The 46,594-nt window shown below is 51.4% G+C and carries 40 protein-coding genes and 2 tRNA genes (1 of these 42 running past the window's edge); 7 read left to right on the top strand and 35 right to left on the bottom strand.

The annotated features are described in order from the left end of the window. Together EHW56_RS13095 and EHW56_RS13090 are read right to left on the bottom strand one after the other, a co-directional pair. Positions 1–1,416 (bottom strand): Ig-like domain-containing protein (locus tag EHW56_RS13095; protein ID WP_152800430.1); only part of this gene is annotated, 1,416 nt, incomplete at its 3' end. A gap of 222 nt (positions 1,417–1,638) precedes the next feature. Then, complete coding sequence (locus tag EHW56_RS13090) at positions 1,639–2,535, bottom strand: LysR family transcriptional regulator (RefSeq protein WP_152799896.1); 897 nt, start codon at positions 2,533–2,535, stop codon at positions 1,639–1,641. Between the two features lie 101 nt (positions 2,536–2,636). Between EHW56_RS13090 and metE the strand changes: the two genes are divergently transcribed. Continuing rightward, positions 2,637–4,907, top strand: coding sequence for a 5-methyltetrahydropteroyltriglutamate--homocysteine S-methyltransferase (gene metE / locus EHW56_RS13085; protein ID WP_152799898.1), 2,271 nt, complete (start codon positions 2,637–2,639; stop codon positions 4,905–4,907). Between the two features lie 138 nt (positions 4,908–5,045). Here metE and rpsO read toward each other — a convergent pair whose 3' ends face one another. The 13 genes from rpsO to rlmE all read right to left on the bottom strand — a co-directional run bounded on the left by rpsO (position 5,046) and on the right by rlmE (position 17,653). Next, positions 5,046–5,315 carry a 30S ribosomal protein S15 gene (rpsO, locus tag EHW56_RS13080; RefSeq protein ID WP_046075122.1) on the bottom strand — a complete coding sequence of 90 codons (270 nt, stop codon included), beginning with the start codon at positions 5,313–5,315 and terminating at the stop codon, positions 5,046–5,048. Positions 5,316–5,468: 153 nt separating this feature from the next. Further along, the gene (gene truB / locus EHW56_RS13075) at positions 5,469–6,425 is read right to left on the bottom strand and encodes a tRNA pseudouridine(55) synthase TruB (protein ID WP_046075121.1); all 957 of its coding nucleotides are present in this window, start codon (positions 6,423–6,425) and stop codon (positions 5,469–5,471) included. Positions 6,426–6,428: 3 nt separating this feature from the next. Further along, complete coding sequence (rbfA, locus tag EHW56_RS13070) at positions 6,429–6,821, bottom strand: 30S ribosome-binding factor RbfA (protein ID WP_046075120.1); 393 nt, start codon at positions 6,819–6,821, stop codon at positions 6,429–6,431. An 86-nt stretch (positions 6,822–6,907) separates the two neighbouring features. Next, positions 6,908–9,625, bottom strand: a complete 2,718-nt coding sequence (infB, locus tag EHW56_RS13065; RefSeq protein ID WP_077667051.1) for a translation initiation factor IF-2 — start codon at positions 9,623–9,625, stop codon at positions 6,908–6,910. Between the two features lie 21 nt (positions 9,626–9,646). Then, complete coding sequence (gene nusA, locus EHW56_RS13060) at positions 9,647–11,134, bottom strand: transcription termination factor NusA (protein WP_077578313.1); 1,488 nt, start codon at positions 11,132–11,134, stop codon at positions 9,647–9,649. 21 nt (positions 11,135–11,155) lie between these two features. Next, positions 11,156–11,611, bottom strand: coding sequence for a ribosome maturation factor RimP (gene rimP, locus EHW56_RS13055; protein ID WP_046075117.1), 456 nt, complete (start codon positions 11,609–11,611; stop codon positions 11,156–11,158). Between the two features lie 422 nt (positions 11,612–12,033). Further along, positions 12,034–12,110, bottom strand: a tRNA-Met gene (locus tag EHW56_RS13050). 63 nt (positions 12,111–12,173) lie between these two features. Next, positions 12,174–12,260: transfer RNA gene (locus EHW56_RS13045), tRNA-Leu, on the bottom strand. A 7-nt stretch (positions 12,261–12,267) separates the two neighbouring features. Continuing rightward, positions 12,268–12,606, bottom strand: a complete 339-nt coding sequence (secG, locus tag EHW56_RS13040; RefSeq protein ID WP_046075116.1) for a preprotein translocase subunit SecG — start codon at positions 12,604–12,606, stop codon at positions 12,268–12,270. Positions 12,607–12,783: 177 nt separating this feature from the next. Then, positions 12,784–14,121 carry a phosphoglucosamine mutase gene (gene glmM / locus EHW56_RS13035; protein ID WP_046075115.1) on the bottom strand — a complete coding sequence of 446 codons (1,338 nt, stop codon included), beginning with the start codon at positions 14,119–14,121 and terminating at the stop codon, positions 12,784–12,786. Continuing rightward, complete coding sequence (gene folP, locus EHW56_RS13030) at positions 14,121–14,972, bottom strand: dihydropteroate synthase (protein ID WP_152799900.1); 852 nt, start codon at positions 14,970–14,972, stop codon at positions 14,121–14,123. Before folP ends, glmM begins: the two co-directional genes overlap by 1 nt. Positions 14,973–15,034: 62 nt before the next feature. Further along, positions 15,035–16,972 (bottom strand): ATP-dependent zinc metalloprotease FtsH, encoded by a 1,938-nt coding sequence (ftsH, locus tag EHW56_RS13025; protein WP_152796353.1) that lies wholly within the window; start codon positions 16,970–16,972, stop codon positions 15,035–15,037. A 51-nt stretch (positions 16,973–17,023) separates the two neighbouring features. Next, complete coding sequence (gene rlmE, locus EHW56_RS13020) at positions 17,024–17,653, bottom strand: 23S rRNA (uridine(2552)-2'-O)-methyltransferase RlmE (RefSeq protein WP_152799902.1); 630 nt, start codon at positions 17,651–17,653, stop codon at positions 17,024–17,026. Positions 17,654–17,857: 204 nt separating this feature from the next. Here rlmE and yhbY point away from each other — a divergent pair, with 204 nt between their 5' ends. Beyond that, positions 17,858–18,154, top strand: a complete 297-nt coding sequence (gene yhbY / locus EHW56_RS13015; RefSeq protein ID WP_046075111.1) for a ribosome assembly RNA-binding protein YhbY — start codon at positions 17,858–17,860, stop codon at positions 18,152–18,154. Positions 18,155–18,257: 103 nt separating this feature from the next. Here the strand turns inward: yhbY and greA are convergent, their stop codons facing one another. After that, positions 18,258–18,731, bottom strand: coding sequence for a transcription elongation factor GreA (gene greA / locus EHW56_RS13010; RefSeq protein ID WP_046075110.1), 474 nt, complete (start codon positions 18,729–18,731; stop codon positions 18,258–18,260). Positions 18,732–19,007: 276 nt separating this feature from the next. On the opposite strand from greA, the gene dacB reads away from it, so the two are divergent. Then, complete coding sequence (gene dacB / locus EHW56_RS13005) at positions 19,008–20,450, top strand: serine-type D-Ala-D-Ala carboxypeptidase (RefSeq protein WP_227486548.1); 1,443 nt, start codon at positions 19,008–19,010, stop codon at positions 20,448–20,450. A 51-nt stretch (positions 20,451–20,501) separates the two neighbouring features. On the opposite strand, the gene carB is transcribed toward dacB, so the two are convergent. The 9 genes from carB to murJ all read right to left on the bottom strand — a co-directional run bounded on the left by carB (position 20,502) and on the right by murJ (position 33,684). Beyond that, the gene (gene carB, locus EHW56_RS13000; protein WP_077578309.1) at positions 20,502–23,729 is read right to left on the bottom strand and encodes a carbamoyl-phosphate synthase large subunit; all 3,228 of its coding nucleotides are present in this window, start codon (positions 23,727–23,729) and stop codon (positions 20,502–20,504) included. Between the two features lie 15 nt (positions 23,730–23,744). Beyond that, entirely contained in the window at positions 23,745–24,884 is a 1,140-nt protein-coding gene (gene carA / locus EHW56_RS12995; RefSeq protein WP_152796355.1) for a glutamine-hydrolyzing carbamoyl-phosphate synthase small subunit, read from the bottom strand. A gap of 467 nt (positions 24,885–25,351) precedes the next feature. Next, on the bottom strand, positions 25,352–26,155 hold the full coding sequence (dapB, locus tag EHW56_RS12990; RefSeq protein ID WP_046075107.1) for a 4-hydroxy-tetrahydrodipicolinate reductase: 804 nt from the start codon (positions 26,153–26,155) through the stop codon (positions 25,352–25,354). A 134-nt stretch (positions 26,156–26,289) separates the two neighbouring features. Continuing rightward, positions 26,290–27,234, bottom strand: a complete 945-nt coding sequence (gene ispH / locus EHW56_RS12985; protein ID WP_152796357.1) for a 4-hydroxy-3-methylbut-2-enyl diphosphate reductase — start codon at positions 27,232–27,234, stop codon at positions 26,290–26,292. 10 nt (positions 27,235–27,244) lie between these two features. After that, the gene (gene fkpB, locus EHW56_RS12980; RefSeq protein ID WP_046075105.1) at positions 27,245–27,676 is read right to left on the bottom strand and encodes an FKBP-type peptidyl-prolyl cis-trans isomerase; all 432 of its coding nucleotides are present in this window, start codon (positions 27,674–27,676) and stop codon (positions 27,245–27,247) included. Positions 27,677–27,720: 44 nt separating this feature from the next. Then, positions 27,721–28,230 carry a signal peptidase II gene (lspA, locus tag EHW56_RS12975; RefSeq protein WP_046075104.1) on the bottom strand — a complete coding sequence of 170 codons (510 nt, stop codon included), beginning with the start codon at positions 28,228–28,230 and terminating at the stop codon, positions 27,721–27,723. Beyond that, positions 28,230–31,055: an isoleucine--tRNA ligase gene (ileS, locus tag EHW56_RS12970; RefSeq protein ID WP_152799904.1), complete on the bottom strand. Its 2,826-nt coding sequence runs from the start codon at positions 31,053–31,055 to the stop codon at positions 28,230–28,232. Before ileS ends, lspA begins: the two co-directional genes overlap by 1 nt. Positions 31,056–31,085: 30 nt before the next feature. Further along, positions 31,086–32,021, bottom strand: coding sequence for a bifunctional riboflavin kinase/FAD synthetase (ribF, locus tag EHW56_RS12965; protein WP_046075102.1), 936 nt, complete (start codon positions 32,019–32,021; stop codon positions 31,086–31,088). Positions 32,022–32,112: 91 nt separating this feature from the next. Continuing rightward, positions 32,113–33,684, bottom strand: coding sequence for a murein biosynthesis integral membrane protein MurJ (gene murJ / locus EHW56_RS12960; protein WP_077578304.1), 1,572 nt, complete (start codon positions 33,682–33,684; stop codon positions 32,113–32,115). Positions 33,685–33,970: 286 nt separating this feature from the next. Between murJ and rpsT the strand changes: the two genes are divergently transcribed. Further along, positions 33,971–34,231, top strand: a complete 261-nt coding sequence (gene rpsT, locus EHW56_RS12955) for a 30S ribosomal protein S20 (RefSeq protein WP_046075100.1) — start codon at positions 33,971–33,973, stop codon at positions 34,229–34,231. Between the two features lie 55 nt (positions 34,232–34,286). Here rpsT and EHW56_RS12950 read toward each other — a convergent pair whose 3' ends face one another. From EHW56_RS12950 to nhaA, 4 genes are all read right to left on the bottom strand, one after another. Next, positions 34,287–34,604: a metalloregulator ArsR/SmtB family transcription factor gene (locus EHW56_RS12950; RefSeq protein WP_046075099.1), complete on the bottom strand. Its 318-nt coding sequence runs from the start codon at positions 34,602–34,604 to the stop codon at positions 34,287–34,289. Positions 34,605–34,670: 66 nt separating this feature from the next. Beyond that, complete coding sequence (gene nhaR / locus EHW56_RS12945; RefSeq protein WP_046075098.1) at positions 34,671–35,564, bottom strand: transcriptional activator NhaR; 894 nt, start codon at positions 35,562–35,564, stop codon at positions 34,671–34,673. Between the two features lie 72 nt (positions 35,565–35,636). Next, complete coding sequence (locus EHW56_RS12940; protein WP_077606480.1) at positions 35,637–35,912, bottom strand: hypothetical protein; 276 nt, start codon at positions 35,910–35,912, stop codon at positions 35,637–35,639. Further along, on the bottom strand, positions 35,881–37,086 hold the full coding sequence (gene nhaA / locus EHW56_RS12935; protein ID WP_152799906.1) for a Na+/H+ antiporter NhaA: 1,206 nt from the start codon (positions 37,084–37,086) through the stop codon (positions 35,881–35,883). Before nhaA ends, EHW56_RS12940 begins: the two co-directional genes overlap by 32 nt. Before the next feature lie 418 nt (positions 37,087–37,504). On the opposite strand from nhaA, the gene EHW56_RS12930 reads away from it, so the two are divergent. Further along, positions 37,505–38,653: a Na/Pi symporter gene (locus EHW56_RS12930; RefSeq protein ID WP_152796362.1), complete on the top strand. Its 1,149-nt coding sequence runs from the start codon at positions 37,505–37,507 to the stop codon at positions 38,651–38,653. 121 nt (positions 38,654–38,774) lie between these two features. Here EHW56_RS12930 and EHW56_RS12925 read toward each other — a convergent pair whose 3' ends face one another. The 5 genes from EHW56_RS12925 to rppH all read right to left on the bottom strand — a co-directional run bounded on the left by EHW56_RS12925 (position 38,775) and on the right by rppH (position 44,107). After that, on the bottom strand, positions 38,775–39,614 hold the full coding sequence (locus EHW56_RS12925) for a thymidylate synthase (RefSeq protein ID WP_152799908.1): 840 nt from the start codon (positions 39,612–39,614) through the stop codon (positions 38,775–38,777). 88 nt (positions 39,615–39,702) lie between these two features. Further along, the gene (gene lgt / locus EHW56_RS12920; RefSeq protein WP_077578301.1) at positions 39,703–40,500 is read right to left on the bottom strand and encodes a prolipoprotein diacylglyceryl transferase; all 798 of its coding nucleotides are present in this window, start codon (positions 40,498–40,500) and stop codon (positions 39,703–39,705) included. A gap of 12 nt (positions 40,501–40,512) precedes the next feature. Further along, entirely contained in the window at positions 40,513–41,319 is an 807-nt protein-coding gene (locus EHW56_RS12915) for a sulfite exporter TauE/SafE family protein (protein WP_370517163.1), read from the bottom strand. Then, complete coding sequence (gene ptsP / locus EHW56_RS12910; RefSeq protein ID WP_172970045.1) at positions 41,319–43,577, bottom strand: phosphoenolpyruvate--protein phosphotransferase; 2,259 nt, start codon at positions 43,575–43,577, stop codon at positions 41,319–41,321. Before ptsP ends, EHW56_RS12915 begins: the two co-directional genes overlap by 1 nt. 17 nt (positions 43,578–43,594) lie before the next feature. Beyond that, the gene (gene rppH, locus EHW56_RS12905) at positions 43,595–44,107 is read right to left on the bottom strand and encodes an RNA pyrophosphohydrolase (RefSeq protein WP_046075090.1); all 513 of its coding nucleotides are present in this window, start codon (positions 44,105–44,107) and stop codon (positions 43,595–43,597) included. Positions 44,108–44,730: 623 nt separating this feature from the next. Between rppH and mutH the strand changes: the two genes are divergently transcribed. Further along, positions 44,731–45,402 carry a DNA mismatch repair endonuclease MutH gene (mutH, locus tag EHW56_RS12900; protein ID WP_198531454.1) on the top strand — a complete coding sequence of 224 codons (672 nt, stop codon included), beginning with the start codon at positions 44,731–44,733 and terminating at the stop codon, positions 45,400–45,402. 44 nt (positions 45,403–45,446) lie between these two features. On the opposite strand, the gene EHW56_RS12895 is transcribed toward mutH, so the two are convergent. Next, positions 45,447–45,749: a DUF6482 family protein gene (locus EHW56_RS12895; protein WP_046075088.1), complete on the bottom strand. Its 303-nt coding sequence runs from the start codon at positions 45,747–45,749 to the stop codon at positions 45,447–45,449. Between the two features lie 199 nt (positions 45,750–45,948). Between EHW56_RS12895 and EHW56_RS12890 the strand changes: the two genes are divergently transcribed. Next, on the top strand, positions 45,949–46,594 hold the 5' portion of the coding sequence (locus EHW56_RS12890) for an NADP(H)-dependent aldo-keto reductase (RefSeq protein WP_152799912.1). Its footprint extends 389 nt past the window's final position; the window shows 646 of its 1,035 coding nt (coding positions 1–646); it begins with the start codon at positions 45,949–45,951; the stop codon falls past the right edge of the window.

Here is a 46,594-nt window from a genome sequence, read left to right as displayed (position 1 = left end):
AACCGTGTGCGTGGAGGTCGCGGTGCTGTCTACCGTATTGCCCGCGTCATCCGACGAGCTCACGACCACCTCGAACTCGGTGTCCGCCGCCAGGTCGCTGCCGGCCACGTCCACGCTCCACTCGCCGTTTTCATCCACGGTGGTGGTGTACTCGGTGCCGTTGATGGTCATGGTGACCGGATCGTTTGCGGCGATGTCGCCGCCGCTCGCGCTGCCGGTGACCGTGATGGTCTCGCCCGCTTCTTGCGCGTTGATCACGTCATCGTTGGTGATGTCGTTCACGCTGACCGTGCCCGCATCCGCGGTTTGGTCAACCGTGTGCGTGGAGGTCGCGGTGCTGTCTACCGTATTGCCCGCGTCATCCGACGAGCTCACGACCACCTCGAACTCGGTGTCCGCCGCCAGGTCGCTGCCGGCCACGTCCACGCTCCACTCGCCGTTTTCATCCACGGTGGTGGTGTACTCGGTGCCGTTGATGGTCATGGTGACCGGATCGTTTGCGGCGATGTCGCCGCCGCTCGCGCTGCCGGTGACCGTGATGGTCTCGCCCGCTTCTTGCGCGTTGATCACGTCATCGTTGGTGATGTCGTTCACGCTGACCGTGCCCGCATCCGCGCTGGTATCAATGTCTGCTTGATCACTCCCCGGCGCTGAGGTGTTGCCGGAGGTATCGGTAATGGTGGCTTCTACGGTGAGGGTTTCACCGTCTTCGGGTGTGTCTGGGAGAGTGACGATGACAGAACCATCGGTAATATTATCTTCCGTCACGGTGAACGACTGTCCATTCACCGTTAACACATCGCCTGGATTGGCGTTGGTGCCGGTAAGATCGATAGACACTCGAATACCGTCGCCAATTTCTTGGCTGCTAATCACACCATCATTGTTTGCATCGTTGAGGATAGTGACCCCAGGGGCGTTGGGGGCAGTAACGTCCACCAAGCGACCAAAACCGTCTTCTTCGTTAGTACCAATCGCACCTGTATTGGTCGCCACCGAGTCGGTATCAAACCCGGAACTTGCGATGGTCTCGCTTCCATCACGCTCCAAGTTGACATAGCTCCATGAACCACTACCCGTTGCTTCACCACCTGCAGCGGTCGCTTGGTCTTCTTGAATGGTGATCTCGCCTTCACCTTCCAAGATTTGTTGTTGAATGTCGGCTATTTCGTCTTGCACGTCTTGCGGCAAATTATCAATCAAGGATCCGGGCTCACCGCCTTGCGATTCCAACGTGAGCAATACGCCGTTGCTCAATGCAATCACAGCATCGCTGTTGTCGGGCAATACAAGCTCCGTTCCTGCGGGAAATGACATTCCCTCAGAAACCGTCATAGGCGCCCCATTGACAAGAACAACACCGTTTCCTTGAATATTTTCGACAATTACGTTGCGAGATAGCGAGATTGATTTCATAGCCGGACTCTTTAGCTAAACAAAGTGTGATCTGCTTTCAGAAAAAGCGAACCTTAATACATTATCGGTCTAATTAGACTTATCCGAAAGTGATTTTACTAGGAAATGTGCGCTTTATACGGCTCAAAAATGAGACAACAACGAGACTTAAACTACGGCAGTGCGATGACACGAAAGTTATTCGCAAAGAAGAGGTTATTCCACTTTCTTGTGCCATGTGCATCACAGCTTGTGATGAATACTGGTCACACTCGCCTGCCGAATAAAATCCTCGATATAATCCTCTTTCTCTCCAGCACGTATTCCTAGATGGATGGCTTTATTGATGCCGCTTTTTCCCATACGCAGAACATGTAAGTTAAGTTGTTGTTGGTACTCTTTTGCCAGCCACTTCGGTAAGGCCGCAATGCCTCGGCCTGCGGCAACCATTTGTAGCATAATATCTGTTGTTTCAATGGTTTTGTGTTTGCGTGGCGCACAATGTGCCGGGGCGAGAAACTGCGTGAACACATCTAAACGCGCTTGGTCAACAGGATAGGTGATGAGCACTTCTTGTGTCACCTGATGGGGTTCGACATGAGACTGCGATGCCAGCGGGCTCTGTGGATGAGTCACAAGCACTAATTCGTAATCAAACACGGAGACGTATTCAATACCTGGTTTAAACAAGGGATCCGGAGTGACGAGCACATCAATATCATGACCAAATAATGCCCCTAGACCACCGAATTGAAACTTTTGTTTCACGTCAACATCCACATCCGGCCATTGGTGCAAGAAAGGCTCAACCACCTTAAACAGCCACTGATAGCAGGGGTGACATTCCATGCCAATGCGCAGGGTGCCGCGCTGACCTTGTGCAAATTGTTTAAGTTGTTGCTCGGCATGCTCAAATTGAGGGAGCATACGCTCAGAGAGGGTCAGCAAGTACTCACCAGCCTGAGTGAAATGTAATTGTCTGCCTGATTTTTTCCACAGGCTAACGCCTATCTGACTCTCTAATTTTTTCATCGCATGACTAATGGCAGATTGGGTGAGATAAAGCGTCTCTGCCGCGGCGGTAAGCGATCCTTGCTCTTTAATTGCACGCAGAATATGCAAATGGTGACGTTCTAACATACCCACTCCATGACAAAATTTCATCGATTAATGAAATAATGCCACTTTAGTTCATAACGGGAAAGCCCTATGCTGAACTCAACTTAAAGGAGGACGTATAGATGGCTAAAACTCATAATCTCGGCTTTCCACGTATCGGCGCACAACGTGAACTCAAATTTGCACTCGAGCGTTATTGGCGTGGCGATTCATCACAGCAAGATTTAACCAATACTGCGGCGGCTCTACGCCGTACCCATTGGCAACAACAAGGTAAGCTCGATGCCGTTCCAGCGGGTGACTTTTCTTTTTATGACCATGTACTCGACACCAGCTTTTTAGTCGGCAATGTCCCTGATCGTGTGGCTGATCATCAAGATAACACCCTCGATAACTATTTCCGCGTCGCCCGTGGCCGCTCGGCGAACGATACTGGCTGCCAGTGTGTCCACGCTGGTGAAATGACCAAATGGTTTGACACCAACTATCACTACATCGTGCCAGAATTCACAGCACAAACCACCTTTAGCTTGCATGCTGAAAGTCTATTGGCGCAAATAGAAGAAGCCAAACAAACCGGTGTTCAGGCCAAACCTGTTTTAGTCGGCCCCGTCACGTATCTGTGGTTAGGTAAAGAAAAAGATGCTTCTAACAAGCTGGATCTGCTTGATGAACTCTTGCCAGTTTATCAATCGCTCCTGAGCACGCTGGCAGAACAAGGTGTTGAATGGGTTCAAATCGATGAGCCTATTTTGGTCACTGAGCTTGCCCCTGCGTGGCAAACAGCAATAAAAACCACGTATCAGACGCTAAGCCAAACCAACGTGAAGTTATTGCTGGCAAGCTACTTCGGCGAGCAAGCTGAAAATCGTCAATTGGCGCAATCCTTGCCCGTTGACGGTTGGCACCTGGATGCGATTCGTGGCCGAGGGGATGTTGCGTCGTACCAAGAAGCACTTGGCGATCACCAAGTCCTGTCTCTTGGTGTGATTAACGGCCGTAACGTTTGGAAAACCGATCTTAATGCCACGCTAGCTTGGCTTGAACCCATTCACCAAGCACTGGCCGATCGTCTCTGGCTCGCCCCCTCTTGTTCATTGCTCCATGTGCCCGTCGATTTGACCAGCGAACACAAGCTCGATCCTGAAGTAAAAAACTGGCTCGCCTTTGCCCATCAAAAGCTTGATGAATTGGATGTACTTGCCAGCGCGCTCAACCATGGCAAGCAAAGCGTTCAACAAGCACTGGCCGACAACCGCCAGGCTATTGAGAGTCGTCAGCAGTCACCACGCGTGCACAACCCTAATGTGCAAGCTGCATTGGCGGCGATTACACCGCATCTGGGTAAGCGACAACGCCCGTTTGCAGAACGCATTCGCTTGCAACACGAGCAGCTCAAACTGCCACGCTTCCCGACCACTACCATTGGCTCATTCCCTCAGACTAGCACCATTCGCCAAACGCGCTTGCAATACAAAAAAGGCGAGATTGATGCGGTGACCTATCAGGACATTATGCGCAAAGAGATCGCCCATGCGGTCGACAAACAAGAAGCTCTCGGGCTCGATGTCTTGGTCCACGGTGAAGCCGAGCGTAATGACATGGTGGAATACTTTGGTGAACAATTGGATGGGTATGTGTTTAGCCAGTTCGGTTGGGTGCAATCGTATGGCTCTCGCTGTGTGAAGCCGCCGATTTTATTTGGTGATATCGAACGCCCGAAAGCAATGACCGTAGAATGGACGCAGTACGCACAATCTCTCACCGATAAGCCGCTCAAGGGCATGCTTACCGGACCGGTGACGATTCTCAACTGGTCGTTTGTCCGCGATGATCAGCCGCGAGCGCAAACCTGCAACCAACTGGCACTGGCGATCCGCCAAGAGGTGCAAGATCTCGAGAAAGCTGGCACCAAGATCATTCAGATTGATGAAGCAGCCCTGCGTGAAGGCCTACCGCTGCGTCGCAGTGAATGGCAACACTACCTCGACTGGGCCATCAGTGCGTTTAAAATTGCGGCTAATGGCGTGAATGACGAGACGCAAATCCACACCCATATGTGCTACTCCGAGTTTAACGATATTATTGCATCGATTGCGGATATGGACGCTGACGTCATCACCATTGAAACCTCACGCTCGGATATGGAACTGCTGGACGCGTTTGATCACTTTGATTACCCCAATGACATCGGCCCAGGCGTTTACGATATTCATTCCCCCAATACGCCCACTCAAGCACAAATTGTGGGCTTGATGAACAAAGCCGCTGCGCGGATCCCCGAAGAAAGGTTGTGGGTGAACCCGGACTGTGGATTAAAGACCCGGCAATGGGATGAAGTGATCCCGGCCCTAGAAAACATGGTCGCCGCAGCAAAAACACTTCGCCAATAACCAGCGTCAATGGCGCTACGTCAGCAAGGCGAAGAATCAAGATAGCATCAAATAAAAAAACGCGCCACGGATAACTCCGGTGGCGCGTTTTTTTATCGCAAAAGAAAAGGGAGCCTGAGCTCCCTTTTCTCCAGAATCTTAGCGACGGATGCCTAGACGCTTGATAACGTCCAAGTAACGGTCAACGTTGTTCTTTTTCAGGTAGTCCAGCAGCTTACGACGACGTGAAACCATGCGTAGCAGGCCACGACGGCTGTGGTGGTCACCTTTGTGCTCAGCGAAGTGCGATTGCAGATCGTTGATTGATGCGGTCAAAAGGGCGATTTGAACTTCTGGTGAACCAGTGTCGTTCTCAGTTTTACCAAAATCAGCAACGATTTGTGCTTTTGCTTCTGCAGTCAGAGACATAATGCTCTCCTAATAAGAGTGTGTGATTATCATGCACCAGCCAATCTCTGATTCAGCCGGTGCCCGAAGGCGCGTATTCTACTGACTTTCGTCTAAGGTAGCAATCTATCCACGCCTCTTTTTGCCGTCAACACGCGCGAAGGCATCATGTTTCTAGCGTGCGTCGGGCTGGCGACTGGCCACCAAACGACGCGGTGCTACCAAGCCATCGGCGTCAATTTCTCCCACCCCAATAAAGTGACGCTCATCGCCCGCCGTTAAGCGAACAAAACCACTCGTGGGAGCATTGGGCACTTGAACCGCTTGCCCTTGCAATGCATAGCTGGCCATCACCGGCAGCAAGTTAATTTCACGTAAGTCTTGCACCGCGGTATCGAGTGGCAGCAACAAAGGATCGAGCAACTGCTTAGGCTGGATCTCTTGCTCTCTGGCTTGATTGAGCAAGCTTTCCAGTTGCTCAAGCGTCACCATCTGGCGCGTTGGGTAGGCTGATACGCCAGTACGACGTAAGGCCGTCACATGCGCCCCACAGCCCAACATTTCACCCAGATCGTCGACGATAGTGCGAATATAAGTGCCCTTGGAACAATGCACTTCCATTTCTATCTCGTCACCTTCAAAGCGCAGCAATTCGATCTGATACACCTTGATGGTACGCGCTTCACGCGGCACCTCGATACCTTGGCGCGCGTATTCATACAAAGGTTTCCCTTGGTACTTCAGCGCCGAGAACATAGAAGGAATTTGCTGGGTTTCACCCCGGAACTTAGCAATACAACGCTCGAGTAAGCCTAGGTTAACTTTCACATCTCGGGTTTCCACCACGTCGCCATCGGCGTCAGAGGTGTTCGTCCGCTCACCCAGCTTTGCGACCACGCGATAACGCTTATCAGAGTCGAGCAGAAACTGGGAGAATTTGGTGGCTTCGCCCAGGCAAATGGGCAACATACCGGTTGCGAGTGGATCAAGTGCGCCCGTATGGCCTGCTTTTTCGGCAAAAAAGATGCGTTTTACTTTTTGTAAGGCATCATTAGAGGTCATGCCCGTGGGCTTATCTAGCAGGATAATACCATCGACTGGACGACCTCGACGACGTTGACGACGCGCCATCTGTTACTCCTCACCTTTGTCATCTTCACCACGGCGCTCATCATCGCTGCGCACCGCTTTGCTTACCAAGTTGGAAATACGAATTCCCTCAGTGAGTGACTCATCAAACACAAACGTCAGCTCTGGGGTCACACGCAAACGAATGGCCTTTCCAACCAAAGAGCGGATATAACCACTCGCTTCATTGAGGGCTTTGAGGCTTTCTGTCGGTGCTTGCTCGTCAACGGTTAAAAACGTGACGAAAACCTTCGCGTACGCCAAATCACGTGAAATCTGAACATCAGAGACAGTGACCATACCAATGCGCGGATCTTTAATCTCGCGCTGCAGTATCAGTGCAATTTCTTTTTGCAGCTGATGGGCGACGCGGTCTGTGCGGCTAAAATCTTTACCCATTTTCTTTTCTCTCAATAAAATGGGGGTAAGCGCATGCGCCTCCCCCCACGGTGTATCCAAACAACCTGGTTGATTTATACGCTTAATCAGTCGATTGAGCGCTGAATTTCAACCGTTTCATAGACTTCAATCTGGTCACCAACGCGAACGTCATTGTAGTTCTTCACGCCGATACCACACTCGTAGCCTTTTTTCACTTCGTTCACATCATCTTTGAAGCGACGCAGTGATTCTAGCTCACCCTCGTAGATAACCACGTTTTCACGTAGTACACGGATTGGGTTGTTACGCTTAATCACACCTTCAGAAACCTGACACCCGGCAATGGCGCCCAGTTTCGGTGATTTGAAGACATCGCGTACTTCTGCCAGACCGATGATTTCTTGTTTGAACTCAGGCGCAAGCATACCGCTCATCGCTTGTTTCACTTCATCAATCATGGTGTAGATGACAGAGTAATAGCGCAGATCTAAGCTTTCATTTTCAATGGTCTTACGCGCCGCCGCATCCGCACGGACGTTAAAGCCACAAATGATCGCATTAGACGCAGCGGCCAAGACAGCGTCAGTTTCAGTGATACCACCGACACCTGAGCCGACGATCTTCACTTTCACTTCATCCGTTGACAGTTTCACCAGTGAATCTGCAATTGCTTCGACAGAGCCTTGAACGTCCGCTTTCAGCACGATATTCAGCTCAGCCACTTCACCTTCAGCCATGTTCGAGAACATGTTCTCCAGTTTGGCTTTTTGCTGACGCGCCAGTTTCACGTCACGGAACTTGCCTTGACGATACAGCGCCACTTCACGGGCTTTCTTCTCGTCACGCACAACCGTGGCTTCGTCACCCGCTGCTGGCACACCAGACAGACCGAGGATCTCAACCGGAATTGACGGACCCGCATGCTCTACGTCTTGGCCATTCTCATCACGCATCGCACGGACACGGCCATATTCCAAGCCACACAGAACGATATCACCTTTGTTCAAGGTACCTTCTTGAACCAGCACTGTCGCGACAGGACCACGGCCTTTATCAAGACGTGATTCAACCACCACACCGCGCGCCATGCCTTGCTCGACCGCTTTCAGTTCAAGCACTTCTGATTGCAGCAAGATAGACTCAAGCAAGCCATCAATGTTCTGGCCTTGTTTTGCCGAAACATGCACGAAGATGTTTTCACCACCCCATTCTTCTGGGATAACGTCATACTGTGCTAGCTCGTTTTTCACGCTGTCAGGGTTAGCGCCTTCTTTATCCATCTTGTTGACGGCAACAATCAAAGGCACACCTGCCGCTTTCGCGTGCTGGATAGCTTCTTTGGTTTGTGGCATCACGCCATCATCAGCTGCAACCACCAAGACAACGATATCCGTTGCACCCGCACCACGTGCACGCATCGCGGTAAACGCGGCGTGTCCAGGGGTATCTAAGAAGGTGATCATGCCATTGTCGGTTTGTACGTGATACGCACCGATGTGCTGGGTAATACCGCCCGCTTCGCCCGTCGCAACGTGCGCTTTACGGATGTAGTCAAGCAGCGAGGTTTTACCGTGGTCAACGTGACCCATGATAGTTACCACCGGCGCACGTGGTGCGGCGGGTGCATCGCTATCACGATCCGAGAGTACAGCCTCTTCCAGCTCGTTCTCTTTACGTAGGATAACCTTGTGGCCCATTTCTTCCGCCACTAATTGCGCGGTTTCTTGGTCGATCACTTGGTTAATAGTCGCCATCGCACCCATTTTCATCATGGTTTTGATGACTTCGGCGCCTTTAACAGCCATTTTGTTGGCCAGCTCCGCTACGGTGATGGTTTCGCCGATTTCAACTTCACGGTTTACTTTCTGCGCTGGCTTTTTAAAACCATGCTGCATCGATGATGGCTTAGCCATGCGGCCTTTGCCTTTTCCACCTTTGCCACGACGGCCGCGAGTGGTTTTATCCTCAGCGGCATTCGCTTTTTTCTTCTTCTTACGACGCGGGGCGGCACTTTCTTCGCGACGATCCGCCTCGTCTTCTGCCTCACGGGCATACTCGGAAGTGACTGTATGGTGATCAGCCGCCTCCATGGTATTGAGTGCTTTGTCTTGATCTGACCAGCGTTCTTGATTTGCTTCTGCCATTTTGCGTGCCTCTTCTAACTGCCGCTGACTTTCTTCTTCAGCTTTACGCTTGGCTTCCTCTTCCTGGCGACGCTTAAGTTCATCAGCTTCTTTCTTCGCTTGCGCATCAGCAGCTTGAGCTGCAGCAGTATCCGCTGCGTTTTCTTTAGACTGCTCAGTGTTCGGTTGCGCTTGCGGCTTGGCTTCACGCTTAGCTTTTTCTTCGGCTTCGCGTTTGGCTTTCTCTTCTGCTTCACGTTTGGCTTTTTCTTCCGCCTCACGCTTGGCTTTCTCTTCTGCTTCGCGTTTCGCTTGCTCTTCGGCTTCTAGACGCGCTTTTTCTTCGGCTTCGCGTTTCGCTTGCTCTTCCGCTTCTTGCGCTGACTTTTGCTCTTCAAGGTCGCTACGCTTCACATAGGTACGCTTCTTACGCACCTCAACTTGGACATCTTTGTTCTTTCCGCCAGCCCCTGACACGCTCAGTGTGCTACGTTTCTTGCGCTGAAGCGTCAGACGCGTCGGAGCATTGCCGTTATCACCGTGCTCACGCTTTAAATGCGCGAGCAAAGCTTGTTTCTCATCTTGGCTTACCTGATCGTCAGCCGACTTTTGCATACCAGCTTCTTTAAACTGCTTCAGCAGACGATCGACTGGCGTATCAATTTCCTTCGCCAGTGTATGTACTGTAACCTCTGACATTCTGCTCCTCCTTTGCCGTCTTTACGCTTCGTCGCTGAACCAGCAGATATTACGCGCGGCCATAATCAGCTCACCTGCACTGGTCTCATCTAATCCGTCGATATCTAACAGATCGTCAGTACCTTGATCAGCCAGATCTTCCAAGGTCTTCACGCCTTTAGCGGCGAGTTTAAAGGCCATTTCACGAGAAAGACCATCCAGTGCCAGCAAATCTTCGGCAGGTTCAACATCTCCCAGCGACTCTTCTTGTGCCAGCGCGATGGTGGTCAACGCTTCTTTGGCACGTGCGCGCAAAATCTCGACGGTGTCTTCATCTAGTCCATCGATTTCGAGCATTTCGCTGGTTGGCACATAGGCCACTTCTTCAAGGGTGGTAAACCCTTCTTCCACCAAGGTTTCGGCAAAGTCTTCGTCAATATCGAGGTACTTCACGAACAATTCGACAGAGGCTTGCGCTTCTTCCTGGTGTTTTTTCTGTAGATCTTCAACCGTCATCACGTTCAGTTCCCAACCGGTTAGTTGAGATGCCAAACGGACGTTTTGACCATTACGGCCAATCGCCTGCGCCAAGTTATCCGCCGCAACGGCAATATCCATGGAGTGCGTGTCTTCATCGACGATGATAGAGGCTACGTCGGCCGGCGCCATGGCATTGATCACAAACTGCGCCGGGTTATCATCCCACAACACGATATCAATACGCTCACCACCCAACTCGGTCGATACGGCTTGCACACGCGCACCACGCATACCCACACAGGCGCCCACAGGGTCAATGCGTTTATCGTTGGTTTTCACGGCAATTTTTGCCCGTGAAGCAGGGTCACGCGCCGCGCCCATCAGCTCAATCATTTCTTCGCCAATTTCTGGCACTTCAATGCGGAACAGCTCACTCAGCATTTCCGGTTTTGAGCGAGTCATGAACAGTTGGAAGCCACGTGCTTCAGGACGGACGGCGTAGAGTAAACCACGTACCCGATCACCCGGGCGGAAGTTTTCACGCGGCAGTTGATCTTCACGCTGGATAACCGCTTCCGCGTTGTTGCCTAGGTCAACGATGATCACATCACGGTTAACCTTCTTGACCACACCGGTAACCAGTTCACCTTCGTTGTCCATGAACTGCTCAACCACTTGCGCACGTTCAGCTTCACGCACTTTTTGTACGATCACTTGCTTAGCCGTTTGGGTGGTAATACGGTCAAAGGCAACAGATTCAATCTGATCTTCAACGTAACCACCCAACTCTAAGGTTTCGTCTTCGTACTGTGCGGCTTCTAGCGTGATTTCACGCGTAGGCTGTGTCACTTCATCAACCACGAGCCAACGGCGGAATGTATCGAATTCACCGGATTTGCGATCAATGGCGATACGTACATCAATGTCGGCTTCGTACTTCTTTTTGGTTGCCGTTGCCAGTGCGGTTTCCAGTGCCTCAAAAATACGCTCACGCGGAACGGCTTTTTCGTTTGAGACCGCTTCGACAACAGCCAAGATTTCTTTATTCATCTACTAATGCCTCATTTACTCTTAAAATGAAGGAACCAGGTTTGCTTTGGCGATATTACTCAAGGCAAACGCCTCATCTTGGCCGTCAACGCGAACCGTGATGGTATCGCCATCGACAGAAAGGATTTCTCCTTTCCACTTACGGCGGTTTTGCATAGCCATTTTCAGCACGATGTTCACTTCATGCCCGATGAATTGCTGATAGTGATCAGCGGTGAACAGTGGACGATCAACACCTGGTGATGACACCTCTAGGTTGTAAGCCACTGTGATTGGGTCTTCTACATCCAACACTGCGCTCACTTGACGGCTCACGTCGGCACAATCGTCGACGGTAATGCCATTTTCATGGTCAATAAAGATACGCAGTGTCGAATGTTGGCCAGCTCGAACAAATTCAAGCCCAACCAACTCATAGTCCAACGCCTTAACTGGCGCGGCCAAAAGTTCAGTCAGTTGTTTCTCTAATCCTGTCATTCCAAACCCCAGAAATAAAAAAAGGGCTTAAAAGCCCAGTTACTATCCGAATGGTCTTCTTCAGATAACAAAAAACCCCGAAGATCGGGGTTTAATGTAACTGGACCCTGATGCTACGCCAGCAGCGTAGCCGTTATCGCTGGTGTCGGAATCATCTCAGCAATAACGAGAGAGTAACTCTCTGCACAAAGGCTTATTGGTCCGCTTCGTGCTGCCCCGAGGGCAAAAAGGCTAGCACGTGGCTAGCCCGGTTAGCGTGGCTTTAGTAAGAAACGCTAACGCGTTATTCAGTTTAGCCGTTATGTTAACAACAAACTTGAAATTGGTTGTGGGAAGCGGATTTTGTCACGCCGTGCAATGGCGCCGACCGGAGGTCGTGTTGATTGCGTTCAACCTGATATTTCACTTCACCAACCTAAAATTGGTTGCGGGAGACGGATTTGAACCGCCGACCTTCGGGTTATGAGCCCGACGAGCTACCAAACTGCTCCATCCCGCGCCCGATGGCGACTATTATATCGCTTTTTGCAACAAAGGTGCAAGCAAATGCCCTTTGTGAACTTGGTGCCGAGAGCGGGACTTGAACCCGCACGCCTATAAAGGCACTACCCCCTCAAGATAGCGTGTCTACCAATTCCACCACCTCGGCTCAATTTTTACTGAGGGATCTCACTGTTATCAACAGGGATTTCGTCCTCTTTTGGCGCCGCTTGCTGTTGTGTAGCAGGCTCGCTTAAATCTTCAAAACCGCCTTTTGCTTCAGGCTTATGTGCAGTGAGGTTACCAAGCACCAAGCTCAGGGCAAAAAATGCAATTGCAAAACCGGTTGTCATTCGGGTCAAAAAGTTTCCAGAGCCGCCAGAGCCAAATACTGTATTTGATGCTCCAGCCCCGAACGAGGCTCCCATATCTGCGCCTTTACCTTGCTGAACCAGAACCAGGCCAATTACACCGATTGCGGCCAACAGATAAATCACAAGTAGAATTTCGTACATGGTTCCACCTATGCTCCAGGTTGTTGAGCCGGCAGTGTTACTTCTCAGCCAGCGCAGCCCCCTTTGTTGGGAGCGGGTGAATACTAGCGAAAGCGCGGTGACGAAACAAGAGGAAATTGCAAAAAACCTTGATTTCGACGCTGTTTGCGCAATCTATGACCACCCGCTCGACCGTTATCAACAATTCGCCTTCACCGCCTCTGCGATTTCCAGCGCATAAGCGTGGACGTTGTCGGCCTCAGGCCCTTCCACCATCACTCGGATTAAAGGTTCAGTGCCCGATTTACGCAACAGTACACGTCCTTGTTCGCCCAGCTTTTCCTCGACACTGGCTTTAGCTGCCAGTACAGGCGCGCTTTGTAACGGGTCAACCGTGCCGCTAAAACGGACGTTCTCTAACACCTGGGGCAGTAGCGTCATGCCATCGCTTAAGGCTTTAAGATCCATCCCTGTCGCGGCGATGCTCGCCAGCACTTGCAACGCGGCGACAATACCATCACCGGTAGTGACCTTATCCAGCACAATGACGTGGCCCGAGTTTTCTGCACCGATCCGCCAGCCTTTCTCTTGCAGCTTTTCCATCACATAACGGTCGCCCACTTTGGCGCGCGCAAACGGAATGCCGAGAGACTGAAGCGCAAGCTCCATCCCCATGTTGGTCATCAGGGTACCAACGACACCGCCTTTCAATTCACCACGGCGCAGGCTCTCGCGGGCGATAATATACGCAATTTGGTCGCCGTCGACTTTGTTGCCAAGGTGATCCACCATGATCACGCGGTCGCCATCACCGTCAAAAGCGATGCCTAAGTCCGCTTTTTGTTCGAGGACTTGTTTTTGTAACGCACGAACGTCCGTGGCCCCCACCTCATCGTTTATATTGGTACCGTTGGGCGCACAGCCAATGGTGGTCACCTCCGCACCGAGTTCACGAAACACAGAAGGCGCAATGTGATAGGTGGCACCGTGAGCACAATCGAGCACAATTTTTAAGCCACTCAGGCTTAAAGCGCTCGGGAAGGTGCCTTTACAAAACTCGATGTAACGCCCGGCCGCGTCGTTAATGCGGCTGGCTTTACCTAACTCAGCCGACTCGACACAAGTCAGTGTTTTTTCCAGCTCAGCTTCAATCGCTAACTCAACCTCATCAGCCAGTTTAGTGCCTTCTGAGGAGAAGAATTTAATCCCGTTATCATAATGCGGGTTATGTGACGCCGAAATCACAATCCCAGCTTCCGCGCGGAACGTTTGGGTTAAGTAGGCAATCGCAGGTGTCGGCATGGGGCCGGTAAAGGCGGCTTCTAGACCCGCCGCAGAGAGCCCCGACTCCAACGCCGACTCTAACATATACCCAGAAATACGCGTGTCTTTACCAATCAGTACCTTACGCGTGCCTTGTTGCGACAACACGCGACCTGCGGCCCAGCCAAGCTTTAGCATAAATTCCGGCGTAATGGGAAATTCGCCCACCTTGCCACGCACACCATCGGTGCCAAAATACTTACGCTCTGTCATTATTTTTCTTCTCCTAATTCATTTTTTACGCGCGCTGTCATGGCGACCACCTTGAGCGCATCAGCGGTTTCTTTCACATCATGGACGCGAATGATCTGTGCGCCTTTCGCCGCCGCCAAGGTGGCACAGGCAAGGCTACCGCCCAGAATATCCTGCGGCGTTTTATCTAACATTTTATAAATCATTGACTTGCGTGACATGCCTGCTAATACAGGTAATCCGAAGTCATGAAAAGCATCGAGATCCGCGAGAAGCTGATAGTTGTGCGCCAACGTCTTACCAAAACCAAAACCGGGATCCAGAATAATATTCTGTCGACGGATCCCCGCCTCAGTGCAGGCCTCGATACGTGCTGCTAAAAACGCTTTCACGTCCCCCACGACATCTTGGTAGTCAGGGGCCGCTTGCATTGTCCGTGGTTGTCCTTGCATGTGCATGATGCACACAGGCACTTGCAGATCCGCTGCCGCTTCCAACGCACCAGGCGCTTGCAGCGCTCGCACATCATTAATGAGATTGGCGCCTGCTTTTACTGCGGCACGCATCACACCAGCCTTACTGGTATCAATCGAAATCCAACAATCAGATTGCTCACGAATCGCTTCAATGACTGGGACAACACGATTGATCTCGTCTTGCTCTTCTACATCAGCAGCACCTGGGCGTGTCGACTCGCCACCAATATCTAAAATGGTGGCGCCGTCGGCTAGCATCTGCATCGCTCGCTCAACCGCTATATCGCGGTGCTGAAACAGGCCGCCATCTGAGAAAGAGTCCGGCGTCACATTCAAGATACCCATGATGACAGGGCGAGTAAGGGGGAGTGCGTTATTCTTGTGGGTTATTTGCATGTGTTTGTTTCCAAGCACGATCAAAAAAACCCCGACGTATCGGGGTTTGCATTCATGGGGATTTACGCTTCAGATTGGTTTTCTGAATCAAGCGGTTTTTGTTTTTTGTCGTCAGACTCGCTCGCTTTCGAGGCATCCGGTTTGCTCGGCGTATCATCTGAAGATGAACCGCCATTACCGCCTTCCCAGCCTGCGGGCTCTCGCACGTCACGGCGAGCCATCAGATCATCAATCTGCGCTGCATCAATGGTTTCGTACTTCATCAAGGCATCTTTCATCGCGTGCATGATATCGAGGTTTTCTTCCAAGATTTGCTTGGCGCGATCGTAGTTGCGGTCGATGATGCCACGAATTTCAGCGTCAATGAGTCGGGCTGTCTCATCGGAGATATGCTTGGTTTGCGCGACCGAGCGTCCCAAGAAGACTTCGCCTTCTTCTTCTGCATACAGAAGCGGACCCAATTTTTCCGAGAAGCCCCACTGCGTGACCATTTTGCGAGCAATATCCGTCGCTCGCTCGATGTCATTCGACGCCCCCGTCGAGACTTTTTCTTTGCCGTATATCAGCTCTTCGGCCAAGCGTCCGCCATAAAGGCTTGAAATCATCGAGTCGAGATGCTGACGCGACATGCTGATCCTGTCTTGCTCAGGCAAGTACATGGTCACACCCAATGCACGTCCACGTGGGATAATGGATACCTTATACACAGGGTCATGTTCAGGCACCAAGCGGCCAACAATTGCGTGACCCGCTTCGTGATAGGCGGTTGATTCTTTGGTTTCTTCCGACATCACCATTGAACGGCGCTCTGCACCCATCATGATTTTGTCTTTCGCCAGTTCAAACTCGACCATCGATACGACACGTTTGTTACCACGCGCAGAGAACAATGCTGCTTCGTTAACAAGGTTAGCCAAGTCAGCCCCTGAGAAGCCCGGCGTACCGCGCGCAATCAGTGACGCATCGACATCATTACCTAGCGGTACTTTGCGCATGTGTACTTTGAGAATATGCTCACGGCCACGCACATCTGGCAAGCTCACCACCACTTGACGGTCAAAACGACCAGGACGCAATAGCGCAGGGTCCAACACGTCTGGGCGGTTCGTCGCCGCAATGACGATAACGCCTTCGTTGCCCTCAAAGCCATCCATTTCGACCAGCATCTGGTTTAAGGTCTGCTCACGTTCGTCATGACCTCCGCCAAGCCCAGCGCCACGCTGACGACCGACAGCGTCGATTTCATCGATAAAGATGATGCAAGGTGAGGCTTTCTTCGCTTGCTCGAACATATCGCGGACGCGTGATGCACCCACACCCACGAACATTTCCACGAAATCGGAGCCGGAAATGGTAAAGAACGGTACTTTGGCTTCACCCGCAATCGCTTTGGCTAGCAAGGTTTTACCGGTACCCGGAGGGCCGACCATGAGTACGCCGGTTGGGATTTTACCCCCTAACTTTTGGAAACGGCTTGGGTCGCGCAAGTAATCTACCAACTCCTTTACGTCTTCTTTGGCTTCATCACAGCCTGCAACGTCGGTAAAGGTCGTTTTAACCTGCTCCTCACTCATCATTTTGGCTTTTGATTTACCAAAAGACATGGCGCCTTTGCCGCCACCACCTTGCATCTGGCGCATGAAGAAAATCCACACCCCGATAAGCAGTAGCATTGGGAACCAAGAAATGAAGATCGATGCCAACATACTTGGCTCTTCAGGTGGCGTCCCTTTCACGCGCACGTTCTTGTTAAGCAAATCATCCAAAAGCTTTGGATCATTCATCACAGGCATAAAGGTGACATAGCGTGAGCCGTCACGTCGGGTGACACTCAGCTCACGATCGTCAAATTTTACTTCCTGTATTTGATCGTTGCCGATTTCGCGTACGAAAGAGGTATAGTCGACTTGACGACCGGCGCTGTCCCCTGGTCCAAAGCTTTGGAACACAGACATTAAGACAACGGCGATAACCAGCCACAGAATCAAGTTTTTTGCCATGTCACTCAAGGTGTTAGCCTCGCATAACTGAGATAGATAAATGTAAGGGTACTACAGTTTATAACCTGTAGCCACAATGTAGACTTCTCGCGACCTTGCACGGGATGAGTCGGGTTTTCGAATTTTGACCGCTGTAAACATTTTACGCACCTCGGCCAAATACTGATCAAAGCCTTCGCCTTGAAAAACTTTTACCACGAAGCTGCCTTTCGGCCCCAGCACTTCACGGCACATCTCTAATGCCAGTTCGACCAAATACATCGCTTTGGGTTGATCGGCCGCCAGATTGCCGCTCATGTTTGGCGCCATGTCAGACATCACCACATCAACTTGGTTGGGTTGAATGCGCTCGAGCAAGGTGTCGAGCACCGCTTGTTCGCGAAAATCCCCTTGAAGAAAGCTAACACCTGGCATGGGATCCATGGGTAGGATATCGCAAGCAATCACTTGCCCGTCATCACCGACTTGTGTCGCGGCATATTGCGACCAACCTCCAGGCGCAGCGCCCAGATCGACCACTGTCATTCCCGGTTTCAAGATGCGATCTTTTTGCTGAATCTCTTCTAGCTTAAAAATAGCCCGAGACCGATATCCTTTTTTCTGCGCTTCATGAACGTACTTATCGTCGAAGTGTTCTTTCAGCCAGCGTCCTGAGCTGGCAGAGTGTTTTTTATTCGCCATGTTGTTCCTACTACGCCCGCCAATGCACCACATTCATATAAAATTCAGGCAATTGTGTGCGTTAGCTTATTCTCAAAGACAGACTCACTCTCACCCAGCAGACGACGTGCATGGCATCTGCCCACTTTCTACTGTTTCAGTTTGTGGTGAGATGGCGTTAGAATGGCATGTTTTCAACCCCTAGCAAATAGAAATCGAGCCAACATGAAACTCAGCACCAAACAAAAACAGTATCTCAAAGGACTGGCTCACCCGCTTAAGCCTGTAGTCTTAATGGGCGCCAATGGTTTAACTGAAGCCGTGGTCGCTGAAATTGAGCTTGCGCTTGACCACCACGAGCTGATTAAAGTGAAAGTGGCCTCTGAAGACCGTGAGACCAAAAACCTGATTATCGACGCGATTCTACGGGAAACAGGCGCCGAAAAAGTGCAGGTGATCGGTAAAACTTTGGTCATTTATCGCCAAAGCGACGCACGCAAAATTGAATTACCACGCAAATAATCACCTGTGTGATCAAGTACGTGCTGTAGCATAACAAAAAGGCCGCATTGCGGCCTTTTTACTGTGTCAGCATCGGAGAAAAGTTACATTCCGTAACACTTTCCTACACGTAATCGACGCTATCAATTTCGAACTCTTTGACGCCACCTGGGGTGGTGATGCTCACTTCTTCACCTTCTTCTTTACCAATCAGGCCGCGAGCAATGGGAGAATTCACCGAAATCAAATTCGCTTTGATGTCAGCTTCATCATCACCCACGATCCGATAGGTCACTTCTTCGTCAGTGCTCACGTCAATCAAGGTGACCGTCGCGCCAAAAATCACTTTGCCATTATTCGGCATCTTGGTGACATCAATCACCTGTGCCACCGACAGCTTGTATTCGATGTCACGGATTTGCGCCTCACAAATGCCCTGCTCTTCACGAGCCGCATGATATTCTGCGTTTTCTTTTAAGTCGCCGAGCTCACGCGCCTCTGCAATGGCGTTGGAGATCTCAGGGCGACGCTTGATCAACTTGTCTAGCTCTTCTCGTAGCAGCTGCTCACCGCGTACGGTCATTGGCACTTTATCCATAAATGACATTACCTCTTTCAATCCACAGCAAAGGGATTTTGGCAAAACAAAGCCACGCCCAAACAGAGTATCTGGGCGCGGCGGAATTCAACGCTTTTTTTAGATTGTAAACAAGAATTCGCGCAAAATCATCTCTGATCCGGTGATAGCGTGAGCCATCCATCGGCTATCCGCTTCGCCCCCAGCCCAGCTGACGGCCTGGCCACCCCGAACGGCTTGTCTTCAAGGCTAGACAGGGTAGGATGGCATGCATGCGCAAACAAAAAGGCTTTTACCATGCTGTCCGCTCTTTTCCGCCGCCTCGCCCCCATGGCGGTTTTCCTCGTGCCGTTTGCATCGGCCTCGGCGCCGTCGTTAACACTGGAACAACTGACACCGCTACTCCCCAAAGGCAGCCAAGTCGCGCTATGGGTGAGTGATGCGCAGCAAAATCAGCCCCAGATCAGTGAGCAAGCCGATGCGCTGCTGCCTCCGGCCAGTACACAAAAACTCCTCACCGGACTCGCCGCTCGGCTTTATTTACCGAGCACTTTCCGTTTTTCCACCCGATTGGTGCAAACCGGTGATGACATCGCCCTTATTTTTAACGGTGACCCCTCACTGACTCGAAAGGATATTCGTCAACTGCTGAGTCAATTACCGCGTCGTGGTCTCGATACCATTAACAATCTCTATCTGGATGGGCATGCGTTTGCTGGTCGTACCCGTGCGCCTGGCTGGCCATGGGACATTTTAGCGGTCTGCTACAGTGCACCTTCCACGGCAATCACCCTCAATCACAACTGTGTGCAAGGTGCGATTTATAGCCAGCCTGATAGTACGTTGACACGCGTGCATGTCCCTGACCACCAGCCCGTTTCGGTAGAGAACCAAGCGCGAGCGGTAAGCGAGGACGAACAAGCTACCCGCCATTGCGGGCTCGATCTCACCGCGACACCGCAAAATACGTATTATTTTTCCGGTTGCCTCCCGCATCGGGAGCGTCCGCTGCCCCTCAACTTTGCCGTACAGACCCCTTCGACTTACGTCAAAGCCATTGTGGCCGATGAGCTCGCGCGCCTGAATGTGCGTGTGAAAGGCGATATCCGAGTGGCGCGGGCGCCCAGCCAGTCACGCGAGTTGGCTCGTCACCAGTCAGCGCCCCTTACCTCACTACTCACCACGATGTTGCGCGACTCTGACAACCTCATTGCCGACAATCTTCTCAAAGCCTTGGGGCGCCGCTACTTTCAGCAGCCTGGCTCTTATCGCAATGGCGTCGCGGCGGTGAAAGCGATATTGCAGGAGGCTGGGATTGACCTATCACAGGCTGTGCTGGTCGATGGCTCAGGGCTGTCTCGTAATAACCGTCTCAGCGCCCGCCAACTGGCGCAGGTGATGCATTACATCACCACTCACCCGTCACTTGGCATGGTTAAAATGCTCCCCACTGCCGGTGTGGATGGTACCCTCAAGTATCGCCAGAGTATTCGCCACGCCCCCATAAAAGGACGTTTAAAGGCCAAAAGTGGTTCGCTGTATGGCAGCTTTAATCTAGCTGGGTTTTTGGAGGATGATTCAGGAAACCAGCATATCGTGGTGCAACTTGTCAGTCATTATCATCCCGAGGAAGACGCACAGCCGGAGAATGTGCCCTCGCCGATTACTCAGTTTGAGCGTGAATTTTATATGGCGCTGATCCGCGGTCAGCTACTGCCTACACGAGCGCCATCTCACTGAACAAAAAAGCCCGCCAAGATGGCGGGCTCATACGCGTTGACAATCATACTGTTATGATTTGGTCAGTACCCGTGCATGCAACGATTGCACCGGATTGACTTTACTCATGTCGGCGGCCGTTAACGCCATACAGGTCGCGAAAGCAGCATTCAAGGTGGTGGTATAATTCACTTTAGCCGCCAGTGCGCCACGGCGCAGCACTTTTGAGTCCTCAATCGCTTGACGCCCTTCCGTGGTATTGACGATATAGCTGTACTCACCGTTTTTGATGCGATCAAGAATGTGTGGTCGCCCTTCATGTACCTTATTGACCAGACGCGGATTGATGCCCGCCTCGCCAAGGATCACCGCGGTGCCGTGGGTCGCGTCGAGCTCAAAACCAAGCTTGAGCAACTTCGCCGCTAAATCCACCACGCGCTGCTTGTCATTATTGCGCACCGATAACAAGGCACGTCCACCCTCGCTGTAGGCTTTACCACAGGCTAAATCCGCTTTGGCAAACGCTTCGGCAAAGGTATCACCGACACCCATCACCTCGCCGGTCGAGCGCATTTCAGGGCCCAGCAGTGGATCAACCCCTGGGAATTTATTGAACGGCAGCACTACCTCTTTGACCGAGTAATAAGGTGGAATCACCTCTTTAACAAACCCTTGCTCGGCCAGTGAGCGTCCGGCCATGACCCGTGCTGCAATTTTCGCGAGCGGGACACCGGTCGCCTTGGACACAAATGGGACCGTACGCGCCGCACGCGGGTTGACTTCAATGAGATAGATTTCATCATCTTTCACCGCAAATTGGGTGTTGACCAAACCTTTGACGCCTAGCTCCAACGCCAGCTTACGCACCTGTTCACGCATGCGATCTTGGATATCGTCACTGAGGGTATAAGCTGGTAGCGAGCAAGCGGAGTCACCGGAGTGCACGCCAGCTTGCTCGATGTGCTCCATAATGCCGCCAATCACGGCGGTTTCACCATCGCACACGGCATCGATGTCCACTTCAGTCGCATCATCCAAGAAATGATCCAGCAGGACTGGCGACTCATGCGACACACTCACGGCCTCGTTAAAGTAGCGGCGTAGGTCGGTTTCATCATAGACAATTTCCATCGCTCGCCCGCCGAGGACGTAGGACGGACGCACCACCAGCGGATAACCAATTTCTTTGGCTTTCTCCACTGCTTGTTCCAGTGCGGTGACGGTGGCGTTAGCAGGCTGCTTAAGGCCAAGGCGCTGCACCGCATCTTGGAACCGCTCGCGATCTTCAGCACGGTCAATCGCATCTGGGCTGGTACCGATAATCGGCACACCCGCCGCTTCTAAGTCACGGGCAAGTTTAAGTGGCGTTTGCCCACCGTACTGAACAATGACCCCTTCAGGCTTTTCAACGTTCACGATGGCGAGTACGTCTTCCAAGGTGATCGGCTCAAAATAGAGGCGGTCAGAGGTGTCATAATCGGTAGAAACGGTTTCAGGGTTACAGTTGACCATAATGGTTTCAAAACCATCTTCACGCAGGGCCAGAGATGCGTGGACACAGCAGTAGTCGAACTCGATCCCTTGCCCGATTCGGTTCGGGCCACCGCCAATCACCATGATCTTCTTCTTATCCGTCGGCTGTGACTCACACTCTTCATCGTAGGTAGAGTACATATACGCGGTGTCAGAAGAGAACTCAGCGGCACAGGTATCCACACGTTTGTAGACAGGATGAATCTGGAACTTGTCACGCAGTTTGCGTACTTCAATTTCCGACACGCCTAACAAGGTTGCCAAACGGACATCAGAAAAACCTTTACGTTTTAACTGACGCAGCGCGGCTTTGTTGAGCCCCGCGAAGCCTTGCTCACGCACTTGCTGCTCATGTTTGACAATGTCTTCAATTTGTACCAAAAACCAGCGGTCGATATTGGTGAGATTAAATACGCCATCGACCGACATACCGGCACGAAACGCATCGGCAATGTACCAAATCCGTTCGGCGCCGGGCTCTTTGAGTTCATGACGAATTTTAGTTAACGCCGTATCGTCATCCAGGTTTACCATCTCATCAAAACCCGCCGCACCCACTTCCAGACCGCGTAATGCTTTTTGCAGTGACTCTTGCTGGTTACGGCCAATCGCCATCACCTCACCCACTGACTTCATCTGGGTGGTTAAACGGTCGTTCGCGCCGGCAAATTTTTCAAAGTTAAAGCGTGGGATTTTAGTCACGACATAATCGATGGTCGGCTCGAACGAGGCGGGCGTTGCGCCACCGGTGATATCGTTCATCAACTCGTCAAGGGTAAAGCCCACCGCCAACTTGGCTGCCACTTTCGCAATTGGGAAGCCGGTCGCTTTTGAGGCCAATGCCGAAGAGCGTGATACCCGCGGGTTCATCTCGATGATCACCATGCGGCCATTTTTGGGGTTAATCCCAAACTGTACATTTGAGCCGCCGGTTTCAACGCCAATTTCGCGCAAAACAGCCAACGACGCATTGCGCATCAATTGGTATTCTTTGTCGGTCAGGGTTTGCGCCGGCGCCACCGTGATAGAGTCCCCCGTGTGGACCCCCATGGCGTCGAAATTTTCAATCGAGCAGACAATGATGCAGTTGTCGTTTTTATCCCGCACCACTTCCATTTCGTATTCTTTCCAGCCAATGAGTGACTCATCAATCAACAACTCATTGGTGGGGGATAAATCGAGGCCGCGCTCGCAAATCTCTTTGAACTCTTCCTGGTTGTAGGCAATGCCCCCACCAGTGCCTCCCATGGTAAAGGAGGGACGGATAATACAAGGGAAGCCCACTTCGTCGAGCACCTTGTGCGCCTCATCCATGCTGTGGGCGATGCCCGCACGCGGACAATCCAAACCAATGCTTTGCATCGCCTCATCGAAGCGATGGCGGTCTTCGGCTTTGTCTATTGCGTCAGCGGTGGCACCGATCATTTCCACGCCAAATTCGGCTAAAACGCCATGGCGCTCGAGATCCAGTGCACAGTTCAAACCTGTCTGGCCACCCATGGTTGGCAGTACGGCGTCAGGGCGTTCTTTTTCGATGATGTGTTTCACCACCTGCCACTGGATAGGCTCGATGTAAGTGGCATCGGCCATCTCTGGGTCTGTCATGATGGTGGCAGGGTTGGAATTGACCAAGATGACACGATAACCCTCTTCGCGCAGGGCTTTACACGCTTGTGCCCCTGAGTAGTCAAATTCGCAGGCTTGGCCAATGATAATCGGGCCTGCGCCCAAGATAAGGATGCTTTTTATGTCTGTGCGTTTTGGCATGCTCAACGACTCCAATTAGGCGCGATGTTGTTTGATGAGGTCGATAAAATGATCAAAAAGTGGCGCGGCATCATGCGGCCCTGGGCTTGCCTCTGGGTGCCCTTGGAAACTAAATGCGGGTTTATCCGTGCGATGAATACCTTGTAAGCTACCATCAAACAAAGACACATGGGTCGCGCGCAGCGTCTCTGGCAGGCTGTCTTTATCGGCCGCAAAGCCATGGTTTTGGCTGGTGATCATCACCACACCACGCTCCAAATCTTTGACCGGATGGTTAGCCCCGTGATGACCAAACTTCATCTTAATTGTGTTCGCCCCACTGGCGAGGGCTAATATTTGATGGCCAAGACAAATGCCAAACAAAGGCAAGCCTTCTGACAAAAACGTGCGCGTCGCTTCAATCGCGTAATCACACGGCGCCGGATCGCCAGGGCCATTGGATAAGAAAACCCCATCCGGGCTCATCGCTAACACCTCTTCCGCTGGCGTGGTCGCGGGCACGACCGTCAAGCGACAGCCACGGTCAACTAACATGCGCAAAATATTGCGTTTAGCACCAAAGTCATAGGCCACCACGTGATACGGCAACTCACCTTCTACGGCAGCCTCGGGCAAGCCTTGATGAAGCTGCCAAGAGCCTTGTGTCCAGCGGTAGCTTTCTTTGGTGGTCACTTCTTTGGCGAGATCCATTCCCTTCAAGCCAGGAAAGTCCTGCGCTTTCGCGAGCGCCAAGGCCTCATCCACACTGTCACCGGCTACAATACAGCCGTTCTGCGCGCCCTTCTCTCGCAACAAGCGCGTGAGTTTCCGCGTATCGATATCGGCAATACCGAGAATGCTGTGCTGTTTGAGGTAATCAGAAAGGGATTGTTGATTGCGGAAGTTGCTGGCTAACAGGGGAAGATCACGAATGACGAGGCCTTGGGCATGAACTTGGCTAGATTCTTCGTCTTCGGAGTTGGTGCCGGTGTTGCCAATATGAGGATAGGTGAGTGTCACAATCTGACGGGAATAAGAGGGGTCGGTTAATATTTCTTGGTACCCCGTCATCGAGGTATTGAAAACCACTTCTCCCACCGCGGTGCCATCAGCGCCGATTGGGGTACCGTGGAACACTGTCCCATCTTCTAGGACTAAGAGCGCAGACTTGCTCAAGACAACCTCCAGTTATATAGAAATGCACTTTTTACGACTAACGTTGCATTCACGTATTCCATCTAAGATCAAAACTCACGTCAAGCTGAATTTTGACAAATTGCGCGCATTCTAGGGATGCACAGGGGGACTGTCAATCAAAGCGCGTGATTTTTCTTTATTTTATTCGCCACTCATAAAAAAACGGCCGCCAAAGCGCTATAACAACAAGCCTCACCCATGAATTACGGATAAAAAACGCGCAAAAGGCACGCTTAATGTGTTTTTCATCAACACCTTTTTACCCTTATCAGAAAAGGTAAATTAGCAAACGTTTACTCATGCAACAAAAGCATGCATAAGGGCTATCTGTCACCATAATGACAACAAACACAAGATTAGTGGTAATAATGTCTGAACCAGAAAGGCAACCGACAGAGGAAGAGGGAAAAGCAGAAAAAAACATCGCGCCGAGGCGCGATGAATAATTATTTAAGATTGAGGACGTCTTGCATCGTGTATAAACCACGTTGATGCTGATTGAGCCAAACCGCAGCTCGTACGGCGCCTTTGGCAAAGGTGTTTCGATTAGACGCCTTGTGAGTAATTTCTACACGCTCGCCAATATCGGCAAACATCGCCGTATGCTCGCCAACAATGTCACCTGCTCGAAGCGTGGCAAAGCCAATTTCATCTTTGCTTCGCTCTCCGGTGATCCCTTCACGCGCATAAACCGCCACATCGCTAAGTTTATTTCCCATTGCGCCGGCAATGGCTTCACCCATACCGAGTGCGGTACCAGATGGTGCATCAACTTTATGACGGTGGTGCGCTTCAACAATTTCAATGTCGCACTCTTCTCCCATCACTTGGGCTGCCTGCTCTAACAACTTGAAGACAAGATTGACACCAACACTGTAATTCGGGGCCATCACCATGGCTGTCGAAGCCGCCGCTTCTTCAATGGTTTGCTTTTGCGAGTCATCAAACCCTGTCGTACCTATGACCAACTGCTTGCCTTGTGCTTGGCATAACGTCAGGTTGGCCAGGGTCGCAGCAGGGGCGGTGAAATCAATGACCACATCGAAGTCGTCACTCACTTTCGCTAAATCGTCCACCACATTAACGCCTAACCGGCCAATGCCCGCGAGCTCTCCCGCATCGGTACCGACTAAGCTGGATTCCGGTCTTTCGCTCGCGGCCCCTAAAGTGGCACCTGGATACTGTGAAACCGCTTGGATAAGGTTGCGACCCATGCGCCCAGCCGCGCCTGCTATGGCAATACGTACCATGATTTTCCCCTTTGTCACTATGCCAGTTCACTGGCTCCTTCTTGGTAGCCAATCACTCTAGCGCGTTCCTTGGCACTTGTATATTGGCGAAAAAAAGGGAAGCACATGCTCCCCTCGCCGTCTTGAACATCACCCTAGGTGACTTCTCGAATTTGCAACTCTTTAGGCACTTCAAAAAACATGTTTTCTTCACGCCCTGCGAGATTATCAACATGGGTGGCACCCAGCTGCTTGATTCGCTCGATAATTTGATCCACTAACTCTTCTGGTGCCGACGCACCGGCCGTGATCCCGACCGTCTGCTTGCCTTCAAACCAGGCCGGATCGATATCTTCCGCCGTATCGGTTAAATAACCTGGCGTACCGAGTTTTTCGGATAACTCGCGCAGACGGTTTGAGTTGGAGCTGTTTTTTGACCCAACCACCACCATCACATCACAGCTTTGCGCTAAATCGCGCACTGCGTCTTGGCGGTTCTGGGTGGCATAACAAATGTCGTCTTTACGTGGTCCTTGGATGTTAGGAAACACCTTACGCAAGGTATCAATCACATCCGCGGTTTCATCGACCGACAGGGTGGTTTGGCTCACATAGTGCAAGTTATCAGGATCGCTCACCTTCAAGGTATACACATCCTCTGGGGTTTCGACCAAATACATGCCGCCGGTTTCACTGGCGTATTGCCCCATGGTGCCTTCCACTTCAGGGTGGCCGGCATGGCCGATCAATACCACTTCCATGTTCTTACGGCTGGCACGCGCGACTTCCATATGCACCTTGGTCACTAGTGGGCAGGTCGCATCAAACACGGTTAACTGACGCGACTTGGCCTCATTGCGCACGGCCTGAGACACGCCGTGGGCGGAGAAAATCACAATACTGTCATCAGGCACTTCGCTGATCTGCTCAACAAAAATCGCCCCACGCTGCTTTAAGCCTTCCACCACAAAGCGGTTATGCACCACTTCATGACGGACATAAATGGGGGGTTGATAGATTTCTAGCGCGCGCTCAACAATACTGATGGCACGGTCAACCCCTGCGCAAAAGCCACGGGGATTGGCAAGTAAGATCTTCATGTGTCCGCCTTTATTGCACACTTATAATTTCAACATCAAAAATGACGGTTTTCCCAGCCAGCGGGTGGTTAAAATCAACCGTGACGGAATCGCCCGTCACTGCCGTCACAATCCCCGGGATCTCCTGTCCTTGCGGCCCACTAAAGGCAATGATCGCCCCTTCTTCTGCGGGCGTTTCTCCACCAAAGTGACGGCGATCCATGTGATGGATATTATCCGGATTAGGCTGGCCGAATGCATCCTCTGGTGCCAAGGTGAAGCTGCTCGACTCCCCTTCTTTTAAACCAAGAAGGCAAGTTTCAAAGTTTTCCGTCAAGCTACCGTCGCCCATCACCAGCTTCGCCGGTTTACCCGCATTATGGGTGGTATCGGCAACCGAACCATCTTCCAGTTTGATGGTAAAGTGCATAATGACTTCGCTAGACGCTGTGATTGCTTTCATGATTCATCCTTTTAGACAGTCGCGGTTTTGCTGATAGATACGCATCATCCTTGTTTGGTCGATGACTGGCCTTGACGAAAACTATCTAAGATTATCAATGCAGCGCCCAAACATATCGCCGAATCGGCGAGATTAAACGCTGGCCAGTGCGAACTTCCGAGATAAAAATCAAGGAAATCAATCACATAGCCATGCACAAGACGATCAAACAAATTACCCAGTGCGCCACCAATGATCATCGCATAGGCAATATTGATCATGCGTTTGCTGGCCGGTGTTCCCCGCATCCAATACGCCAATAATCCGCTCACCCCCAGTGCAATCGCACTGAACAGCCAACGCTGCCAACCGCCGGCATCACTTAAAAAACTAAACGCCGCGCCGTGGTTGTGCACGTATGTAAGATTGAAAAAAGGCAGCACTTCAATCCGATTCGCAAACCCGTATTCCATGGTTTGCATCACCAGCCACTTGCTGCCGATATCGAGAGCAAAGACCAGCGGCGCTAGCCAAAGCCAGCGCCATCCTGATTGTGAGAGGGAAAGAGTCTGCATCACGCAAATTGGCGAGTTTCGCCTTCTCCTGCAATATTGGTCACACAACGGCCACAGATCTCTTCATGACCCGCAATGGTGCCAACATCAGCGACATGGTGCCAACAGCGCTCACACTTAGCCGCGCTTGATGCCGCCACGTCCACAGCCAAGCCGTCGAGTTCAGTCTGTGTTGCGGAATCAGGAGCATCTCCCGCGATCACGGTCGCTTTCGAGGTCAACAGCACAAAGCGAAGTTCGTCGCCCATCAAGCGCAGCTTCTCGGCAAAGTCTGTTGGTGCATAAAGCGTGACTTCCGCTTCTAATGAACCGCCGATGACTTTTTCATTCCGGGCTTGCTCTAGGGTTTTGTTCACTGCACCGCGAACATCGAGCAATTTCGCCCAGAACGCCTGATTCAGCACAGCCTGCTGTTCTAAGTCAAACAAGCCGTCATACCAGACTTCGGTGAAGACAAACTTGTTTCGCTCGCCGGGCATTTCATTCCAGATCTCATCCGCGGTAAATGACATAATCGGTGCCATCCAGCGTACCAGTGCTTCCACGATGTGGAACAGCGCCGTTTGACAGCTGCGGTGCGCATGGCTGCCTGCTTTGGCTGTGTACTGACGATCCTTGATGATATCGAGGTAGAACGAGCCCATTTCAATCGAGCAGAACTGCATCAAACGCTGAGTCACTTGGTGGAAGTTACAGGCATCATACGCGGCAGTGATCTCTTGCTGCGCTTCGAGGGCGCGGCTGACGGCCCAGCGATCGACCGCCACCAAATCGTCTGGAGCAACCAAGTCAGTTTTAGGGTCAAAACCGTGTAGGTTAGCCAGCAAGAAGCGCGAGGTATTACGGATACGACGATAAGCATCAGCACTGCGCTTGAGAATTTCATCCGACACACTGATCTCACCCGTATAATCGGTTGATGCCACCCACAAACGGAGAATATCGGCACCCAGCTTATTCATCACATCTTGCGGCATGATGGTATTTCCCAACGACTTCGACATCTTGCGGCCATTACCGTCGACGGTGAAGCCATGGGTGAGTACACGGCGGTATGGGGCTTTGTCTTTAATTGCCACCGACGTCATCAGTGATGACTGGAACCAGCCACGGTGTTGATCCGAGCCTTCCAAATACATATCGGCTTCTTGACCGTTAAACTCGTCACGCTGATTAACCACAGCATAGTGCGTCGCGCCAGAGTCAAACCACACATCCAGGGTATCCAAGACTTTCTCGTACTGATCAGCGTCATCGCCCAACAGTTCATTCAGATCTAAGTCCCACCACGCTTGAATACCGGCTTTCTCTACGCGCTGAGCCACCTGCTCAATCAGGTTAAGCGTATCAGGATGAAGCTCTGAGGTTTCTTTATGAACGAACAGGGCAATAGGCACGCCCCAAGTGCGCTGGCGCGAAATACACCAGTCTGGACGCCCTTCCACCATTGACTCAATGCGGCTTTGTCCCCAGTCAGGGATCCATTCAACGTTCTTGATCTCTTGCAGCGCTTTATCTCGCAGCCCCGCTTTGTCCATGGCAATGAACCATTGCGGCGTGGCACGGAAGATGATCGGTGTTTTGTGGCGCCAGCAATGCGGGTAGCTGTGCTCATACGCGTGATGATGCAATAAGGCACCGTGCGTTTTCAGCGCTTCAATCACGCTGTCGTTGGCTTTAAACACGTGTTGACCAGCAAACAGCGGCGTGTCGGGCAGATACACACCATTGCTGCCAACCGGGTTAGCTACTTCGAGATCGTATTTTTGACCGACCACAAAGTCTTCTTGACCATGACCTGGCGCCGTGTGAACCACACCGGTACCCGATTCAGTGGTAACGTGATCGCCTAGGATAACTGGCACATCAAAGTCATAAAAAGGGTGTTGAACACGTTGAAGCTCCAACGCTTCACCTTTACAGAAACCAAGGTTGTGATAGTGCTCAATACCCGCGCGATCCATCACATCTTTTGCCAGCTCTGCGGCAAGGATCAAGCGCTGTGGCTGGTCACCTTCCACTTGCACCAAGACGTATTCCAAGTCTGCCGCAACGGCGACCGCACGGTTCGCTGGCAAAGTCCAAGGCGTCGTGGTCCAGATCACCGCGGATACTGGGCCTTCGCCTTGGTGATCGCCCGCTAGGGTAAATACGTTCAATAACGCCTGCTCATCAACCGCGCGGAAAGTCACGTCAATCGACGGTGATGTTTTATCTTGGTACTCAACTTCGGCTTCCGCGAGCGCCGAACCACAGTCTGTACACCAATGCACGGGCTTGAAGCCTTTGTGCAAATGACCATTGCCTGCAATTTTACCCAGTGCTCGAATAATATTGGCTTCGGTATTAAAGTCCATGGTCAGGTAAGGCTTATCCCACTCACCTAATACGCCAAGCCGTTTGAAGTCAGCTTTTTGACCTTCTACTTGCTTGGCCGCGTATTCACGACATTTTTCCCGGAACTCGGCGGTAGAGATTTTCTGACCCGGCTTACCAACTTTTTTCTCTACCATCAATTCGATAGGTAGACCATGGCAGTCCCAGCCAGGGACGTACGGTGCGTCATAGTCCGCCAGCGTTTTCGATTTAATAATAATGTCTTTGAGAATTTTATTAACAGAGTGACCAATGTGAATATTGCCGTTCGCGTACGGAGGACCGTCATGCAAAATAAATGTTTTTTTGCCTTTCTTCGCTTGACGGATTGCACCGTAAAGATCTTCATCGTACCAACGCTTGAGCATATCAGGCTCGCGCTTAGCAAGATTACCTCGCATCGGAAACGCGGTTTCCGGCAGGTTTAAGGTATCTTTGTAGTCACTCATTGATTATTGATTCCGTATGGAGGTTACACTCTAGACATTATTGGCATCAGCCAGCCACGCACGCGCGGCTGATGCATCTCGTTGAATTTGCATTTTTAACGCGTCTACTGACGCAAATTTGGTCTCGTCACGCAACTTATGTAACAAGCTTACTTCAAGCTGTTTGCCGTATAAGTCGAGCGTGTGATCAAAAAGGTGTACTTCGAGTTGCTGGTGCGTGCCGTTTACCGTAGGACGGTGCCCTACATTCGCCACCCCAGGCAATGATTGCCCATCGATGGCCACCGTTACCGCATAGACACCAGAAACAGGTGAAACGCGACGTTTAAGCAACACATTTGCAGTAGGAAAACCAATCGTCCGCCCTAGCTTGCGACCGTGGGCAACCCGGCCACAAATACTGTAAGGACGCCCAAGCATATCGGCCGCCACTTGCATCTTTCCGGCGGAAAGTGCATCACGAATGGCCGTGCTACTCACACGCCGGTCGCTCACACAAAAGCTCTCGGTACTGACAACCGCAAAGTCATGCTCTTGTCCGGCTTGTTTTAAGCGCGAAAAGTCGCCAGTTCGCTTAAGGCCAAAGCGAAAGTCGTCACCCACAACCAGAAACTTAACACCCAATTGATTGACCAACAAGCGGTCCACAAAGGCATCAGGGCTCATGGCGGCGAATGCCGGGGTAAAACTCACGCACAACAGCCTGTCGACGCCCAGTTTGGCAAGCTGGGTGTATTTGTCCCGCAATCGCGATAAACGGGCAGGCGCTTGCTCTCCGAGAAATAACTCGAGCGGTTGCGGCTCGAACAGCATGACGGTCGCAGGCAAGTCAAGGGCTCTGGCCTTCTCAACGACTTGACGCAAAACAGCCTGGTGGCCGAGGTGGACACCATCGAAATTCCCGATGGTCAGTACACAGCCTCGGTGTTGCGCCCGGATGTTGTGGATGCCTCGAATTAATTCCATCGCCTGCTGACTATTTGAACTATTAAAACTGGCGGATTATATACTAGTCAGCGCTGGCAATCAGCCCTGGATTGATAATCCGCGCGCTCTATCATCCACGATGACGAATATCACTCACCCGTACACCGAGCAACAGGGCGGTGACAAGATAAAGCGCGCCGCCTCCCACAATAAGGCTGGCTAACGTTAAGCTTCGAGATAACAAGGACATCGACACCCACTGAGACAACGCAGGCATCACCAGGTACAAACCGGCGATCATCACCCCCACAGCCAACACGAGTTTGCTAATAAATCCGACGGTTGCCCGCGATAATTGATAAATGCCTTGGCGGTGTAATCCTTGATAGAGCAGGCCAGCGTTAATCAACGCAGACAGTGCGGTGGCTATGGCCAGCCCGACATAACTAAACAAGTAAGCAAAAATGGCGTTGAAAACCATGTTACTCGCCATCGCTATCACACCATACTTTACGGGCGTTTTGGTGTCTTGGCGGGCGTAGTAACCAGGCGCAAGGACCTTGATCACCATAAAATTGACCAAGCCACAGGCATAAGCCATCAACGATAAACTCGCCGCTTCTACGTCAGGGACGCCAAATTCACCACGCATAAAGAGCACCATCAACATCGGTTGGGCAAGCACGATCAAACCCGCCATCGCTGGGATCCCAAGGAGCAACACCATACGCACCCCCCAATCCATGGTGGCAGAAAATTGCTGAGGCGATTGGTCAACATGCTTTTTCGATAGCGCCGGCAAGATCACGGTGGCAATGGCAATACCAAACAGGCCGAGCGGAAATTCAAGCAAGCGATCAGAGTAATACAGCCAACTGATCGACCCAGTCATCAAGAAACTGGCAATAAAGGTATCGAATAATAGGTTAATTTGGCTCACCGAAACCCCGAAAAGCGCGGGAATCATCAGCTGGCGTATTTTCACTACCCCAGGATGCTGCCAGCCCCACTTAGGTTTTACCAGCATGCCTTCTTGAGAGAGGAAAGGCAGTTGAAATAAAAGCTGAACCGCGCCCCCAATAAAGACACCAATCGCCAAACCTATTTCAGGTTGGGCAAGATGCGGGGAGATCCCTATCGCCGCTGCGATAATGGCGATATTCAAAAAAACAGGGGTAAAGCTCGACACCGCAAATTTATTGAGGGTGTTAAGTATCGCCCCAGATAAAGCCACAAAGGTAATAAACCATAAGTAAGGGAAGGTAATTTTGAGCATCAAGCTCGCCAACTCAAACTTGGCACCGTCAGGCCGGCCCTCGAGCCAATCAACGAACCAACCTGTACCAAACAGCGCCGCTAGGACGGGCGAACCGACCACCCCGAGCAAGGTGACAAGAGTGACCAAGCCACCTAAGGTGCCCACCACATTGGCGACCAGTTCACGCGAGTGCGCGCGTGTGTCATCATCTTTATCTCGCGCTTGATATTCAGTTAATACGGGCACAAACGCTTGCGAGAAGGCGCCTTCTGCGAACAAACGACGCAAAAAGTTCGGAATTTTGTTGGCGAAAAAGAACACATCGGCGGCGGCGCCTGCCCCCATCAAGTTCGCGATCACCACATCACGGACCAGCCCTAAAACACGGGACACCAAAGTCATGGTGCTCACGATGAGCCCAGAGCGTAAAAGTCGCTTACTCACGGTTACCTCTTGAAAACACGTGCCCAATGCGCGTCACTGTCGCACCTTCATTGTTTCTTTCCGCTGTCACGTTATCGCTGACATCGATAAGAAATGGAAATATAGGTGACGTCGGGGCTGAAATGCTGATAGAATCAGCCGCCATATTAACTGTGATAACCCCGCAGCGCCAACACATCGTTGGAGCGGCGGATCTTTGCACAAATGAATTGACAATAGAGGTAAAAAGAGGCATAGTCCTCCGCCTTGAAATGTCACCGAACAAAAAGATTTGGGAGTTAGACCCTTGGCGAATATCAAATCTGCTAAGAAGCGTGCGATCCAGTCTGAGAAGCGTCGCCAGCACAACGCAAGCCGTCGCTCTATGATGCGCACTTATATGAAGAAAACTGCTTCAGCTATCGCTGCAGGCGACAAAGAAGCAGCAACTGCTGCTTTTGCACAAGTTCAGCCTATTCTTGATCGTTCAGCCACCAAAGGCCTGATCCACAAGAACAAAGCAGCTCGTTACAAAGCAGCATTCGCAGCACAAATCAAAGCGCTGTAATTTTGCTCTTTGCAAAGAGATAAAAAAAACCGGCTTCGGCCGGTTTTTTTATTGCTTAAGGGTTGGGTGAATCCACGGTTTCCTTACAATACAGATCATGTAGTAACTGGATAACCGCCTCGACTTCATCACTTTTTAGCGAGTAATACACGGTTTGCGCTTCTTTACGCGTGGCCACCAGGCCATCTTTTCGAAGCCAAGCAAGGTGTTGAGACAGCGCCGACTGGCTTAAAGGCACTCGCTCCACCAGCTGCCCAACCGACAACTCTCCTTGCAGTAGATAACACAGAATGAACAGGCGTTTCTCGTTGGCCATGGCCTTGAGCAGGTTTACCGCCTTCGGCCCATTCTGCTGCATGCGGGCTAAATCCATTCAACTTCCATCACTCATTAATACTCATTGCCACGAGTCTAGCACGATCTTTATGCCAATCTGTAACTAAACAAATAAGCGGCTGTAATCTGCCTCACAAATCCGCTTGACCGCCGGATGCTGGATCATTCGCTCGGCGAAGATCACATAGTACTCTTCTTTGACCGCACTCAACTCGACAATTTGTACGGCTTGCCCGAGGCGCGTCACTTCCTCGGCATAGGTGGTGGGCGCAATGAATAACGCCTGATGACTAATGCCAAATGCTTTCATCAGTGCAGAGTCATCAAACTCACCCAGTATGTTGGGCACGATGCCTTGTTGATCAAACCACTGTGTGAGTTTTCGTCCCATAGCGGTCGCTTTGCTCGGCATCAATATTTTTTGCGTGGCAAGACGGATAGGTAGCGGCACATCGGGGGGCTCTGCGGGATTAGAGGAATACAAACTCATGCTACTCTCACCAAGCTTGACGCTAAATAACCCCGCCTGTTGCGTGGAATCGACTGGGCAGTCGGACAAGATCATATCCAATTTATGCTGAGAGAGCTGTTCGAGTAGCATCTCGTGCGTCGATTCAAAGCAACGTAGGTGGATGGCATTATCGTTCGGGATAGCATGAAGCAAGATTTGACTGATCAAACGCTTAGATAAGGCATCAGCCACCCCTACATCAAATAAGATGTTTTCTTGTTGGCTATAGTTAACAATATCCAGCATCTCATAACTCAAGCCAAACATACGGTCCGCATATTGAAAAACGAGCTGACCCAGTTCGGTGGGCTCAACATAACGGCCATTGCGTTTAGTAAGCTTGCCATTTAAGCGCTGTTCCAGCGCTCGGATTTGCCCTGTCACAGTTTGTGGTGTTAAACAAAGTTTGTCCGCCCCTTGGGTGATCGAACCTTGCTTGCAGACCATCCAGAAATAATAGAGGTGGTTGTAGTTTAGGTGAGCCATGCTGATTGATAAAAAAACGCCAGACGAGCAGCTTACGCTGCCCCTCTGGCGCCTTCAAGTTTCATGCTCGTTTTAGTCTTTCACATCATCTTTATCGAGCGGCTTTCTCACCCGCTCTCCAGCACGATGCTCTAACGCACGCTCTGAAAAGCTCGACCCATTTTCGGCTTTATCTGTGTCGTTTAATGAGGCCGTCATCGCTTTTCCATCTGCCACGCCCGCTAAGTAGGCTTGGCACACGTCGCTGTTATCCTTTTCTCCGTGGCAGTACATCTCTTGGTTCGCCGCCATGGCAGAGCCAGAGACGGCAACCAGGCTAGTAATCAATGCTAGTGTCGCCTTCTTCATACTCGTCTCCTTGTTCATCAGCAAGCGCGCTGGCTGGGGGCAATGCAAAGTGCAAGACCGCATAACCAATCACCGCGGCCAAGGTTGATCCTATCAAGATCCCCAGCCGAGAGAGTGTGACGAACTCGCCATTCACACCGACAAAGGCCAGTGACGAGATAAAAATAGACATGGTAAAACCAATACCACAAAGCACTGACACCGCGAAGATATGGGTAAAATTCACACGTGCTGGTAATTTAGCAATGCCGAGTTTCACCGCTGCCCAGCTAAAGCTAAAGATACCCAAAGGCTTACCAATCAGCAGACCCAATGCAATACCTAACGGCAACATTTCGGTTAAGTTTGCCAAAGAGACGCCATCCAAAGACACCCCGGCATTCGCAAAGGCGAAGATAGGCAGGATCAAATACGACACATAAGGATGGAGGGCGTGCTCCATTTTTTTCAACGGTGATGGGTCATCATCCGTTTTTCCTTTCAGTGGGATGGCAAAGCCAAGCACGACACCGGCGAGGGTCGCGTGAACACCTGACTGTAAAACACTGAACCACAGCACCAAACCAACCACCACATACGCGGTGATACTGGTGACCTTGCGCATGTTCATCGCCACCAAGACTAAGGTAGCAGCAAACGCACTGGCTAACGCAACCACTGACAGATCACTGCTGTAAAACAGCGCGATGATCACTATGACCCCAAGATCGTCAATAATCGCCAGTGCGAGCAAGAAGACCTTTAGCGCCAACGGTACACGATTACCCAGCAATGCCAAGACACCGAGGGCAAAGGCAATATCGGTCGCGGCCGGGATCGCCCACCCCGATACCGCGAGAGGGTCACCCCAGTTAAAGGCTAAATAGACCAATGCGGGGGCGAGCATCCCACCAATGGCGGCGACCGCCGGGAAGGTCGCTTTGTCTTTCGAGTTTAAGGCACCTTGCACCAACTCACGCTTCACTTCCAAACCAATCAGCAGGAAAAAAATCACCATCAAGCCATCGTTGATCCAATGACCAACCGATAAACCGGCTATATAGGTATGAAGGGTGCTGTCATATAAAGGCTGTAGATCCGAGTTCGCTACGAACATCGCCAATACCGCCGCAATAATCAGCACAATACCTCCTGCGGATTCCATTTTCAGAAACTGACGAATGACATCAGTCATTTAAGCACTCCATACAAAAAAAGTGGATTTCCGTAGTCTAGTCAGCCAGACCACTTTTAGAAAAATCGTTTGTTCTGATAGTAAACATCGGAAAAACCGATATCAAAACTAACTTACCATTGATTTATTCGCAGTCTAATCTTTTTTATCCTTGCTAACCGCCCAGTGTCTAGCATAGTGTCAACGTGCGCCTCCCTGTTACATTTTTCCACGGATTTTTTTACGGCACCGAACGGGCACAAATAATACTTAAAATCAGCAAGCTAACTGGCGCGAATTCCACTGATAACCTCGTCCAGATCGGATTTTCAAACCACTGCAGTATTTGTGTCATATTTCTGAAATATTACCTTCTTACTATCGCCGCAGATTTTTGCTTTGACACTAAACTGACATAGAACTGTCACGGAGATATCTTATGACTCCCCATGCTACAGCGGTAGAGGCAACCCAGAGCTCCTCAAATTGGTTCCGTTGGACCAAGCTTGCCGTCATGCTTTACCTCCTACTGGTGGCCGTTGCCATGGTAGGAAGCGGCTTTAAATGGGCCGTCGGCGACGAAGCAAAGACGCTCTTCGCGTTCGCTTCTCATCCCGTAGCTGGCTTAATGATTGGTATTGTTGCTACCGCATTGATCCAATCGTCAAGCACAGTCACCTCTATTATAGTTGGCTTAGTCGCAGGTGGCCTCCCCGTTGAAGCCGCGATTCCAATGGTCATGGGGGCAAACGTAGGCACCTCGGTCACTAACACGATCGTGAGCCTTGGGCATGCCCGCTGTAAAGTGGAGTTTAGTCGCGCATTTAGTTGCGCCACCGTCCATGATTTCTTCAACCTTTTTGCCGTTGCTATCTTCCTGCCATTAGAGATGGCGTTCGGTTTGCTGAACAAGATTTCCGAGTGGTTGGTTTCACCGCTGACGCAAGCCAGTGACATGAGCATTAAAGGTTTGAACTTTGTTAAGCCGCTGACAAAACCCGTGGTTAACGCGGTACAATCACCGCTTGAAGCCGCCCTGCCTGGTAACATTGGTGGCGCTATCATGATTGTCATGGGGATTGCTGCCATCGTGATTGCGATTACCATCATGGGCAAAGTGATGAAAAAGCTGATGGTCGGTCGTGCCAAAGACATGCTGAAGAACGCCATTGGTCGTGGTCCACTGCACGGTATTTTCTCAGGCTCTGTGGTCACTGTTTTGGTGCAGTCTTCATCGACAACCACCAGCTTAATGGTGCCGCTAGTCGGCTCAGGGGTGCTAAAAGTCCGTGACATCTACCCCTTCACCTTAGGCGCCAACATTGGGACTTGTATTACCGCCCTACTCGCCGCCACGGCGGTTACCGGTGAATTCGCGGTCTTTGCCCTACAAATCGCGTTGGTGCACTTAAGCTTCAACATCTTGGCGACGACGCTGATTTTCGGTATTCCGTTCTTGCGTGAATTGCCGCTCAAAGGGGCCGACTGGTTAGGCCAATTGGCAGCCAAATCAAAAGCGGCGGTACTGGCTTACATCAGCCTCGTCTTTGTGATTGTTCCAGGAAGCATTGTGCTGTTGTCACAGTGATGGGTTGACCTCCCGCCCAAGCGCAAAAAACCACCGCCCGTGCGGTGGTTTTTTATTGGAGACACCAAAGTAAGTCAGATAAAGATGTCGCGATATGACACGTGAATCCGATAAGACGTCACTAAATGGCTATCGGTGCTTTAATCGTTGGGTGCGGCTCGTACCCTTCAATCTCAAAGTCATCAATTTGATAATCAAAAATAGACGCCGGTTTACGTTTGATCACCAAGCGAGGTAGTGCACGCGGTTCACGTTTTAGTTGCTCGTAAACAATCTCGTCGGTTAAATGATTATGATAAAGGTGCACGTCTCCAAAGGTATGGACAAAATCGCCCACCGCTAAATCGCATTGTTGCGCAATCATATGAGTGAAAAGCGCATAGCTGGCAATGTTAAACGGCACACCCAAGAAGTAATCGGCGCTGCGCTGATAAAGCTGGCATGAAAGCTTGCCATCAGCCACGTAGAACTGGAACAAGCAATGGCAAGGCGCCAAGGCCATCTTGCCTTGTTCGGCGTTCTCGGTTGGGCTTATCGACTCATCAGGCAAATCAGCAGGGTTCCAAGCGGTAATGATATGACGACGTGAATTAGGTTTCGTTTTAATTTGCTCGATCAGTTGTTCGATTTGATCCACCGTCGAGCCATCAGGACACGCCCACGAGCGCCACTGCGCGCCATAAACGGGGCCAAGGTCACCGCTTTCAGTCGCCCACTCATCCCAGATACGCACCTTATTTTCTTGTAAATAATGAACGTTAGTATCGCCGTTAAGGAACCACAAAAGCTCATGGATAATGGCACGCGTGTAGAGCTTTTTGGTGGTCAGTAACGGAAAGCCAGCGGCAAGGTCAAACCGCAGTTGCCGACCAAACACTGACCGTGTTCCCACGCCCGTGCGATCGCCTCTATCCGTCCCATTATCGAGAATATCCTGCATCAAAGCCTGATACTGCTTCATAGTGTTTCCTATCATTGGCCAAACGAACAAAAGGCACCGCTGAGGTGCCTTGATGGTTTACTTACTATAACCGATTCGCGCTATTCGGTCACTTGGCGGATTGACGCTGGTACGCCCATCCGATCATCACTGCCCCTGCAATAATCATGGGTAATGACAACAGTTGTCCCATACTGAAAATGCCGGCAAACAAGCCTAGGTGCGCATCTGGCTCACGGAAATATTCCACAATAAAGCGGAACGTCCCGTAGCCAGCCAAGAAAAGCCCTGATACTGCGCCCATCGGGCGTGGCTTTTTGATGTAGAGGTTGAGGATCACAAACAGGGCGACACCTTCTAGCGCAAACTCATAGAGCTGTGAGGGGTGCCGCGGCCAAGGGCCACCACTTGGGAATACCATCGCCCACGGGACATCAGTCACCCGTCCCCAAAGTTCACCATTTATAAAATTCCCTAGACGACCTGCGCCCAATCCAAACGGTACCAGCGGCGCGATAAAGTCAGCAACAGTAAAAAAGTGACGCTGAGTTTTACGCGCGTACCACGCCATGGCGGTGATCACACCCAGCAAGCCCCCGTGGAAGGACATGCCACCTGTCCACACTTTGAATAAAAACAGCGGATCGGCAATAAAGGCATCAAATTGATAAAATAGGACATAGCCAATGCGTCCCCCGAGCACGACGCCCAAAAAGCCAGCAAAAAGGAGATCGCTGACTTCTTCTTTGCTCCAACCGCTATTCGGTTTGGCCGCACGATGATTCGCAAGCCACAAGGCGAACACAAAGCCAAGTAAATACATTAAACCGTACCAACGCACGGCTACCGGACCAAGTTCAAATAAGATGGGGTCGATTGACGGAAAGGTAATGTAGCCTTCGGCCATGAATGGGATCCTTTATTTCAACAACATGCTGGCGCCGACAATAACAAGAAAGACGGCAAAAATACGTTTTATTTGCGCAGTGGGTAGCCTCACCGCCAGTTGAGCACCGACCCGTGTCATCAATACCGACGTTGACACGACGCCGAGCAACGCAGGCAAATACAAATATCCGACACTGAGCGCGGGCAAGGGTTCCGTTTGACGCCAGCCCAACCACATAAAACTCATCATGCCACCCAGCGCCAACACCGCGCCCCCCGCCGAGGCACTGCCAATGGCTTGGTGCATACTCACTCCGCGCCAATGCAGGTATGGGACGGTAAACGAGCCGCCCCCGATCCCCGCCAAGCTAGAAAGTGTTCCGATCAGCGTGCCCGCAAAGGACAGTCGCAGCCAATGCGGTAAAGGACGCGCGCGATAGGGACGCCGATTGAGCAACATTTGTAGCGCCATGGCGAGCACTATCACGCCAAACAGGCGGGGCAACCAATCGTGTGGCAGCCGATCCGCAAGCCCTGCCCCCAAGATGCCGCCCAGCATCATGCCAGGGACGAGCGCTTTAACCGCCTCAAGGTGAACATTCCCCAGACGAAAATGGCGCCAAGCAGAGGCACTCGACGTCAGTACAATGGTCGCGAGCGAGGTAGCGAGCGCAATAGGCATCACCACGGTGGGCGCAATACCGAACACGGGGAGGAGAAAGGTCAGCGCAGGCACGACGACCAACCCGCCACCAATTCCCAGAAGACCAGACAACGTCCCCACGCAGGCCCCCAGCAGCATACACACTACAAAAAGTAGGGCCGTTAAGCTGGTTATCATCGCAGCTGTCCGACTTTGACCAACGCCTCTAACCCTTGCGCAGCCAGAAAGGCTTCAGTAGCAGCGCGGATCTCGTCTGGATGATCCAGGGTTAGCATCTGCTTGGCCTGCGTGACTAAATGCGCGTGCGGTAAACGGCTTAGCAAATACTTAATCTTGGCCACGTTGCGGGTATTCATACTGAGCTGGTGATACCCCAACCCCACCAGCAAAGACGCCCCCACCGGATCGCCGGCTAGTTCTCCACACACACTAACCGGAAGCTGATGACGGGTTCCCACAGCGGCAATCGACGCTAATGCGTGTAATACCGAGGGGTGCAGCGCATCAAAAATATCAGCCACGCGCGCATTGTTGCGATCGACCGCTAATAGATATTGAGTGAGATCATTGGTGCCGACTGAAAGAAAATCGACATCGCGCGCAATGTTATCGAGCTGATAAAGAATAGAGGGAACTTCAACCATGATCCCCAATAAAGGGATATTGATACTTTGCCCAGCTTGGTGTGCCTCCTGGCTGACCTCTTGATAAGCACGGCTAATCAACGCCTTGGCTTCCAATAACTCGTTACGCCCGGAGATCATCGGCAGCAACAGCTTAAGATTGTTAAAACCAATACTGGCACGCAACATGGCGCGAACTTGAATCAAGAAGATATCCGGGTGGTCGAGGGTAAAACGGATCCCGCGCCAGCCTAAAAACGGGTTGTCCTCTTCAACACTTAAATACGGTAATGGTTTATCGCCGCCAATATCTAAGGTGCGCATCACCACAGGTTTATCAGGGTAACTGGCAAGAATCGCACGGTATTGTTTAACCTGCTCGTCTTCAGACGGAAAACGGCGCTGCATCAGAAACGGCACTTCCGTACGAAAGAGCCCAACACCGTCAACGCCCTGATTGATTGCAATCTGGCTATCGGCGCTTAAGCCGGCGTTTAAGTGAACTTCAATACGCGTGCCATCCTGAGTATGTCCTGGTGCCGCAAGTGCCGTCTCAAACGTAGACTGTAGGCTCGCTTCCTCTTGCACGAGGTGCTGGTATTCATTGATCAATGCCTCAGCGGGCTCGATCATCAACACCCCTTTGTGGCCATCGAGGATCACGGTTTTTTGATGAAGCTTAGCGGGCGAAAAGCTGACGCCCATCACCGCCGGGATCCCCAACGCACGCGCCAAGATCGCCGCGTGTGAGTTCGCCGCCCCTTCTTCCGCCACCACACCAGTGAGCAACGCGCGAGGAATGGACGCTAACATGCCCGCCGTTAGCTCTCGCGCCAACAGCACAATGGGTGTCGAAACCGGTGGTGGACTCCCCGCTGGCGCAATTAAAAAGTAAAGCAGCCGCTGTCCTAACTCTTTCACATCGCCCGCTCGGGCTTTTAGGTAAGGATCATCCATCGCGGCAAAACGGGCAGAAAAGGCTTCAACCGTTTGTCTCACCGCCCAAGTGGCGGCATCCCCTTGTTGGACCCGTACTGTCATGTCTTCACGCAGCATAGGATCGTTAAGCAGATGAACAAACAAATCAAAAATCGCCAGCGCGTCTTTTTGCAGCTCTTTATCAAAGCGTTTACGCAAACGGCGAAACTCGGTACTGGCATCGTCAATCGCCGCGTCCAGTCTGTCGAGTTCACCTTGTGTATCTAGGTGGCAAGCAGGCGCCACCTCTTCAAGCCGCGGTTGAGAGTCATCACACCATGCTTGTGCGATCCCAATGCCCGGCGACGCAGGCATTCCCTCTAGCAACACCGGAGACGGCGCTCCCTGCCAGCCACCTTGGGCATCGGCATGCGCAAACACCACGGCCAACTGCGCGGCTAAGGTCACGAGAAAGGACTCTTCGCTCTCATCAAACTGGCGGGGTTGATGTTGTTGCACCACCAGCACACCCAACACCTTTTTGCGATAAATGATGGGCGTGCCAAGAAAGGATTGAAAGGCATCTTCGCCGGTGGAGGGGAAGGGTTTGAACGCGGGGTGCTTACGCGCGTGCGCCAAATTTAAAGGCTCAGCACGCTGACCCACCACACCGACCAAACCCTCGCCAAATGCCATCGACACTTGTGCACAAGGGTCGAGGCCTTGTGTTGCCATAAGCTCAAACTGTTGGTGTTCAGCATTGGCAAGATAAACGGAGCAGCACTCGGTACGCATCGCCACGCAAGTTTGTTGCACCAAGGTGTGTAACGCCTGCTCAAGATCTGAAGACGCCGCCACACTTTGCACAATATTCCTTAACTGCGTGAGCACCCAATCTCTCCTTACATTTATCCTCGCTTGTGTCGACGCCGAGGTTTGCGTTCTTTAAACGGCATCGCAAGTGGCGCGAATTCTTTCATCGCACGCCGATACACTTCACGCTTAAATGCCACTACTTGCCGCACTGGATACCAATAGCTCACCCAGCGCCAGCCATCAAACTCTGGTGTCCCCCCGCGCGAGACATTAACGCGTGACTCGTCACATTCAAGTTTGAGCAAAAACCACTTTTGCTTTTGCCCGATACACACGGGCTTGGAATCCCAGCGCACAAGGCGTTTGGGTAACTTGTAGCGTAGCCAATGTCGACTAGTCCCCAAGATGCGTACATCTTTTTTAGTCAGCCCCACTTCTTCATACAATTCCCGGTACATCGCTTGTTCAGGGCTTTCCCCCTCATCGATGCCACCTTGTGGAAACTGCCATGAATGCTGACCATATCGACGAGCCCAGAGAACTTGACCGTGGCCGTTACAAATTACTATCCCCACGTTGGGACGATAGCCATCGCCATCAATCACTGGACGACCTCAATGATAAATCTCTACTGAACCTGATTTTTTCACAAAAAGCGGTGAAGGGTAAACAAACATTGTGGATTGAGCGTTGTTTTTGCGCACTCGTCGTCATCTGAGGATAACTCAGCCCCTAACAGGAAGTTATAAACATAGCAATGAGAGTTTGCGCACATTTATTCACGCTTTCTGTGGATAGATTTGTGAAGAAGCCTAGAAAAAGTTCACTTCTCGAACGATCAAGGATCGCGTCATTGAATCAAAAGCGACCCAAAAAACAATAAATGTATTAATAATCAATTAATTAAACTCTTGCCATAACAAAAGGATCTTTTTTAAGATCGAGCGATCGTCAAATACACACAGATCGCTTAAAGATCCACCAATCAGAAAATTATCCACACCAATAGCGCAAAAAAACGGCAAATTCGCGATTTTTCACATTTTCACCCTCCTTTACGTACTGTATATTTGATCATGACAGTCAGGAATCCTATCAATCATCCTTCATCTGTGGATAACTACAAGCGTACGGATAGGATCATCAAGGGTAGGATCGACTTGCAGCCAATACAGCAGTTCTTGATAATGCACGCTCTCAACGTAACGAGCAGGATCCCAGCACAGTGATACAGCCCCCCGCATCCGAGCAGGTATTGATGGAGCGTGCACTCGCCCTCGCCGGTCTGACCCTTGGCGAAGTCAGCGAGACACTGTCGATCCCTTGTCCTGCGTCACTCACGCGGGAGAAAGGTTGGATTGGCATGTTACTCGAGGCCTGTTTAGGCGCCAACGCCGGCAGCAAACCCGAACAAGACTTTGCGCATTTAGGCATTGAGCTAAAAACAATTCCGGTCAACGGCGATGGTAAGCCGCTGGAAACCACCTTTGTGTGTGTTGCGCCGCTCACTGGGATCGCGGGGGTGCGCTGGGAAAATAGCCATGTGCGGCAAAAACTGTCACGCGTCTTGTGGATCCCCGTTGAAGGCGAACGCGATATACCGGTATCACAGCGCCGCATTGGCACGCCATTATTATGGTCCCCTAGCCAAGAGGAGGAAGCGCGACTGCGCGCCGATTGGGAGGAGTTAATGGATTGGGTAGCGCTAGGTCGCGTGACGGAAATCACAGCCCGCCAAGGTGAGTCTCTCCAACTACGACCCAAAGCCGCCAACGGCAAGGCCTTGACCGACGCTTTCGGCCCCGATGGTGAGCCGATCCGTACCTTGCCGCGCGGCTTTTATTTACGCACGCAATTCACCCACCAAATCTTGCGTCGTTACTTTGTGGATCCGAAGTAAGTATCAATCCGCATGCATGACATCCCGCGCGTTTAGGTAAAACATCAAAAACGAATTGGCATATCTTCTCGACAGCTTGGCTCGCCCCCGGTGGCAAACTCATCGTAAGGGTCCATCAAGCGTAATACGCCCTCTTCAATCCCTAGGGCTTTAAGTTTCTCCCCGACTTGCCCGACATGATCAAACTGCATCACCTCACCGGTTTGGTCCGAGCGTAAAGGCTCTAATTCATGCTTCACTTCTACTTCGACCGAGTATTTTGCGCCGCCTGCGTGTGCCATCACATAACATTGTGGACATGAGCGAGGATCCGCGCGCATCCAGGCTTTAAGCTGTGAATAGTTCATTTGACTTTCCTCTAGATTACACTTTTTCGTGTCCATCATGCCTAGCAAAAACACCGCGCTCAGACCGATACCATCGGACAATCCATTTAGTAATGGTCAAGATTTAACCAGCTGTCAAGCCGCAGCTAAACCGCTTTCGATCATTTTTAAAATTCTCTACTATGGACTGCCATAGGTCGATTGCAGACAAGGAGAAAGGATGCAATACCACCGTTTGCCCCATTCCTCGCTAGAGGTGAGTAAAGTGTGCTTAGGCACCATGACATTTGGTGAGCAAAATAGTGAAGCTGACGCCCATGCGCAGCTCGATCTTGCCTTTGAGCGGGGCGTGAATTTCATTGATACCGCTGAAATGTATCCCGTTCCCCCCAGCCAATCCACGCAAGGGTTAACCGAACAATACATCGGCAGCTGGTTAGAAAAATCCGGGAAGCGCGATCGTGTTATCCTCGCCACCAAGGTAGCCGGACCACGCAATGTACCCTATATCCGTGACAATATGTCGCTTAACCGACGCCATATTCATCAAGCCGTTGAGGATAGCCTGACACGACTAAAAACCGACTATATCGATTTGTATCAAGTGCACTGGCCACAGCGGCATAATAATTGTTTTGGTAAGCTCAATTATCCGTATCAAGATGAACACTCTGGGGTCACCATCCTCGACACGCTGGATGCGCTGCATGAGCTTGTCCAAGCAGGAAAAATTCGTTATATCGGTGTCTCAAACGAAACGCCTTGGGGCGTGATGCGCTATTTGCATCTGGCAGAGAAGCACGGCCTAACGCGTATCGTCTCTATTCAGAACCCTTATAATTTGCTTAACCGCACCTTTGAAGTCG

The sequence above is a fragment of the Salinivibrio sp. VGrn1 genome (genome assembly GCF_009377995.1).
In the GTDB taxonomy this organism is placed as follows: domain Bacteria; phylum Pseudomonadota; class Gammaproteobacteria; order Enterobacterales; family Vibrionaceae; genus Salinivibrio; species Salinivibrio siamensis.
The sequence above is the reverse complement of the archived record's forward strand: the minus strand, read 5'-3'. Positions and strand labels throughout refer to the sequence as shown.

Bases quoted from the DNA above. Each gene is read 5' to 3' on its own strand.
- EHW56_RS13090 (WP_152799896.1), bottom strand. From the start codon at position 2,535: ATGTTAGAACGTCACCATTTGCATATTCTGCGTGCAATTAAAGAGCAA.
- metE (WP_152799898.1), top strand. From the start codon at position 2,637: ATGGCTAAAACTCATAATCTCGGCTTTCCACGTATCGGCGCACAACGT.
- rpsO (WP_046075122.1), bottom strand. From the start codon at position 5,315: ATGTCTCTGACTGCAGAAGCAAAAGCACAAATCGTTGCTGATTTTGGT.
- truB (WP_046075121.1), bottom strand. From the start codon at position 6,425: ATGGCGCGTCGTCAACGTCGTCGAGGTCGTCCAGTCGATGGTATTATC.
- rbfA (WP_046075120.1), bottom strand. From the start codon at position 6,821: ATGGGTAAAGATTTTAGCCGCACAGACCGCGTCGCCCATCAGCTGCAA.
- infB (WP_077667051.1), bottom strand. From the start codon at position 9,625: ATGTCAGAGGTTACAGTACATACACTGGCGAAGGAAATTGATACGCCA.
- nusA (WP_077578313.1), bottom strand. From the start codon at position 11,134: ATGAATAAAGAAATCTTGGCTGTTGTCGAAGCGGTCTCAAACGAAAAA.
- rimP (WP_046075117.1), bottom strand. From the start codon at position 11,611: ATGACAGGATTAGAGAAACAACTGACTGAACTTTTGGCCGCGCCAGTT.
- secG (WP_046075116.1), bottom strand. From the start codon at position 12,606: ATGTACGAAATTCTACTTGTGATTTATCTGTTGGCCGCAATCGGTGTA.
- glmM (WP_046075115.1), bottom strand. From the start codon at position 14,121: ATGACAGAGCGTAAGTATTTTGGCACCGATGGTGTGCGTGGCAAGGTG.
- folP (WP_152799900.1), bottom strand. From the start codon at position 14,972: ATGCAAATAACCCACAAGAATAACGCACTCCCCCTTACTCGCCCTGTC.
- ftsH (WP_152796353.1), bottom strand. From the start codon at position 16,972: ATGGCAAAAAACTTGATTCTGTGGCTGGTTATCGCCGTTGTCTTAATG.
- rlmE (WP_152799902.1), bottom strand. From the start codon at position 17,653: ATGGCGAATAAAAAACACTCTGCCAGCTCAGGACGCTGGCTGAAAGAA.
- yhbY (WP_046075111.1), top strand. From the start codon at position 17,858: ATGAAACTCAGCACCAAACAAAAACAGTATCTCAAAGGACTGGCTCAC.
- greA (WP_046075110.1), bottom strand. From the start codon at position 18,731: ATGGATAAAGTGCCAATGACCGTACGCGGTGAGCAGCTGCTACGAGAA.
- dacB (WP_227486548.1), top strand. From the start codon at position 19,008: ATGCTGTCCGCTCTTTTCCGCCGCCTCGCCCCCATGGCGGTTTTCCTC.
- carB (WP_077578309.1), bottom strand. From the start codon at position 23,729: ATGCCAAAACGCACAGACATAAAAAGCATCCTTATCTTGGGCGCAGGC.
- dapB (WP_046075107.1), bottom strand. From the start codon at position 26,155: ATGGTACGTATTGCCATAGCAGGCGCGGCTGGGCGCATGGGTCGCAAC.
- ispH (WP_152796357.1), bottom strand. From the start codon at position 27,234: ATGAAGATCTTACTTGCCAATCCCCGTGGCTTTTGCGCAGGGGTTGAC.
- fkpB (WP_046075105.1), bottom strand. From the start codon at position 27,676: ATGAAAGCAATCACAGCGTCTAGCGAAGTCATTATGCACTTTACCATC.
- lspA (WP_046075104.1), bottom strand. From the start codon at position 28,230: ATGCAGACTCTTTCCCTCTCACAATCAGGATGGCGCTGGCTTTGGCTA.
- ileS (WP_152799904.1), bottom strand. From the start codon at position 31,055: ATGAGTGACTACAAAGATACCTTAAACCTGCCGGAAACCGCGTTTCCG.
- ribF (WP_046075102.1), bottom strand. From the start codon at position 32,021: ATGGAATTAATTCGAGGCATCCACAACATCCGGGCGCAACACCGAGGC.
- EHW56_RS12950 (WP_046075099.1), bottom strand. From the start codon at position 34,604: ATGGATTTAGCCCGCATGCAGCAGAATGGGCCGAAGGCGGTAAACCTG.
- nhaR (WP_046075098.1), bottom strand. From the start codon at position 35,564: ATGGCTCACCTAAACTACAACCACCTCTATTATTTCTGGATGGTCTGC.
- EHW56_RS12940 (WP_077606480.1), bottom strand. From the start codon at position 35,912: ATGAAGAAGGCGACACTAGCATTGATTACTAGCCTGGTTGCCGTCTCT.
- nhaA (WP_152799906.1), bottom strand. From the start codon at position 37,086: ATGACTGATGTCATTCGTCAGTTTCTGAAAATGGAATCCGCAGGAGGT.
- EHW56_RS12930 (WP_152796362.1), top strand. From the start codon at position 37,505: ATGACTCCCCATGCTACAGCGGTAGAGGCAACCCAGAGCTCCTCAAAT.
- EHW56_RS12925 (WP_152799908.1), bottom strand. From the start codon at position 39,614: ATGAAGCAGTATCAGGCTTTGATGCAGGATATTCTCGATAATGGGACG.
- lgt (WP_077578301.1), bottom strand. From the start codon at position 40,500: ATGGCCGAAGGCTACATTACCTTTCCGTCAATCGACCCCATCTTATTT.
- EHW56_RS12895 (WP_046075088.1), bottom strand. From the start codon at position 45,749: ATGAACTATTCACAGCTTAAAGCCTGGATGCGCGCGGATCCTCGCTCA.